Below are 57,671 nucleotides of genomic sequence, written 5' to 3'. Positions count from 1 at the left end.
TTTTTTACTATACCTATTTTTTTTATATTTATAAAAATTTTTCTTGTAAATAAAAAAAATATTGGTATACTACTAATTATATATATCTTATTCAACAATAAAAAATGTAAAAATGAAGGAAATTATTTATGAGTATTTCTTATGAAGACAGCGGAGTCAGCAGAGAGGAAGGTTATAAAGCCGTTTCTCTTATGAAAGAAGTTGTAGCTAAAACTATGCATGAAAATGTGCTTAATAATATAGGCAGTTTTGGTGCTATGTATGAACTTGGAAAATATAATAATCCAGTTTTGGTATCCGGGACAGATGGTGTTGGTACGAAATTAGAAATAGCATTTTCTATGAAAAAGTATGACACTATAGGAATAGATGCTGTTGCTATGTGTGTGAATGATGTACTTTGTCATGGTGCTAAACCTATTTTCTTTTTAGATTATTTAGCTTGCGGAAGATTAAATGGTGAAACTGCTGCTTTGATAGTTAAAGGTATTGCTGACGGCTGTTATGAGGCTGGAGCTGCTTTGATAGGCGGTGAAACTGCTGAAATGCCTGGTTTTTATAAAGAAGGCGATTATGATATAGCAGGTTTTTGTGTTGGTGTTGTTGAGAAAGATAGAATCATTGATGGTTCAAAAGTTTCTGAAGGGGATGCTATTATAGGTATTGCTTCTTCTGGTTTTCACAGTAATGGATATTCGCTTATAAGAAAATTAGTTCGTGATTATAATGCTGTATATGAAGGCGAAAAAATCGGAGAAACTCTTTTAATTCCTACTAAAATATATGTTAAAAAAGTTTTGCCTTTATTAGATAAATATAATATTAAAGGTATGGCACATATTACAGGCGGCGGACTTATAGAAAATGTTCCTCGTGCTGTTGCTAAAGGTTATAAGGCTGTTATCAAAAAAGAGAGCTTCCAAACTCCTAAAATATTTAATTATATTAAGTATCTTGGAAATATCAAAGAAGAAGAAATGTATAATACTTTTAATATGGGCATAGGATTTGTAATAATAGCTGCAAAAGAAGATAAAGATAATATTATAAATGATTTAAAAGAAATGAATGAATATGCTTATGAAATAGGTTATATTGCTAAAAATGAAAATGAGGATAAGAGTGATATATGCTTAGAATAGCTGTTTTAATTTCCGGCGGCGGAAGCAATTTAAAATCATTGATAGAATCACAGGATAATAATTATTATAAAATAGATATTGTTATTGCTGACAGAAAATGCGGGGGCTTAAATATAGCCGAAAATGCTGGTATAAAAGCTGTTTTGATAGACAGAAAATTATACAAAGATGAATTATTCAAAAAAATAGATGATGAATTATCTAATATAGATTTAGTTGTTCTTGCAGGATTTTTATCTATAGTAGATTCAAATTTTATAGCAAAGTGGGCTAATAAGATTATTAATATTCACCCTTCGCTTCTTCCTAAATTTGGCGGAAAAGGAATGTATGGTATTCATGTTCATGAGGCTGTTATAGCAAATAAAGAAAAAGAATCAGGCTGCACTGTACATTATGTTACTGATACTATAGACGGAGGCGATATTATAATGCAGGCTAGGGTAGAGGTAAAGGAAGATGATACTCCGGAAATACTTCAAAAAAGAGTATTAGTAGAGGAGCATAAACTTCTTCCTGCAACTGTTAAGAAATTATCTCAAGCTGTTTAATTTATTTACCCATATAATAAATATAAGCTGACATTATTGATATTTCTCCTGCTGTTTCATTACCTTCATTTTCTTCATCGCTGTAGCTGAAATAACTTGATAATGGTGCATAATCGTCTTCAGTTATATTGTAATCTATACTTGTTTTTATAATAGAATCATTTAAATCTGAAACTATTAATTTAGCATCATCGCTAATTATATTATTAGGTTTATTATATATGCTTGATATTCCAAAAAATAGTAATAATACTGCAGCTACAGAACCTATATATCTTATTACTTTATATTTATTGAATGTGTTTTTCTTGTTCACTATAATAGGATTATTACCTAAAAGTATAGATGACATAGAATCTAATTCATTTTTAAACTTCTGACATGATTTGCATTCTGATAAATGCTTTTCCATTTCAAATATTTCATCTGTATTTAAATCATTGTCTTTGTATCTGCTTATTAGCATTTCATAATATTCATGATTGTTTTTCATAAGCTCACCCCCATTTTTTGCATAATAGATAAGAGTTTTTTTCTAGCTCTGAAAATTCTAGTTCTTACTGTATTAACAGGAAGATCTAGTTTTTCAGATATTTCGTTATAAGAATAATTTTCATATTCGGCCATCATAAGCGGTATACGAAAATCATCTTCCAATTTTGCCAATGCCTCTGCTAGTATAATTTTATTAATACTATGATCATTATCTGATTCCTGCACCTCTGAATTTCTATATTCTTTAAGTCTGTATTTCTTTTCTCTTTCTCTTTTTCTAATATGATCTATTGCCCTATTGAAGGACACTCTATAAAGCCAAGTATAAATCTTGCTTCTTCCTTCAAAACTTTCTCTTTTTATATAAAAGCTTACAAAAACGTCCTGCACTATTTCTTCTGCCTCATCAGTATTAGAAATAATGGAATAAACCAAATTAAACAATGGTTTTTTATATGTTTCTATAAGCTCTTTATAGGCTTCTTCATTGCCTATTTTAAAAGCATCTATATTATCTTCATAAGCCATAGTTTCGTTCATACTTACCCTTAAATTATTTCATTATTTCATCATACAACTATTTAGCTGTGCTTTTTGCTCAGGGGTTAGTACATCAATGATATCTAAATCCCTAACTATTCTCAAATAATCCCTTAATGCTTCCTGCTCTTTTTTACTTTTTATTAATTCTTTTAATTTATTTCTGTCAGTATTTTCTTTCATTAATTCCATTCTAATATTGTTTTCTATTCTTTCTATTTCAAATCTTATAGGTTCTTCTTCAGTTATAAATTTTATAGCAATATCATACATTTTATTTGCTTGTTCATCTGTAAGTACTATTCCTGCTCTTCTAAAAAACTGCAATGGATCATGACCTAATCTTTTATCAAAATCATCTCTGCCTCTATGTCTTGGACCTCTAGGGCCGCCTCCATGAGGACCTGGACCCATTGGACCTGGCTGACCTAAAAGAGTTAAAGATAATATCAATATTAGTGATGTGATGTATACTACTTTTTTCATAAACTCTCCTTACAAAACTGCTGTCAATTTTATTTAATGATCCTCTAAATCCATTTATTTAGACGATTTACAGATAAAAAAGTTCCCTTACTTTTGGAAAATTATATAATATTTTATCTTTTTTATATCAGTGTCGGAAAATAATTCTAAAATATCCAAATCGCATGACATAATAAGATAGTCAAAATCTGCTTCTTTTCTCTTTTTTTCGTAAATAAGTTCTTTTATATTTTTTAAATTGATTTCATCTCTTTCATATTCTTTACTTATTTTGAAATCTATATCTTTTATTTCTTTTAATAGTATTTTTGCATCGTATGAATATTTATTTACTATTAATTTGATATTTTCTAATTGATCCTTTTTTATTTCTATACCAGCATCTCTAAGAAGTTTTAAAGAATTATCACTTATTTTAAAATTATCATTAGCGTATAAAATACTTATATTAAACAAAATAAAAATAAATATTATGAATTTTTTCATATATCTCCAATCTAAATAAAGTAATTTAATTTTTTATTATTTACCCTTTAGACGAATATAAAAATAAAAAGTTCCTTAAAAATAACTTTCAAATAACTTTATTTTGTATCTTTAAAAAAGTCTTTTTTTGTACTATAATATTAGAATTACAAAAATATTTTAATTACAAATATAAAGGTTCGGATATAAAATGTACAAAATAATTGCTTTTGATGAAAAACTGAAAAGGGTAAAAATACTCTATGATGACAATTCTAAAAATGCCATGTTTTCTTTAATGCGTTATATAAAGTCAAAGATAAATGCAGAGATGAAAGAAAAAGATAACGGCTATTTATTATTTAATGAAGATAAGAAATACTTTTTTTATATTGTAGAAAATGATGCTTTATATATAGAAGTATTAGAACATGATGATAAAGTGGCTTTTTCAAATTTTAAATATATGGAAGGAGAGTTTAAATCTTATATAGAAGATATTAATTTGCTTCAAATAAATGAAAAAGTAAAAAATATAAATGCTGCTATAAAGGATAATATGTGGCTTGATTTCATGATTTCTGATTATGAAAAAGATTTGCATATTGTAGCAAGCAATGATTTAAGCTGCTATCATAGTATAGAAGTGATTTTTAAAAATGCTTCTTTTGTACAATGTTCAAAACATTTTAATGTATGTCCAAATGAGTATGATGTATTTTATGTTTGCAGCAGCGATGATATTGAATATATTAATAAAAGTTATAAAAATATAATAAATGAGAAGTATTCTGTTATAATAAAAATTAAGCCAGATGATACTAATAGTTTCTTTTATATAGCTTGCGATGGTTTGGAATTTATAGATGAAGAAGTAAGATACGATTATGATTTTACATCTTTGTATTCTTCTGATAAGGAAAACATTATAAAGAAATATGATCTTAAAAAAGAAAATAATGCTTGGTATCAGGAAAAAGAAAATTCACATAAAACATTAATATTTACAGATAAATTTTTAAATAGAAATGATACTATTGGTATATTGTTTAGAATATATAAATTATGTTTTGCCAAAGTAAAATATTTTAGGGCTTATCCATTCAAATTTGAGCCTTATAAATATGATTATAAAAAAGGATTCATTAAAACAGAACTTTGGGACGCAGAATTCTTCAAACATACGGATTCTGGATATATGCTTGATTTAAGATTCTTGCAGTCTATAACAGTTTATGAAGATTTTGTTAAATTATGCAAAGAACTGGAATCTTTTGAAAAATGATGTATTATTTATAAATGGATTTATTTCTTCAATTATTGTTCGGTGCTTTCCTTGGTGCTGTATCTGGGTATTATACTAACACAATTGCATTAAAAAAGTTATTTTCAAATAATGGAATAATAGCAAGGGAAAAGGATAAATTTATTGATGAAATAAGTAAAATGATATCCGTAAAAATCATTAATTATGATTCTATATTTAAAGAAATCAAAAAAGATAAATTTAAAAATAATATAAAAGAATTTTTCAAAAATGTAAAAGACAAATTAATATCAAAAACAGATATAAAAATAAAAAACATAGTAGGGTTTAATAAAACTAAAGATAATATTGTAAACTGGACAAAAGAAAATACAAAAGATTCTGTTATTTTGATACTTAATGATATATTAAAAAATGTTAAAGTTAAACAGATTATAGATGATAGGCAAGTTAAATATATTATTAATAATGTAATAGATTCTTTTGTATCTTATGACAGAAAAAATAACTTTATTAATACTACTCTAAAAAAAATAGCTGATGATGAAAAATATAAAATTATATTAAAAGAGATTATAGACAATATATTTAATAATTTATCTAATAAATCAAATGAAAGTGATTATGAAAAATTAATAAGGTCTTTGATTGAGTATTCAAATATACAAAATTGTTTTTATAATTTTCTTTCTTCATTGTCTTCTAAAAGAATAAATGATTTATTTACTGTAGATGATATTTCTGAGATAAAAGATATTATTAATCAGTTATCAAGAAATAAAGATTTTGAAAATATTATTGATTATGTAATAGATGAATTATATTTAAAATTAAAAGATACTGATAAAACTATATATGAATTATTAAATCCAAATATAGCAAACAGATTGAATTTAGTATTATCTGATATACTTCCAAAATTGATAGATATAATAATTCCAATAATAAATGAAAATAAATTGAGATTAGATACTATTATAGAAGAAGCTGTTGATGAAGAAATAGAAAATATAGACGGTATTTTTTGGCAGTTTATAGTAAAATTGATAAGGAAAGTTTTTTTACAAGATATAGCTGCAAGATATAAAATAGTTCAAAAGATTATAGAATACGTAGAAAAGTATAAAGAAAATTCTGATGATATTATTAAAGCCATTACAAATGATATTGTTAATTATTTAAACGATACAAAAATTTCTGTTATATTAAAAAATGTTAATAATATAGACAATGTAAAAAATATAGTAAAGGATATTGTATTATTTAATATAAGAGAGATTCCTGATTCTTGGATAGAAAAGTTCTTAAATATGAGAATAGATGTATTAGTAGATTCTAATATGATAAAGGATTTATATACATTCTTAGAAAAAGAGATTATTAAATATATATCATCAAATTCTATTATAGAAAAAATTAAATCAGTAATAAATAAAAAAATAGATTCTTTAAATGCTGATACATTGAAATTAATTTTAGATAATGAAAAAATTATAAGCATAATTAATCAAAATAGATCTAATATAGAAAATTATATATTTGATATTTATAATCAATACAAAGATAGAAATATTAATAGTTTATTTGAAGATATTGATTATATATTTGAGCTGCTTTTTGAATTATTTGAAAATATTATAAATAAATATTCTGATAAAAATTTAAATGAATTTATTATAAATAAAGAAAATCAAATAAATTATTTTATAGATAATAATGCCTATAATTCAATATTAAGTTTTTTGAGTAAAGAGAAAATTTTTATATCAAATATAATAGACTCTCTAGTAATAAAAACAATAAAAAATAATATGGGCAAGCTCAATAAAGATGAAATAGCTAGAATAGCGAATGATTTTATGGGTAAGGAATTAGAGCCTATAAATATGTTAGGTGCTTTACTAGGACTTGTATTTGGATTATTTACCGCTTATTTATTTCCTACAAATTCATTCAATCTTTCTCTAGGATATTTAAATTATATAGCAGAGCCTTTAGTATATACTTTTATAGGCTGGATAACAAATGTTCTTGCAATTTATTCTATATTTCAGCCTTATGAACCTTTATTTGGTATAAAGAAAAAAGTTTTTTGGGGTGCTGTGGCATGTGAGAAAAACAGATTTGCTGCTTCAATGTCTGATTTTGTTAATGATAGGCTTATGGAGAAAGAGGGTATATTAGATATACTTGATAATAAAAAAGATATAGAAAATAATTTGATTAAAGATAATTATAAAACATTTTTTAATTATATGCTTGAAGATGAAAAAATAGTAAGTTTTAATATATTTTCAAGTTTAAAAAATAATTTAAATAGTATCATAAAAGGAAGTATCAATTCTATAAAATCTGGAGCGGTTCAATTTGTTATTAAAAATAATTATTTAGATAAAATAAAAGAAAATAAAAATATTAAAAAATCAATTATAGATTATACAAATAGTAATATAGATAATATATTGATATCGATATTAAACTCTTTGTTAAAAAATATTGATGTTGTACCATTAAAAGAGTTTATACAAAATATAGTAAGAAATAATTTAAACGATTTAAGCAGATTTAAAAATATAATAGTTACTAATATGATAAAGGCTCTTAATTCAAATTCTGTTAGAGATAGAATATTTATTATAGTTACTGATTTACTTGATAATGAAATATCTAAAAACGGTGATAAAAAAATAAAAGAGATGTTTGGAGGAGAAATTCTCAATCTTGTTAAATCTAATAATGAATTTATATTTTCTATGATGAATAAAAAATTGAATGAAACTTTAAATAATAATAGATATGAAATAAGAGATATGATTTTAGAGAATGTTCCTTTAAGAAATGATTTTGTTGTAGATTTAGTTGATAGAATAATATTAAATTTAATAAATAGAAAAATTCCTGTTTTTATTAATGATATGAAATATAATATTATGAATATAAGTTTTAATTTCTTAGATGATAATATTTTATCAAAAAAAGTTGCTTATTTATTTGGAGATGAAAAACTTTATGAGGTTAATAGTTTAAGAAAGTATTTAGATGACACTATAGATAATAATCAAAAAATGATATTGAATGTTTCAAATATGTTATTTGAAGTTTTAGTTAATAATTTGGATAATAAAATAACAGAAAAATATATCAATTTATTTTTAAAAAATACAGATAATGAATTTTATGATTTAATAAAAAGATTGTGCATTAATATTTATAACAATAGAGATAATGTTATTACAAGTATTAGAAATTATATAGAAAATAGATTATATCCTATTAGTATAAAAGATTGCATAAATATAGAAAAATATTTTGATGATGTGTTTAATGATATTTTTAAATACTCAAAAAATGGTATAGAAGAATTTTTGATTCATATATCAAATGATGATAATTTAATTGATTTGGATAATTTGAAAGAATCTCTTTATAAATTGCTTGAAACTTTAGAGAATGATGAATTAATAAATAATACAATATACATAGAATCAAAGAAAATATTATTAAATTTAAGAAATGATTTGCTTGATATTATAGATGATGAAACAAAATATTATTTTTTGAATTTGATTATTGATTGTGCCAAAGATGATATTAATTTGATAATAGAAGCAATAGATTTTTCAAAGATTACAAGAGAAGAAATAGACAATATGAATCCTAAAAATATACATGATGTATTTAATTCTTTTGCCAAGAAGTATTTAAATAGATTAAAATTATACGGTATGTTTGGAGGATTGGTTGGAGTTTTGCTTGTTATTATCAAGTGTGTGAATACAGTTAATGCAGATGTTTTTAATGTTCTTAATATTATTGTTATTGTATTAACAGGTATTTTATCAATATTTATGATTATTAATATAATAAAGAATATTTAGTTTAAAGTATTTGAGCTTTACTTACATACCCCGCCCTTTAAAATTTATTGCTTTATTTGGAATTATAATACTATTATTATCTTTATAGCTTGATTAGAAATTCCAGCACCCGCCCAAGTTTTGTTTAAATTTTAAAACTTTATTTAACGCACGGTAAACTAAATCTATAATATGATAAAATATTGAATAAAAAATAAATTTATATTTTTAGCTTCATTCTGCGTGCGTAGTGTGGGCCATTGTTTATAAATATTTTAAATATATATTGTGTATATAATAAAAAAAGTGTATAAAATTATGAATATTTCTAAAATAAAGAATTTTTAATATGTAAATTATAAAAAAAATATATTTTTGGTATAAATTGTTTAAAACTTTTTTCAAAAGTATTCGTCTAAAATAAAGACAAATTGAGATTGATAAAAATAGATTGTATGCTATTATTATATAAAGCAGGGGTGAATTGAATGAGAAATTTTATAGAATTAGTAGTAAAAAGACCAGTAGCGGTTTTCATGTGTATGATAGCTGTACTTATACTGGGATTTGTAAGTTTAAGTAAATTGGCAGTAGATTTTTTACCGGATATGGAACTTCCATATATTACAGTAAGAACAGAATATGAGAATGCAGGCCCGGAAGAAGTTGAAAAATCAGTAACTAGAATAGTAGAAAATGCAGTTGCTACAGTAAGCGATATTAGTACAATAACATCTACTTCAGAAGAAGGACAATCAAGCGTTTTTATAGAGTTTAACTGGGGAACTGACTTAGCGGTTGCTACAGCAGATGTTAGAGAAGCAATAGATACAGCAAAAAATTCTCTTCCAGATGATGCAGAAAATCCAACAGTATTTAAGTTCTCAACAGATATGATGCCTATTATGGAAATAGCTTTTTTCGGTACAGATAATCTAGGAGCATTATATAATTTAATAGATAATCAGGTATTAAATAAAATAGAACAAGCTTCAGGAGTTGCAAGAGCTGAGATTAGAGGCGGACTAAAAAGCGAGATGAAAGTTGATTTAGTTTTGAATAGACTTCATGCTTATGGTATAGATATTAATAGTATAGTTTCGCTTTTATCTTCAGAGAATCAAAATTTATCAGGCGGCGATACTTATGAAGGCGTTTATAAATATACTTTAAGAACAATGGGAGAGTTTACAACGGTAGAAGATATTGAAAATACAGTTGTAGCATTAAAAACAAATGATACTCCTATAAAATTAAAAGATGTAGGCAGAGTTTATCAAGGATACAGCGATGATTCAGAAATAGTAAAAATTAATGGAATGCCTGCAATATCAGTTTCTGTTAATAAAGAATCAGGCGGAAATTCTGTTAATGTATCTAAAGCAGTTCAAAAACAATTAGCTAATCTTAATCTTCCGGAAGGAGTTGAATACGAAATTTTATTTAATAGTGCTGACAATGTAAATGAATCTATAAAAGGTGTATTAGACACAGCTTGGCAGGGAGGTTTATTTGCCGTTATAATATTAATGCTTTATTTATGGAATATTAAAACAGTTTCTATAATAGCAGTTTCTATTCCTATATCAATAATTATCACTTTTACATTGATGTATTTTATGGGAATAACTTTGAATATAATATCATTATCAGGGCTTGTTTTAGGTATTGGTATGATGGTAGATAACTCCATTGTTGTGCTTGAAAATATATTCTATTACCGAAATAATGGTTATGGAAAATATTCATCTGCTATAAATGGAACTTCTTCAGTTGCACTTGCTATATCTGCTTCTACACTTACAACTATAGCAGTATTTTTACCATTCCTTTTTGTTGAAGGACAAACAGGACAATTATTCATAGATTTATGTATTACAGTAACAGTATCTATGATAGGATCTTTATTTGTGGCACTTACTATAGTTCCTATGCTTGGAGCTAGACTTGTAACAAATAAAAAGACTAAATTTTTAATACCTATAGAAAATTTTGTTAATAAAAACTTTCATGACAGAGTTAATAATTTGTATTCATCAATACTTCATTATTCTATAAAAAATAAGAAGAAAGTATTGATTTCATCTTTATCAGTAATACTTGTAATAATAGCATTAGGCTTGATATTTATAGGTAAAGAAGGATTTCCTACTTCAGATGAAGGACAATTTAAGATAGATGTAAAAATGCCGGTTGGTACAAAATCCGAACAAACACAATCATTTGTAACAAGAATGGAAAGCGATATACAAAAGATAATAGGCGAAGATTTTGACAGAATGCAGTCAAGAGTAAAATCAGGCTCAGAAGAAAATACAGCAGAAATAAGAATACAATTAAGAGAGAAAAGCGAAGGAAGAAAGAAATCAGTTGATGAATATATAGAAATAACAAGAAATGCTTTAACATCATATCCGGCACAAATTAATATAGCAGCCATCACAACTTCAGCAATTGGCGGCGGCGGAAGAAATGGAGGAACAGGCGGTCACGAAATAGAAATAGAAGTAGTAGGAGATGATTTGGATAAAGCTACAGAAATTGCTAATAATATAATTTCTGTAATAACAGATATAGAAGGTATAAGAGAACCTAGATTAAGCAGAGATGACTCTAATCCGGAATTAAAAATATATGTTAATAGAGAAATAGCAGCTAAAATGGGCATTAATGTAAATACAATAGCTAATATAATAAAAACAAGTTTTGCAGGAACAACAGCTACTACTATGACACCAGCTAATTCAGATGTTACAGATATAGATGTTAATGTTCAATTAGGAGAGCCGGACAGATTAAAAATAGATGATATATCAAGACTTATGATACCTACAACAGCAGGAATAGTACCTATATCATCAATAGCTACAGTAGAAAAAAGTTACGGCCCTACAGAAATAGAAAGAAAGGACAGCACTAGAATAACAACAATAAAAGCTTCAGGATATAACAGAGCTTTAAGCGATATAATGATTGATGTTCAAGAAAAAATAAAAAAAGAAGTATTCGTACCTTCAGGATTTATTATCAATTATACAGGTGATTTTGAAGATATGAATGAGGCATTTTTACAGCTTCTTCAGGCTTTGATATTGGCATTAGTTTTAGTTTATGCAATAATGGCAAGTCAGTTTGAATCATTTATAGCACCTTTTGTAATAGCATTGGCTATACCATTTGGTTTTGCCGGTTCTTTAATAGCTTTATTTATAGGCGGACAAACTTTAAGCGTATACAGCGGAATAGGTTTTATAGTTTTGATTGGTATTGTAGTAAATAATGGTATTGTACTTATAGATTATATGAATCAGCTTATGCATGAAAAACGTATAAGCGGAGATGAGGCAGCATTAGAATCAGGGCCAAGACGTTTAAGACCTGTATTAATGACTACTTTAACTACTATACTTGGACTTTTGCCTATGGCATTATCAGGCGGAAGCGGAAATGAAATGTATCAGCCATTATCTTTAGCTATACTTGGAGGACTTTTACTTTCAACAGCATTTACTTTGATAATAGTACCTACAGTTTATGCTGCTATAAGAAATAAAATACCTCTAAAAGATTATGAGAAAAAAGATATGGAAAGCAGAAACGATTTTAGTAATTATGATACAGTAAATGTGACAGGTAAGTGATGTTTTTTTCATAAATTGTTTATTTTGTTTGGTGGGGCTTTATTATAAAATAAAGCCCTATTATTTTTTATATTAATATATTATGCTATATTATATAATATAAATTTGTAATTAATTGAAAATTGTATATACTATATATAGTATATAAATACTAGAATTCAATATAGTAGGATATTAAGTGAAGAAAATATTTACAGACATACCTCATCCAATAAAAGAAATAGCAAGAATATTGCATGTTGAAGGCTTTCAGTGTTTTTTAGTTGGCGGAGCTGTTAGGGATTCAATAATGGGGCTTACTCCTCATGAATATGATATAACTACCGATGCCAAACCAGAAGATGTGCAGAGAATATTTAAATACACTATTCCAACAGGAATAAAGCATGGCACTGTGCTTGTTATTATAGAAGATATGCATGTAGAGATTACAACTTTCAGAAGCGATGGAAATTATAGCGATGGAAGGCACCCAGATAATGTTGAATATGCTTCTAATATAGAAGAAGATTTGCCTAGGAGAGATTTAACAATAAATGCTATGGCTTATAATGTTTTAGACGGAACACTCATTGATATGTTTGACGGTATGAAAGATATTAAGCGTAGAATAGTAAAATCTGTTGGAAATCCTTATGAGAGATTCATGGAAGACGGCCTTAGAATAATGCGGGCTATAAGATTTGCTACTAAATTGAATTTTGAAATAGAGAAAGAAACTTTTGAAGCTATAACGCATTCTACTGGTATGCTTGCTTCAATAGCGGCAGAACGTATAAGAGAGGAGTTTAACGGTATATTATTATCAGATAATCCTTTCAGAGGTTTAGAGTTATTAAGAAAAACGGGAGTGCTTCCTTTAATATTGCCGGAACTTATGCAAGGTTATGGAGTTACTCAAAATAAATTCCATAAGTATGATGTTTATTATCATATACTTCATACTATACAGGCAGTTGAGCCTTTAGAAACAGAAGAATTAACTTTATTGGTAAGATTGGCGGCATTATTCCATGATATAGCAAAACCTATGGTTCAGAAGAAGGTATCAAAGCAAGATGATCCGGTTTATTATAATCATGAGGTAGTAGGTGCTAGTGTTGCTAAAAAGATAATGAAAAGATTAAAATATTCTAATTCAGAGATAGATTTTGTAACTTTATTGGTAAGACAGCACATGTTCTACTATCAAGATGAATGGACAGATGGTGCGGTTAGAAGATTTATGCGAGCTATAGGGGTTGAGAATATAAAACCTCTTTTGAAGCTTAGAGAAGCTGACAGGCTAGGAAGCGGACATAGGAAAGATAAGGAAAGTAAGGCTATACCTAAACTTTTAGCTAGAATAGATAAGATAATAGAAGAAGAGAATGCAATTACAGTAAAAGATTTGAAAATAGACGGAAATGACTTGATTAATGAGTTTAATTTAAAACCTAGCCCTTTAATAGGTAAGATATTAAATTATTTGCTTGATTTAATATTAGATGAGCCTGAATTAAATAATAGGGAATTTTTATTAGAAAAAACAAGAACATTTTTGGAAAGTAATAACATAAAAGATGAGGCTTAAGAGAGATGTACCTTCTTGCAGATATCGGAAATACAAGAGTTAAGTTGGCAATGTTTGAAGATACTAATGTTCCTATTTATTATGAAGCTATAGAACATAGTAATGCTTTAGATTTGGTAAATGCATTAAATAAAATAAAGAATAATCACCCATATATAGAAAATATATATTACAGCAGTGTTTCATTGAAAGTAAATGATTTATTTGAGGGCAGTGTAGAGGATTGTTTTAATATGAAGCCTTATAGGGTTACTCATAGCGATATAAAATTAAAAGATAATTTATATGAGCCTAAAAATGCTGTAGGTATAGACAGGCTCTTATCTACTTATGCCTCTATATGTCTTGAGGGATATAGCGATGAAGATAAATATGCTTCAATAGTTATAGATATGGGAACAGCTACAACAATAAGCATAATGCTTTCAGATTTTACATTTTTGGGCGGTATGATAATAGCAGGTACAAAAACAAGTTATCAGGCATTATCTAACAGTACATCTTTACCATATTATGAGATAGGAGCAGTTGAAAATATACCTAGTCCTATAAGCAATAATGTAAAAGATGCCCTCATGTCAGGTGCTATGTATAATACAATAGGCACAGTCAATTATGCCGTTTCAGAAACTAAGAAATTTATAAAATCTAAATATAATATAAAATCAAAAATCTTTTTAACAGGCGGAATATCTAATTTAAAACTTTTAAAATGCAAAATTTATCCTTTTTTAGTTTTACAAGGTATATATTTTAATATGATAGATAATAAAAATACTATATGATTATATATTATGTAATATTTTGTTTATTATCATGATAATATTTTATTTTATTGTACTAAAAATATAGTTTTTCATTGTCTATAATTTGACAAATGGGAAAAAACTGATATACTTTAAACTATATATAAGAAAAGAATATAGGAGTTTCAAATATGACTACAGGTAAAGTTACTATACAAAATGATACAGGTCTTCATGCTAGACCTGGTAATGAGTTTGTTACATTCATAAAATCGCTAACAGGCTGTAAAATTGAAATAGAAAATGAAGCAGGAAAAAGAGTTAATGCTTCATCACTTTTAAAGGTATTATCTTTAGGTGTAAAAAAAGATTCAGTACTTACTGTTTATTGTGACGGTGAGAATGAAGAGGAAAATTTAAAGAAAATAGAAGAATTTCTTGCTAATTTAAAAGACTAATTTTTTTTGGAATTTGTAATATGGAAAAAAGAATTACTGGAATAGGGGTATCCCCTGGTATAGCTATAGGAAAAGTCTATTTACTTATTAAAAAAGACTTGGTAGTGTCTAAATGTCCTTGTAAAGATATAGTTGATGAGCAAAAAAGGTTGTTAGATGCTAGAAATAAATCCAAAGAACAACTTTTAAAAATAAGAGAATCTACAGCTAAAAAAGTTTCAGAAGAAAAAGCTGCTATATTTGACGCTCATATAACTTTACTTGAAGATGAGGATTTACTTGAAGAAGTTAATAATATCATAGCTGATGATAAAGTATGTGCTGATTATGCCTTATCACAAGGAATAGAAGTTTATACAAATATTCTAAGTGAAGTAGAAGATGAATATTTGAGGGAAAGAGCCTGTGATTTAGCTGATATTGCTGACAGATGGATAAGAAACATTCAAGGCAGTGAAATAGCAGATGTTTCTAGTCTTCCAAAGGATTCAATAGTGGTAGCTAGAGATTTAACTCCTTCTGATACAGCTAATCTTGATTTAGATAATACTTTAGGATTTATCACAGAAATTGGCGGACGTACTTCACATACTTCTATAATGGCCAGATCTTTAGAGCTTCCTGCTGTCGTAGGTATTGGTGAGATATTAAAAGATTTAGAAAATGATCAAACTATAATACTTAACGGTAATACAGGAAACGTTATAATAAATCCTACAGAAGAATCTATAAAAGAGTGCCTAAAACTTAAAGATGAATTTGATAAGAAAATGGCATTATTAAAAGAATATTCCCATAGAGATGCTGTATCTAAAGACGGCACAAAAATTAGGGTATATGCTAATATAGGTTCTCCAGCAGATTTAGGCGGAGTTCTAAAAAACGGTGCTGATGGTATAGGTCTTTATAGAACAGAGTTCCTATTTATGGAAAACACAGATTTCCCTACAGAAGACGAGCAATTTAAAGCTTATAAAGAAGTTGCTGTTGCTATGAGCGGTCATACTGTTACTATAAGAACTATGGATATAGGCGGCGACAAATATTTGCCTTATTTAGAAATGCCTAAAGAAGAAAATCCAGCATTAGGTTGGAGAGCTTTAAGAATATGTTTAGATAAAACTGCTATTATTAAAACTCAGTTTAGAGCTTTGCTTAGAGCTTCTGCTTTTGGTAAAATAAAAGTTATGCTTCCTATGATAGTTTCTTTGGAAGAATTAAGAAAGGCTAAAGCTATATTCAATGAATGTAAATTGGAACTTATGAAAGAAAACATTGAATTTAATGAAGCTTTAGAATTAGGTATGATGATAGAAACTCCTTCTGTTGTATTTAGAGCTGAGTCTTTTGCAAGAGAGGCCGATTTCTTCTCTATAGGTACCAATGACTTAACTCAGTATACATTAGCTTCAGATAGAGGTAATGAAAGAATAGCTAGTATATGTGACCCTTATAACCCTTCTGTACTTATAGCTATAAAAATGGCTATAGAAGGAGCACATGCAAGCGGTATTATCATTTCTATGTGCGGAGAGTTGGCAGGAGATTTACTTGCTGTACCACTTCTTTTCGGACTTGGTCTTGATGTATTCTCAATGTCTGCTATATCAATACCTGAAGTTAAGAAAATGATAATTTCTTTAGATAAGCCTGAATGTCAAATGTTGGCTAAAAGAGTACTTACTTTGGATACTGCTGAAGAAGTTAAAGCTGAATTATTAAGATTTATAGAAGTACATGAAAGAGGCGGTACTGTAAGTTATTAAAGATATATTAAACTTAAAAGATTAAAAGGGGTTGATTTTATTTAATCAGCTCCTTTTTTATTGCAAATTATTTTTCTATGAAATAAATGTACTATATATTTGTTCTATATATATGATATTTATTGAGCTTATTATATAAATTGTATGAATTTAGATTTGAAGTTATTTGATACAATAAATATTTATGAATAGTATCTAGCGTATATGCCGCAAGGAAGAATTATATTAGAATTTTCTGTAGGGAGTCCTATTTCTCCGCTTTCAAAAGTGCCGTTATGTTTTATCGAAGTTGATAAAATATTTTTTAATGATATATGAGAAAAACTTGCTGTGTAGCAGTTAATTAAAAATAGAATAGGGGAGTCAGATAAAAGTTTAACGCATTCTTCAACCAATCTTGTTAAACTTGTTTCTATTTGCCAAAGTTCTCCATTAGGGCCTCGTCCGTATACAGGAGGATCCATGATTATTACATCATATTTTCTTTCGCGTCTAACTTCTCTTAAAACAAATTTGATTACATCTTCTATAATAAATCTAACTTTTTTATCTTGAAGATTATTTATTTCAATATTTTGTTTAGCATGTCCTACAATTTTTTTTGAGGCATCAACATGAACAACTTCATTACAATCAGCATAAGCACAAGCAACGGTAGCTCCGCCAGTATAGGCAAATAAATTTAATGCTTTTATCTCTTTATTTTTATGAGTGGTAGATTTTTTTTCTTTAATTTTATCTATAATGAATTGCCAATTAACAGCTTGTTCCGGAAATAGTCCAATATGTTTAAAATTAGTGAATTCTATTTTAAATGATAAATCTTGATATTTTATAATAAAATTATCTTTAGGCTTATTAATATATTGCCAATAACCGCCGCCTTTATCAGAGCGATGATATATAGCATCTAAATTATTCCATTTCGATAGGCTTTTAGACCAAATAACTTGAGAATCCGGGCGGGATACTATAAATCCGCCTATATCCTCAAGTTTTTCGCCTTCTCCGCAGTCTATAATTTTATAGTCTTGCCATTTGTTAGCTAAAAGCATAATATTTATTTTTAGTTAGTGTTATCTTTGATTATAGTAAGTAACATCATTTCTTACTATAACAATATCTACTCTTCTATTCAAAGCACGTCCGTCAGGTAAATCATTAGATGCTACTGGTCTAGTATCAGCGTATCCGGCAATAGAATATTTATTTCTATCTAATTTACCAGTTTGATCATTTTCAAATAATTTCTCTAAAATAACCATAGCTCTTGCAGAAGAAAGTCCCCAGTTATTACCAAATTTCTGTTCAGTAATACTTCCTGGTATAATAGAACCTGAATCAGTATGACCTTCAATTCTTATATCATTTGGGATACCGCTAAGCAATGAAGCCAATTTAATAAATGTTTCTACATTATTTTGACTGTCTATTATATTAGTAGAAGCTGATTCAAAATATTGGTCAGCACCAAGACTTATAACAAAACCTCTTTCATCTTCTTCTACTCTAACTTTTTTACTTTTTATTTCAGAGTCTAAAACAGCCATAGCTCTATCAATACTCCTTCCCATAGAATATCCTCTGTCTGTAGATGGAAGTGTATTAGCATTAGCTCCTCCATAAATAAGTTTGCTTTGAGACAGTGTAGCACCTCCCGGCATAACTCCGAATGAACCTTGGAATGCTGTAGCAATAAGTTGTATAGCAGAGTCATTAACAGAACTAGACATTGTTGCAAGAAGCATTACGAAGAATGTCAATACTAATGTTACGAAGTCTCCATAAGTTTGAAGCCATAAAGGAGCTGAAGGGCCCGGTACTTGAGCCTTATCACCTGCTTTTTTAGCTTTTTTACCAAATTTAATAGTAGCCATTATTTACCTCTGAATTATTATCTATCTCCTACTTGTTCATTAACTTTCTGACGCTGAGCAGGAGGCAAGAAAGATATAAGTTTATCTTTTACTATTCTAGGGTTATCACCTGCCTGTATAGATAATATACCTTCAAGCATAATACTTTGAACAGTAGCTTCTGAAGCATGTCTTGCTGCTAGTCTTCCAGCTATAGGCAAAGCAAAACCGTTAGCTATAACAGATCCGTAATATGTAGTAATAAGTGCTACCGCCATACCAGAACCGATAGCATCAACACCGCCGCCGCCGCCTAAACTTCTAAGCATGATTACAAGTCCGATCAATGTACCAATCATACCCCAAGCAGGATATAAAGAAGCCGCATCCTCAAATACTTTTCTTACTGTATCGTGCCTTGCTTCTACGTTATCTATCTCTGTATTCAAAATATTTTTTACAAGTTCTGGGTCTGTTCCGTCAACTACAAGCTGCATACCTTTTTTAAGTAAAGGATCTGAAATTTCTTGTATATCATCTTCTAATACTAATAAACCTTCTCTTCTTGCTTTTTCTGAAAAACTTAAAAGTGTTATAATAATTTGTGCTTCATCATAATCAGGTTTTTTCAAAAGAACTTTTATAGCTTTAGGAACACCTAATATAGTTCCTAAGTCATTAGCAACTAAAAGCGAAGTTGTACCTCCCAAACCTGTAACGACTACAGATGCAAAGTCAACCATATGACCTACATTACCGCCTCCTGAAATGATACCGAATAAGTTAATAACTATAACTAATACAACACCTAATGGTACAAATATATCCATATTTTGACCTCTAACTAAAATTTATTTTTTCTTTTAAATTGTTTATTCTTCGTTACCATAGAATGAAGGCTTTTTTACACTTTTTTCATCAACTATTCTAGTTCTGTATTCTATTATTCTATTTAGCACCGTTTCAAAACTATCTTTAGTTACTACCTTCCTTCCTGATAACATTGTTATTACTAAATCAGGAGTCTCCTCCATAAACTCTATTTGATGCGGATTTACATATAATATACTTCCATCAAACCTTGTTATGTGTATCATAATCAGAAACTCCTAACTCTATTATACTATAAAATTATAAAAAGTCTATTTATTATCTCTTAAGAGCTATAACTTCCTGAAGCATTTGGTCTGCTGTAGTTATAGTTCTAGCATTAGATTGGAAACCTCTTTGAGTTACTATCATATCAGTGAATTGTTCACTCAAATCAACGTTAGACATCTCTAAAGTACCAGCTTTAATAGAACCTCTTCCTTCTGCTGAAGCAACACCTATATTAGCAGCACCAGAGTTATTGCTTTGTACAAATAAAGTATCACCTGCTTTTTCTAAACCGCCAGCATTGTTGAATTTAGCTAAAGCAACTTGACCTAAAGTTTTTCTGTTTCCGTTAGTGAATACACCAGTGATTTGACCGCTGTCATCAAAGCTGAAACCTTCTAGCATACCCATAGTATAACCGTCTTGTTCTATAGCTTTAGTTGTTGATGGTGATTCAAATTGAGTAATACCATTAAATAAACCAACTTCACCCATAGTAAGATTGATAGTTTGGTTTACTTCTCCTTCAGTACCTTGATAAGTGAAAGATACATTAGGCATTAAAACACCTTCAGTTTGAGTGTTAGTTCCATCGCTTACTGAAATTAATGAACCAGCATCATTGAATACTAATTGGAAAGTATTGTTTCCGCCGCCTTGTACTGGATCACCAGCTGAAACGCTAACGCTTCCTTCAGTAGCATCTGGTACATCTATTACCATATCCCATCTGTTAACATCTGTTCTAGTGAAAGTAGCTCTTAATTGACGAGGTATACCTGTAGAATCATATATAGTTAAATCAGATTGATGTGTTTCTCCGCTTTTTTGTAAGTTACAGAAGAAGTTTGTATTAGCTGTAGCTCTTGCTGGGTCTTTTGAACCTACTGGTATAATAATATCTTCTACACCAGCAGCAGTGTTTAAATCCATTTCGCCAGTTTCTGGATTAAGTACAGCATTCCAACCTTGTACTTTATAACCGTTAGAAGGATTTACTAAATATCCGTCTTTATCTAAAGAAAAAGCACCATTTCTAGTATAATAAGAATTATTGCCTCTTTTTTCTATAAAGAAACCTTCTCCCTGAATAGCTAAATCAGTGTTTACACCTGTAACTTGTAAAGCACCTTGAGTATGTATAGTGTCTATAGTTGCAACCATCATACCTAAGCCTACTTGTTGAGGGTTGATACCGCCTCTATCTTCTTGGGGCTTAGCTGCTCCGCTTAAAGATTGGCTTATCATATCCTTAAAAGTAACTCTACCTCTTTTAAATCCGTAAGTATTAACATTGGCAATGTTATTTCCAACTACATCCATTCGAGTTTGATGATTTTGTAAACCAGACACGCCGGCAAATAATGAACGCATCATAAGGCGTATTCCTCCAAAAAATTAATATTTCTTATAGAAGATTTTCGGTATAATTGAAATTTGTTTAATGTTTTTTTTAAGGATTTAGAAATTATGTAAACTTGGATTGTTTAAGCTAAATTAGCTATTTGTATATAATATTAATTTATTTTTACCATTTATATAGCAGTTATATAAATGGTAAATAAATATATAATTTCTTTAACTTTTAGTAAAAGTTTTATAAACTATGTTGACTTTTTTATGGTATGTTGTAAACTTTTTATAAAATCATATAAGGGTGTAAAAATTGTTTAAGTTAATTAGAGATCATCGCATCGCATCGCATCGCATCGCATCGCATCGCATCGCATCGCATCGCATCGCAGATAGTATATCTATATAATCTTTTTATCTGCAATCTATTTTTTACATTTCATTCTCTATCTTTATTCAAAAATAATATAATTATAAATATTCAAAATAATATATATTCAAATCCTATTGCTGTATATAGCAATGTTCGAAATGTAGTTCAAAACAATCAATCTAGCTTTTTATCTCATAAAGCCAAAAAAATTAAATGTGCTATGGGATATATTATAAATTTTTTATTTAAGGAGCGTTCTATTATGAACAACAAAATTTTTAAACTATTTATACTCATTATGTCTTTATCATTGTTTGCTGTAAGCTGCAGTAACAATAATCCAACTAATCCTGGCGGAAATGGCGGTAATGGTGGCAATACAGAACAGCCAGGCGGCGGCGATGGTGGTGACGGCGGTAATACTGGTGATGGTGGAGATCAAGGTAATACTAAACTTACATTAAAAGATAGAAGTGGTACATATTTTGGAGGACCTGGTATATTCTTTAATGGAGATGGTGTTGTAAGTACTTTACATTTTGAACGCGGAGGTCATACTTGGAATATTGTAAATCCTATTACTTTAGGAGATCCTAATAGTACAGAAACTAAATTCTTTTTTAATAGTGTTGAAGTAAAATACTCTGAACAAACAACTTTAGTTTCAATATCAATAGAATTTATAGATGATAATAATGTTAAAGTTATAGTAGAAGATTTTACAGGAACATATAAAAGATTTTAAAATTTATAAGGAGTAAAATTATGACTAAATTATTTAAAGTATTGTTATTGATTGCTTCATTATCATTATTTGCTGTAAGCTGCAGTAACAATAATCCAACTAATCCTGGCGGAAATGGCGGTAATGGTGGCAATACAGAACAGCCAGACGGCAGTAATCCAGGCGGAGACGGCGGTAGTAATCCTGGCGGAGACGGCGGTAGTAATCCAGACGGAGACGGTGGTAGTAATCCAGACGGAGACGGTGGTAGTAATCCAGACGGAGACGGTGGTAGTAATCCAGACGGAGACGGCGGCAGTAATCCTGGCGAAGATCAAATTAAATATGGTATAGATTCAGCATATTATGGTAAATGGAATATTTATTATGATAATACAACATATAGTGCAGAATATGCAACTTTTAGCATAGATGTTGTACCTTTATTTGATAATAAATTTAATAATTCAGTTGATGTAATAGATGTTAGTAAATATGATGAATATGGTTCTGGTTATACATTCTATAAATTAGAAAATTCTTCAACAACTGTATTATTATATTTTAAAGATAATAACACAGGTTATGCTATACAGTATAATAGTGCAGGAGAAGCTGTAAAATATGCTGCTATTTTGAAGAATCAACCAACTAGCGATAGATTAGATTCCGCTACATTTAGCAGTGATTGGTATAAAAACACAAGTAAATATTGTAATATGAATGTAGATTCTCAGGGTCATTTAACAATAGTTGCACCTGATTCAAGTATATTTAGTCAAGGAGATGAAACATATCATATCAATGCTTATGGTATAACTAGAAAAACAGGAAGCAGTTTTTTAGATCCTAGTGTATATTATGATATTACTTCATTCCCTTATAAAGGTTCAATAGAAAATGCAGCAGAAGAAAGCGAAGAAGAATTCAAATCAATAAATCTTATTTTATCTAGTCATGATGATTTATTTGAAATGAAAAAATATGGTTCTGATATAACAATAAATAAAACAACTTTTTCTAAATATATCAATGAATCTGGATTGAAAAAGACACAATATTAATTTTTGTTAATTTTATTTGAGGCCTCATATAATATTATATGGGGCCTTTTTATTTAGACGTATTTTTAATTAATGATATTTGTTAATTCAAATTAAATCTATACTGCAATGCCTCTGTAACATGATTTACTTCTATAATATCTTTATCTTCCAAATCAGCTATAGTTCTTGATACTTTCAATATTTTATTATAGCTTCTTGCACTCATTGAAAATTTTTCCATAGCCATATTAAGTAGGCTTTTAGCTTTATCATCTAATATGCAAAACTTTTCAGTATCTTTTATACCCATTGATGAGTTTGAAAATATTTTAAGTCCGTTTTCTTTGAATCTTTTTTCCTGTCTTTTTCTTGCCTCAGTAACTATTTTACGCATAGAAGCAGAACTTTCTCCATCAGATTTTGAAATCATTTTATTGTATTCAACGGCACGAACTTCTATTGAAATATCTATTCTGTCAAGTATTGGGCCTGAAAGTTTAGCAATGTATTTTTTTCTAGCTATATCAGAACATCTGCAGGTATGTTTTTCATCTCCATAGTATCCGCAAGGACAAGGATTCATAGCAGCAATCAAAGTAAAGTTAGCAGGAAAAGAAATACTTCCATTTGCTCTGCTTATAGTTATAGTTTTTTCTTCCATTGGTTCTCTTAAAGTCTGAAGTGCTGAACTTTGAAACTCTACAAATTCATCAAGAAATAAAACTCCATTATGTGCTAATGTTATTTCACCAGCTTTTATATTTCTTCCGCCTCCTACTAAACTTACATAAGAAGAAGTATGATGAGGTATTCTAAAAGGGCGTTTTTTTACTATAGGCATATTTTTTGATAATAGACCATAAGAAGAATAAATTTTTGTAACTTCCAAAGCTTCTTCAAAAGTTAGCGGAGGAAGTATTGTAGGTATTCTTTTTGCTATTAAAGTTTTTCCGCATCCGGGTGAACCTATCATTATAAAATTATGTCCGCCTGCTGCTGCTATCATTGCCGCACGTTTTGCATATTCCTGACCTTTAACATCTGAAAAGTCTATTGTTTCATCTTCTTCAGCATTAAAATTAAATTTGCCTTCTGATATAATAGGAGATTTTTTGCCTTCAACAGCATCAATTGCTTCTTTTAAAGTTTTTACTGGGTATAGATTAAGTCCGTCAATAATATTAGCTTCTTCCATATTATTGAATGGTATTACAGCATTTTTTATACCCAATTCTTTAGCATTCAAAAGCATTGAAAATATTCCTTTAACCTCTCTTACACTTCCGTCCAATGCCAATTCACCAAGTATAATAGTTTTATCCATAAAGTCAGAAAAAAATACTTGTGCACTTGATGAAAGTATACCCAAAGCGAAAGGCAAATCATACATACTTCCTGTTTTCTTTAAATCTGCCGGTGCTAAATTTATAGTTATTCTTTTTGGAGGGAAAAATCTGTCGCTATTATTTATGGCGGCAATTACTCTTTCTTTTGCTTCATTTACTGCCTGATCTGGTAATCCTACAACATCGAATTTAGGCAAACCTTCTGATATATTTACTTCTATTATAATAGGTATTCCTTCTATACCGTAAAGAGCTTCTGAATATATAGTAGTATGCATATAAAACTCCGTTATATTAATTTTTATATGCATGTAGTTAAACAAATTTTTTTATCATTTTAAGCCTGTGTTTTTTATGAAAAAAATATATTTTTATTAAAAAATTATTTTTTGTATGTATTTATGATTGTATATGCTTATAAAAATAAAAAACTGATTTTGACAAACTTTTAAATTCTTAGTATATTTTTTATAATTTATATTAGGAGTTTATAATATGTCTAAAACTATGCGTTTAATTTATCCTCAATGGCAGGGAGGAATTATTGACAGATGGATACCAGAACTTTCTTATGAGGATTCTTCAAGAGGTTATTATTTAGGTGCTAAACTTTTAAATATGCTTGCTCAAGAAAATGAGGATCATAAAATAGAAGAAGTGCCTGTTTCTTTGGATATAAGAGATAGAAAAATAAAGAATGGAATAATAGATTATGATTTCATTGTTAAGCAGACTAATGACTGTTTAGATATTTTAAATAAAAATAATCCTGATAAGATAATTGTATTCGGCGGTGAATGTTCTGTAAGTGTTGTGCCATTTACATTTTTAAATAAGAAATATGATAATGATGTTGCTGTTATTTGGATAGATGCTCACCCTGATATTACTTTGCCTTCAGATAATACTTATGCTGGATATCATGCTATGGCTTTAGCTGCTTGTATGGGATATGGAGATGAGTATATTATTTCTAATTTGCCTAGTAAAATAGATACTTCAAAAGTGTTATTATTAGGTCTTAGAGATTGGGAGAGGGAAGAAATAAAATTACGTCAAAAAGAATATAATATAAAGCATTTATCTCCTAATGAAATTTCTTGTGATAAGATATTGGAATGGCTTAATAATTGCAATGCTTCTAAAGTGGCAATTCATTTGGATTTAGATGTACTTGATCCTGCTGAAATAATCGCTGCTGTTGGTGTTTCTCCAAATGGAATGAAAATAGATGAAGTTATTAAAGCAATAAATTTTATTTCAGAGAAGAAAGAATTAGTAGGTTTAACTATAGCTGAGCATTTACCTAGAATAGAAATAATGATAAAAAATTTAATAAATAGTTTGCCTCTTATAAAAAGATAATTTTTTTATAAATATACAATAATAACGACAATTTCTGTCATTATAAAGTTTTATATTTATTTTATTATAATTTTATAATGGGGGATTATTGCCTATATGTCTTTAATAATTCTTATATTATCTACTATTAAAAAAGGTTTTTTGTTATTATTAGATTTTATTACAGATTTATTAACTGATATTATTGTTATGCTATTAATATGCTTTTTTGTTTTCATGTATTCTGTATGTTTTATTATCGTTGATATTTTTTATGTGTTTATAGCGGATTATGTTTTTGTTTTTATTAATTATATTTTTGTAAGACCTATTGTTTATATTTGTAAGTTTTTATTTAGTAAATATTAAGAGATGAGATTTAAGCTGCAGTATTAGTTATAAAAAATAATTAGTTATAAAATTAATACTGCAGCTTATCAATTATTAGTCTGTAAATATTTGCACCCAATATAAAGTATTGTTATGATTAAATATTCCAACGCCTATTTTACCGAATTTCTTTTGTAATATATTTGCTCTGTGTCCCGGTGAATTAAGCCAAGATTTCATTACATCATCAGCATCTACCTGACCATAAGCTATATTTTCACCGGCAGTTTTATGAGAAATATTATATTCTTTTAATACAGTTGAAAAATCTGTTTTATTAGGTCTTGTATGTGAAAATAACTGCACTAATTCTTCAGCTCTTTTTTGTGCCGCTGCACTTAATTTTGCATCTAGTACTAATGGTGAATTAACACCGTTTTGTTTTCTAGCTTCATTACATAATTCTACAACTCTTTGAGATTCTTTGTTTATATCCAATTCTTCTCTAGTGATATTATTATTTCTTGAAGCAACATAAAGCATAACCCAATATTTTTTACCGTTATTTTCATAAACACTTGCTGCCATGTGAGTAAATTTATTATTTAAAATTAAATTTCTTTGTCTGTTTAATATTTGATTAAATGCCTCATCAACATTTATATCAGCTATTATCGAACTTTCAGAATATGAAGAAAATTGTATTTTATTATCTTCTAAAGCTGTGGATTTTCTTACTCCATTTGCTATTTCTTTTGCTCTTTGATCGGCTGCATCTTGTAATTGCTTTTCTGTTTTATATTCGCTGAGTCCTGATTTTGTTCTTTCTGCATTTATTTTATTGAACAATTCTTCAGATTCATTTTTTGTTTGAGTATATGCTATTTGTGTAAAAATACTAAGTATTAATAATAAAAATATTGATTTATGGAATGTCATATTTAAAACTCCTTACACATTATTTACAAAAATATTTTTTCGTATATAATTCTACATAAAATAAAAACTGTCTATAAATATTTATGTAAAATAAATTTAATTTAAGTATAATAAGAGGATAAGAAAATGAAATACATAATTGCTTTAACAGGTGCTACAGGAAATATGGGACTTGAAACATTAAGACAATTAATGGAAATACAAGATGTAGAATTGGTTAAGGTTCTTGTAAGAAAAGAAAGTGAAAAAATCGCTAATAAATTCAAAAGACAATATGGAAATAGAGTAGAGATAGTAACAGGATATTTGTATGAAAGAGATGATTGCGAAAAATTATTGAAAGACTGTCATTATGTACTTAATCTTGCAGCAGTGATACCTCCAAAATCTGATAAGTACCCTAAACTTGCACATCTTACAAATTTTGTGGGAGTTAAGCATATAGTAGATATACTTGAATCAATGGATAAAAATAAACGCCCTAAACTTGTGCATATATCAACAGTTGCACTTTATGGAAATAGAAATGAAAAACACCCTTGGGGCAGAGTAGGCGATCCATTATTAATAAGCCCTTATGATGCATATTCTTTTTCAAAATTAAAAGGCGAAAGATATGTACTTGATTCATCATTAGAAAACAGGGCTATAATAAGACAAACAGCAATGCTTCATAATAGAATGCTTACTGATAATATGAGCGATGGATTAATGTTCCATACTTGCTATAATGCACCGCTTGAATGGGCAACTGCAAGGGACAGCGGTTTATTAATGAAAAGAATAATTGAAGAAGATATTAAAGGCAATTTAGATGATTATTTCTGGAAAGGCTGTTTCAATTTGGGAAGCAAGGCAGAAAATAGATTAGTTGGTTATGATACATTTAATGACGGATTTAAATTAATAGGCGGTTCTACAAAAAAATATATGAAGCCTAATTGGAATGCTACAAGAAATTTCCATGGACTTTGGTATTATGACGGATACAAACTTGAAGAATTATTCTCTTATCAAAAAGAATCAGTTATAGATTATTGGAATGAAATAGGTAAAACACATTGGTATTATGCATTCGGTAAATTGGTACCAGCAGGAATAATATCATTCTTTGCTATACAAAGACTATTATCTCACCCTAATTCGCCTACATATTGGAGAAAAAACGGGGAGGACGGTAAGATTATAGCTACATTCGGAAGTTTAGAAAATTTTGATAATCTTCCTAAAAAATGGGAAGATTTTAATTTATTATTTGAAAATAAAGATTTTGAAGGAAATTATATAGATTATAAAGCTTTACTTGATATAAAGAATGCTAAACTTCTTAATCATGGTTATGATGAAAGCAAAAAAGACAGTGAGATTGATATAGAAGATCTTAAAAAAGCTGCAGAGTTCAGAGGCGGAAAACTTTTAAGCACTAGCATGACTAAAGGCGATTTGCATACAAAATTAAAATGGGCTTGTGCTGAAGGTCATGCATTTGAGGCTTCACCATTTACAGCTATAAAGGCTGGTCATTGGTGTATGGAATGTATGCCGGATTATCAATGGAACTTTGATATGCTTGCTAAGAAAAATCCTTATTTTGCTCAGGTTTGGTATGATTCGCATAAGGAAGATGAGAATATGCTTTATTATTTCGATGAGGATTTTAAGGCACATTATAAGAAGATAAATAATTAAATTGATTGAAAAAGAATATAAAATGCTATAAGTGAAAAATAAAAGAATTGAAATATTTTTGAAAATTTAATTAACTTTTTAATTAATATTTTATATTATATATTGTCAGTTTTTGAGTCTGACATTAAATAAAATTCGTTTGAAGGCGGTGAATGAGCTGCTGGGTATCGGGCTTGTGGGTTGCCCCTAGAGAGGGAACCCTCATTTTTATTATCTATTTGTAAACTTTACATCATTAAAATTTATTGTATTTACTGTTTGAGCTACACAAATAAGTATAAAATTCTGCCTGTAAACTAAAAATAAAATTTTGACAAAATATATTCACTTTAGTATAATTAGCATATAAAATTTAATAGGTTAATAGAATGAGTATTTATGAAAATAAAAAAGCTGTGATATATTGTTTTTCAGGAACTGGAAACACAGAAAAGGCAGCTAGAGAATATAAAAAAATATTTGAAGAAAACGGCGTTGAAACTTTACTTTATAATGTAGGCGATAACTTTGATAATATGCCTAGTCCTGATTATTATGATTATGTAGGGCTTGCTTATCCTATACATGGATTCAATGCACCTTATCCTATTTTTGATTTAATAAAATTATTTCCTAAATTAGATAATAAAAAGATATTTATTATAAAAACTTCCGGAGAGCCTTTAACAATTAATAATATTTCTTCAGAGCCTTTAATGGCAAGATTAAAACCAAAAGGTTATATACTTACTAATGAATATCATTATATAATGCCTTATAATATAATATTCAGGCATACTGATGAATTTGCTGCTAAGATGTGGAAAACTGTTAAGGCTTTATGTGTTATAGAGGCTAATGAAGTTTTAGAAGGTAAAGAGCATTTATTAAATAAATTCCCATTCGGCAGATTAATAGCATTTTTATTTAGAATAGAACACCCTGCTATGAAAGTTAATGGTAATTTATTCAAAGTAAAAAAAGTTTGTACTCATTGTAATTTATGTGTTAAAAAATGTCCTGTTAATAATATTTATAATGATGAAAAAGGAAATATCAAATTCAAAAATAAATGCGTAATGTGTACTAGCTGTGCATTTAGATGTCCTGTTGATGCTATTAGTATAGGTATATTAAATTTCTGGAGAGTTAATGGAGTTTACAAGTTTGAGAATCCTCCTACTGGCATAAAATCTAAGCATGACAATTATTGCAAAAAGGCTTATGACAGATATTTTGCTGATGCCGACAAAAAAATAAACAATTATATAGATAATGTTTCAGATGAATATAAACAAAAAGATTATTATAAAAATATAGAAAATTATAAATAATTGATATTTTTGTATACTTACTATAATACAAATAGTAATAATTATTCTAACGCTTTTTTAGTATTTTCCGACAAATTAGACAACAATATAAAAAATAGTTGGAGCAAACAATGTTAAAGAAGTGTTTAGTAGTTTTTATAATGATTTTATCAGTTTTTGCACTTTCATGTAAAAAGCCAAGTAATCAAAACAGTAATTTAGAAGAAGATTATATTAATGAAATAGAAAAAGAGTATCAAAACTCATCTAGTAATGATGTAATAGTAGAAACTAATAATGGTACTCAAACTACTACTCCTACAGATGATATGTATATGCCTGAAGATAATAATATTCAAATAGATAATAATACTCAAGCAAATAATAGTTCATCAAGTTCTAAGCCTTCTAAAGGAAACAGCAGCAGTAGTACTGATAAACAGCCTAGCAAAAGAAGACCTTTAAAAGCTACTATATACAATTTCTATAGCCCTTGGACTTCTAATGATGATCCTTTGATGATTAGAGAAATAAGAGTTATGATCGCTAATAAAGAATATACTCAAGCTTTAAATTATATAAATAAATTGGATTTTAATAATTTGCCTGAAGATGTTGATGTAGGTCATTTATATCAATTTAAAGGAATTGTTCATTATTTCTTAGCAAAAGAAGGAAAATCAAACAATGTTGTAGCTAAAAATCATATTGTTGAAGCTAATGAATGTTTCAAGAAAGTTGCTGGTTTAACTTCTATAGAAAAATTCAAACCTCTTTCATTATTATGGAATGGTATGCTTTATCAAACTTATTCTAAAGACCAAACAGAATTAGAAGAGGCTATATCTTTATTCGATAAAGTTATAACAGAATATCCTAGAACTAGATTTGCTAATGATGCTGTATTCTATAAAGCAGTTACAATGAAAAAATTAGGTATGCCTGAAAATGAATATAATGATCTTTTCTTATCTATAAAACGCGGCGGTTTTGTTGATACTTTGGTATTCTCTCAGGTTATATATGATTATGTTCCTGCTAATGATTTAGTTGATAAAGAAATGTTAAAATAATTTTTATTTTTATTATTGTTGATTTTTATAATGATGCGGCAGTTTATTTTATATAGGCTGTCGCTTTTTTATATATTAAATTTATATATAATTTTTTTACGCACGGTGAATAAATTTATGATATGATAAAAATTTGAATTACAAACAAATATATATTTTTTATTTAATTCTTCGTGCGGTGAATACACAATAAATTTAAAAAAATCTCGGGTGGGCAGTTAAAATAACAGAAAAAATAAAAAAGAAAATAATATATAAATACCAGAATAGATTTAAATCCTAAAGGGTGGGATTAAAAATAAGTTTTAAAATTTATTTACATACCCCGCCCTTTAAAGTTTTTAGCTTTATTTTGAATTTTAATATTAATTATCTTTTATAACTTAATTAGAAATTTTAGCACCCGCCCAAGTGGTTATTAGGTTGAGAATTTATTTACCGCACGTAGAATCAAATTTATTATATAATAAGAATTGAATTATCAATGAATTTATAGTTTGGGCTTTGTTCTGCGTGCGTATAAGTGATAAAAATAATAAAAATTACTCTTTCATACTTTTTTGTTTTTCTTTTTTGTCTATTATAGATCTGCTTGCTAATTCTTCTTTTATATCATTAATAGTTATGCCTTTTTCTACCATTAGAACTAGAGTGTGATAAAGTAAATCTGAAATTTCGTATATAGTTTCTTTTTTGCTGTCATTTTTAGCACCTATTATAACTTCAGTACATTCTTCACCAACTTTTTTTAATATTTTGTCTATACCGCTATTGAAAAGGTATGTAGTATAAGAACCTTCAGTTTGATTTGTTTTTCTTCCTTTTATTAGTTCATAAAGTTTATCTATAGAAAAATCTTTGTAGTCTTCTTTTGAATATACTTCATTGAAGAAACAAGATTCTTTTCCAGTGTGGCAAGCTGGACCATATTTTATAACTTCTACTATCAAAGCATCATTATCACAATCAGCTTTTATTGATTGTATATGCTGATAATTTCCAGAAGTTTCACCTTTTCTCCATAATTCTTGTCTGCTTCTGCTGTAGAAACAAGTTTTTCCTTCTTTAATGCTTATGTTTAGGCTTTCTCTATTCATATAGGCAAGAGTTAAAACTTCTTTAGTATAATAATCTATTACTATTGCAGGAATTAACCCTTTATCATCAAATTTTAAATTTTCAATAATGTTTTCTGTATTTTGATTCATAATTAAGAGTCCTTAAAAAATTATTATTCATAGTATGCTATAATAATGATTTTTTTGCAATATTTATATTTTAATTATTAGGTAAAAAGATATTTAATTTTATAGTGTATATATATGTATGTTTTTTTAAAAATATGGATAAAAAATTGTTAAAAAAGTATTGATTTTTTTGTATAGTTGTTTTATAATTTTATAACTTTCAAAATAAGCGATTAAAGCATATAGTATGTTTTTCTCACTATTAATTAGGTTTTAATACTATAATTGCTCAGTTTGTAAATACTGTTTCGTTTGAAGTTATAAATTATTAAAGAAGTTGATGTTGTCAATTCTGTGTAAGGAATTGATTTAGAAAAAAATTTTACAAAAAAATAAAGAATTAGAGGTTTTGTATTTTATGCCTACAATTAATCAATTAGTAAGAAAAGGTCGCAAGCGTATAATAAATAAGACAAAATCGCCTGCATTAATGAAATGTCCGCAAAGAGAAGGGGTTTGTACTCGTGTAACAACAACTACACCAAAGAAACCTAACTCAGCTATGCGTAAGATCGCTCGTGTAAGAATAACAAATGGAATGGAAGTAACAGCTTATATTCCTGGTATTGACCATACACTTCAAGAGCACAACCGTGTACTTATAAGAGGCGGAAGGGTTAAAGACTTACCAGGTTGCCGTTATCACATAGTTCGCGGAAGCCGTGAAGCTACAGGTGTAGAAAAGAGAATGAAAGCTAGAAGTAAGTATGGTACTAAGAAACCAAAGGCTTAATGGAGTAAAATAATATGGCTAGAAGAAGAAGAGCACAAACTAGAAAAATAGATGCTGATCCTATTTATGGAAGCGTTGTAATTAGTAAGTTTATAAACAAACTAATGTATGATGGTAAAAAAAGTAAAGCTGAAAATATATTTTATAAAGCTATGGATTTAGTAAAAGAGAAAACAGGAAAAGATGGTTTAGAAGCTTTCAATGAAGCTATAGAGAATATTAAACCACGTGTAGAAGTAAAATCAAGAAGAGTTGGTGGATCTACATATCAGGTTCCTGTAGATGTAAGACCAGACAGACAAAATTCATTAGCATTTACATGGCTTATAGATGCTTCAAGAAAAAGAGGCGGAAGAAGCATGGTAGAACGCTTATCAAATGAGATAGTAGATGCTATAGATGGTAAAGGTCAAGCAGTAGCTAAGAGAGATACAGTTCATAGAATGGCTGAAGGTAATAAAGCATTTGCGCACTTTAGGTGGTAATTTTTAAGGAGAATAATTAAGTGGCACGTCAAATTTCGTTAGAAAACACACGTAATATTGGTATTATGGCTCACATCGATGCTGGTAAAACTACTTTAAGTGAGCGTATTTTATATTTCACAGGTAAAACACATAAAATAGGTGAGGTTCATGAAGGTGCAGCTGAAATGGACTGGATGGAACAGGAAAGAGAAAGAGGTATTACAATTACTTCTGCTGCAACTACTTGTTTTTGGAATGGTCATAGAATTAACTTGATAGACACTCCAGGTCACGTTGACTTCACTGCTGAAGTAGAAAGATCTTTGAGAGTATTAGACAGTGCAGTTGGTGTTTTCTGTTCAGTAGGTGGTGTTCAACCTCAGAGTGAAACAGTATGGAGACAAGCAAGTAACTATAAAATTCCTAGAGCTATTTTTGTTAATAAAATGGACAGAATAGGAGCTAACTTCTACGCTGTTTTAGATCAAACTAGAGAAAGATTAAAAGCTAACAGTCACCCAGTAGTTATACCTATAGGTGCAGAAAGTAATTTCGAGGGTGTTGTTGACTTAGTAAATATGAAAGAAATAATTTGGGTTTCTGAAGACGGCATGAAAATGGAAGAAAGAGAAATCAGACCTGAATTAAAAGAAAAAGCAGAAGAATACAGAAATTCATTATTAGAAGCAATCGTTGAATATGATGATGATGCTATGAACAAATTCTTTGAAGGTGAAGAAATAGATGTTCCAACTATAAAGAAACTTATAAGAACAGCTACATTAACAGCAGATTTCTTCCCAATGTTCTGCGGTACAGCATTCAAAAACAAAGGTATTCAAGTATTAATTAATGGAATAGTAGATTATTTGCCATCACCAGTAGATAAACCAGAAATAGAAGGTACTGATTTAGATGGTAATGTTATAAAAAGAAAAATTGCTGATGATGAGAAATTCAGTGCATTAGCATTCAAAATCATGACAGACCCACACGTAGGAAAAATAGCGTTCTTAAGAGTTTACTCTGGTATATTAGAAGCTGGTTCTTATGTGTACAATGCAACAAAAGGTAAAAGAGAGCGTATCGGAAGAATACTTCAGATGCATGCTAACAAAAGAGAAGAGATTGAACAAGTATATTGCGGTGATATAGCAGCAGCAGTAGGACTTAAAGAAACTACAACAGGTGATACATTATGTCCGGAAAATGCTCCTATCATCTTAGAATCAATCAACTTCCCAGAACCAGTAATTAACGTTGCTATAGAGCCAAAAACAAAAGGCGACAGAGATAAAATGTCTATAGCATTATCAAGACTTGCTGAAGAAGACCCAACATTCAGAGTTAGCTTTGATGAAGAAACTGGTCAAACAATTATCGCAGGTATGGGTGAGTTGCATTTAGAGATAATCTGTGATAGAATGAAAAGAGAATATAAAGTTGAGGCAAATGTAGGACGTCCTCAAGTATCTTATAGAGAAGGTATTAAGAAAACAGTTGAAGTACAAGGTAAATTTGTACGTCAGTCTGGTGGTAAAGGTCAATACGGTGATGTATGGTTGAGAATTGGACCTAATGAACCTAACGGTGGATTTAAATTCAATAATGAAATCGTTGGAGGAGCAGTACCAAGAGAATATATACCAGCAGTAGAAAAAGGCTGTGTAGAATCTATGAATACAGGAGTACTTGCTAACTATCCTATGCTAGACGTTATAGTATCAGCTTATGATGGTTCATTCCACCCAGTAGACTCATCAGAAATGGCATTTAAGATTGCTGCTTCAATGGGATTCAAAGAGGGTTGTAAGAAAGCAGATCCTTATTTATTAGAGCCTATGATGACAGTAGAAGTTGTAACTCCAGAAGATTATATGGGTGATATAATCGGTGACTTAGCTTCAAGAAGAGGACAGGTTCACGGATTTACAGATAAGTCTGGTTACAAATCTATCAATGCTACAGTACCTCTTGCAGAGATGTTTGGATATACTACAAGCATAAGAAACGTATCTCAAGGTAGAGCTAGCTATACAATGCAGTTCTCACACTATGAGGAAGTACCTAAAAACGTAGCAGAAGAGATAATAGGTGCTAGAATGGGCAATAACAAGTAAGTAACTAAAAAGTTACAAAGTTAGATATAAAAAAACAAATTCCTAAGGATAAAATAATTGGAGGATTAAAATGGCTAAAGGAACTTACGAAGGTAAAAAGACACACGTAAACGTTGGTACTATCGGACACGTAGACCATGGTAAAACAACATTAACATCAGCAATCACAGCAGTATCATCTGCTATGTTCCCAGCAACAGTACAGAAAGTTGCTTATGACTCAGTAGCAAAAGCTTCTGAAAGTCAAGGTAGAAGAGACCCTACAAAAATATTAACAATCGCAACTTCACACGTTGAATACGAATCTGACAACAGACACTACGCACACGTAGACTGTCCAGGTCACGCAGACTACATCAAAAACATGATTACAGGTGCTGCTCAAATGGACGGAGCTATCTTAGTAGTATCAGCAGAAGACGGTGTAATGCCACAAACAAAAGAACACGTACTTCTTTCAAGACAAGTAGGTGTAAACTACATCGTAGTATTCTTAAACAAATGTGATAAATTAGATGACCCAGAAATGGCTGACATCACAGTTGAAGAAGTAAAAGACATATTAAACCACTATGGTTTTGACGGAGATAAAACTCCTATCATTAAAGGTTCTGCTATTAAAGCTATTCAAGCAATTGAAGCTGGTAAAGACCCAAGAACTGACCCAGATTGTAAATGTATCTTAGACCTTTTAAACGCTCTTGATACTTATATTCCAGATCCAGTACGTGAAGTAGATAGAGACTTCTTAATGTCAATCGAAGACGTATACTCAATTCCTGGAAGAGGTACAGTTGTTACAGGTAGAATTGAAAGAGGTAAAATCAAAAAAGGTGACGAAGTTGAAATCGTTGGTATCAAACCTACTCAAAAAACAACTTGTACAGGCGTAGAAATGTTCAAGAAAGAAGTAGAAGGTATCGCTGGTTATAACGTTGGATGTCTTTTAAGAGGTATTGAACGTAAAGCAGTAGAAAGAGGACAAGTATTGGCTAAACCAGGTACAATTACACCTCATAAAAAATTCGAAGCAGAAGTTTACATTCTTAAGAAAGAAGAAGGTGGTAGACACAGCGGTTTCGTAACTGGTTATAGACCACAAATGTACTTCAGAACAACAGACGTAACAGGAGTAATCAACTTACAAGAAGGTTCACAAATGATTATGCCTGGTGACAATGCTAACTTAACTATCGAGCTTATCACTCCAATCGCTATGGAAGAAAAACAAAGATTCGCTATACGTGAAGGTGGTAAAACAGTAGGTAACGGTGTTGTAACAAAAATATTAGAATAATTTAATAAAGTAGAAATAAAAGGGTATACCTTTTAATAAAAGATATACCCTTTAATAAATTAAGAGAAAGCGAGTAATTCAAGCTATGAAAGAACAGAAAATACGAGTTAAACTAAAAGCCTTTGATATTGAGCTTATCGATCAATCAGCTCAGTCTATAGTAGCTAGTGTAAAGAAAACAGGTGCTAAAGTATCAGGACCTATACCATTGCCTACAAGCATACGTAAGGTAACTGTAATAAGAAGTCCGCACGTAAATATTAAATCAAGAGAACAATTTGAGATGCGCATATATAAAAGATTAATAGATATCTTTGATGTAACACCTCAAACAACAGAATCTCTTAAGAAGTTAGCGCTTCCAGCTGGAGTTGATGTTCAGCTTAAATAAGCGTTTAATTAAATATTAAAGATAAAGCTTTACTACGTTTTATCTGTAATAGTTTGATATATAAGAAAGTAGTAAGTAAAATCATTATAGAGGATTCGCCGATGGTAGGAATAATTGGCAAAAAATTGGGTATGACAACAGTTTTCGATGAAACTGGCAACGCTATAGCGGTAACAGTTGTAGAGGCTGGTCCATGCACAGTTATGCAGATAAGAGATAATGAGAAAGATGGCTACAGTGCTATTCAATTAGGTTATGGTGCCGTGAAAGAAAAGCATTTAAAGAAGCCACAAATAGGTCAATTTAAAAAAGCAAATTTAGAGCCTAAGAAATATTTGAAAGAGTTCAGAATGGATAATACTAGCTCTTACACAGTAGGTCAAGAACTTAAAGTGGATATATTTCAAGCAGGCGATTTTATAGATGTTAGTTCTTTGAGTAAAGGTCGTGGTTTTGCCGGCGTAATGAAAAGACATAACTACGATGGTGGTCCTATGAGCCATGGTTCTAACTTTAGAAGAAGAGCAGGTTCTATAGGTTGTAACAGTTACCCTGCAAGAGTATGGAAAGGTAAAGGTATGCCAGGACATATGGGTAATGCTATGACTACTATACAGAACTTAAAAGTGGTTGAAATAAGACCAGATGATAATTTGATTATGATTAAAGGTGCTATACCAGGTGCAGTTAATAGTATAGTGAAATTAACATCAGCAGCTAAGAAACGTAATAAGAAAAAGAACTCAATGAATTAATTAGAGTGAAATAATAACAGGATGATAAAATGGAAGTAGTAATACTAAATGAAAATGGAGATAGCGTAGGCAATTTAGAGATTGTTGACGAGATATTTAAATCAGAAGTTAACAATAATCTACTTTACGAAGCAATCAAAAATGAATTAGCTAACAGACGTCAAGGAACTCACTCTACAAAAACCAGAGCAGAAGTTTCAGGAGGCGGAAAAAAGCCTTGGAGACAAAAAGGAACTGGTAGAGCAAGAGCAGGTTCTACAAGATCACCAATTTGGGTAGGCGGCGGTAAAACACATACACCAAAACCACGTGATTATAGCTATAGATTGCCAAAGAAAATGAAGCGTAAGGCTCTATTGTCTGTTTTATCTTTAAAATATGGAAGCAATGTTCTTAAAGTTTTTGAAGATTTCACTTTTGATGCTCCAAAAACAAAAAGAATGGCTAGTTTTATAAGTAAAGTAAAAGAACCAAATACAAGAAAGGTAGCATTTGTAGTAGGTAAAGATGAGTCTTTAGGAGATAATTATAATAAATTATTATTATCTTTAAGAAACATCAAAGATTTAAAGCTTGTAAATGCAGACAGTATGTCTATACATCCTTTATATTATGCTGATGAAGTATATTTTACTAAAACAGCTTTATCTAAATTAAATGCTAGAATTAAGGGTTAAAAAATATGAGCATGTATTCACTTTTAATTGAGCCTATACTTACAGAAAAAAGTAATATGCTTAGAACTGAGCCTAGAGGAACAGAAAAGCGTTATTATGTATTTAGAGTAAGACAGGACGCTAATAAGACAGAGTTGATGAAAGCGGTTGCAAAAATATTTAATGTACATCCGCTAGATTGTAAGATAATAAATGTTAAGCCTAAGAAGAAAAATCGCAGAATGAGCAGACGCGGATATACACGCAGCTATAAAAAAGCGATAATAGTTCTTGATGGCAAAGAGTCAATAGATATAGTAAAATAATGATGAGGGACACCGATGGCTATAAAGAAATTTAAACCAACAACACCAAGTTTACGCTATCGTACAGTAGTGGACTTTTCGGATATTACAACAAATGAGCCTTGTAAATCATTAGTATGCGGAAAAAAACGTATTAGTGGTCGTGGTTCAAATGGTCGTATAACTATGCGTCGTCGCGGAGGCGGACATAAAAAACTTTTTAGATTCGTGGATTTTAGAAGAGATAAACATGATATAGAAGCTAAAGTAGTTTCTATAGAGTATGATCCTAACAGAACTGCTCGTATAGCACTATTACACTATACAGATGGCGAGAAAAGATACATAATATGGCCATTGGGATTAAATGTAGGCGACAGAGTAGTAAGTGGTGAAAATGCAAAAGTGAAAATTGGTTGTAGTTTACCATTGAAAAAAATTCCATTAGGCACTATAATACATAACATTGAAATAACTCCAGGAAAAGGTGGTCAGCTAGTTAGAGCAGCAGGCGGTGGTGCTCAAATAACAGCAAAATCTGGCGGTTATTGTGTAATAAGACTTCGCTCAGGTGAAGAAAGAAGAATATTAGAAAACTGTTATGCTACTATAGGACAAATTGGCAACTTAGATCATTTCAATACTACAGATGGTAAAGCAGGAACTACTAGACATAAAGGTAGAAGACCAAAAGTAAGAGGTGTTGTAATGAACCCAGTAGATCACCCACATGGTGGTGGTGAAGGTAAGAGTGGACAAGGTAACCCACACCCAGTATCACCAACAGGTGTACCTACTAAAGGATACAAAACTAGGAAAAAGCATAAGTATTCTGATAGATTAATAATCAAAAGAAGAGGGGGTAAGAAGTAATGTCTCGCTCTATTAAGAAAGGACCTTTTGTAGATAAGAATCTCTTTAAGAAGATACAAGCTGGAGATAACAAGCACCAAATAAAAACATACAGCCGTGCTTCAACAATTATTCCAGAAATGATAGGTTTTACTATAAACGTACATAATGGTAAAACATTTGTAGCAGTTTATATACAAGAAAATATGATAGGTCATAAGCTAGGCGAATTTGCACCAACAAGAAAATTTATATCTCATGCAGGTGCCGCTAAAGTAGGTAAGAAATAAGGATTTAGGCTATGGATTATAAAGTAAAGGTACGTTATTTACGCATTGGTCGTAGAAAAGTAGCAAGATTACTTCCATTTGTAAAAGGCGAGTATGTAAATCATGCTATATCTAATCTTGCAACAATGCCACAGATGTCATCAGTAGTTCTAAGAAAGGCTATTAAAAGTGGAATAGCTAATGCTATATTCCAATCAAGAAATATCAATCCAGATACATTATGGGTAAAAACTGCTTATGTAGATAAAGCACCAACTTTAAAACGTATACGTGCTGCAAGCAGAGGTAGTGCTGACCCTATATTAAGAAGACTTTCACATATAACTATAGTATTAAGTGATGATAAAAAACCTGAAAAGAAAAAATTAAAAGCTAAGAGTGCTAAAAAAGAAGAAGCACCTAAAGCAGCGGAGGTATAAACTATGGGTCAAAAGGTTAGTCCAATAGGCTTAAGACTCGGAATTAACAAAACTTGGTCTAGTAAATGGTTTGAAGATAGCAGAACTTATGCAGACAGTTTGCATGAAGATTTATCTATCAGACGCTATATAATGAATTATTATTATAAAACATTAAAAGAAGAACAAAAGAAAATTGGTGGAAAAAAAGAGTCTTTTGACCCTGCTATATCTGACATACAAATAGTACGTTTCCCAGATAGAATTAATATTTTCATCTCTACTGCAAGAGCAGGAGTTGTAATAGGTCCAAAAGGTCAGAGAGTTGAAACTGTGAAAACAGCAGTACAAAAGATGGTAAAAAAACCAGTTCATTTCTCTATTACAGAAATTAGAGATGCTGAGTTAGATGCTACTTTGGCAGCTCAAAGCGTAGCACGTCAATTAGAAATGCGTGTTGCTTTTAGAAGAGCTATGAAAAGCGTTATAACTCAAGCTATGAAGAAAGGTGCTAAAGGAATAAAAGTTATGTGTTCTGGTCGTTTAGCAGGTGCTGATATTGCTAGAACAGAACAATATAAAAATGGTTCAGTACCATTACATACATTAAGAGCTAATATAGATTATGGCACTGCAGAGGCACTCACTACATTTGGTATTATAGGAATAAAAGTGTGGATCTATAAGGGTGAAATTCTTGATAAGAAAGAGCATAAGCAAGATGATGCTGGTAAAGTTATCAGTGCCAAAGGAGATAGATAATGTTACAACCATCAAGAATGAAATATCGTAAACATCATAGAGGCAGAATGAAAGGTAAATCTAAGAGAGGCAGTAACTTGACTTTCGGAGATTACGGTTTAATGGCATTAGAGCCTGTATGGTTAACTGATAGACAAATTGAAGCTGCACGTATTGCTATATCTAGACATGTTAAACGTGTAGGTAAAATGTGGATAAAAGTATTTCCAGATAAACCTTATACTAAAAAGCCTGCTGAGACTAGAATGGGTAAAGGTAAAGGTAACGTTGAATATTGGGTAGCTGTAGTTAAACCTGGAAAAGTAATATTTGAAATAGCAGGCGTTCCAGAAGAGTTAGCTCAATCAGCTTTTAGATTGGCTGGTTTCAAGCTTCCTATAAAAACTAAGTTCATTAAGAGGGAGGCTATATAATGGCTAAAAACAATAAAGATTATAAGTCATTAGGTTTAGAAGAGCTTAAAGGTGAACTTCTAAAATTAGAAAAAGAATATCAAGAGCATAGATTTGAAAAAGTAGTTGGTGATGCTAGACAAACACATCAATTAAAGAAAGCTCGTAAAGATATAGCCAGAGTTAAGACATTTATTCGTCAATATGAACTTGGTATAAAAAAATAGTGAGGTATTACTGTGGATAGCAAAGCAAAAAAATATAAAAGAGTACTTGAGGGAATTGTAGTTTCTGATAAAATGGATAAAACTATAGTTGTAAAAGTAGAAAGCAAGCAGAAACACCCACTCTATGGTAAAACTATTAGTAAAAATAAACGCTATAAAGCTCATGACGAAAAAAATGAATGCCATGAAGGCGATTTAGTAAGAGTAGTAGAGTGCAGACCTCTTAGTAAAGATAAAAAATTTAGATTAACAAAAATAATCAAGAAAGCAGAGCGTATAGAAAAAGATTCTATAGATAGCGATGTAGAAAGCGTATTAAAACGTGAAAAACATGCTCCAGAAGCAGCAGTTTCACAGGTTGAAGGAGAGTAATAACTATGATACAAGTACCAAGTACTCTTAATGTAGCCGACAACACAGGCGTGAAAAAGTTAAAATGTATTAAGGTATTAGGAGGAAGTAGACGTAGATATGCTACTTTAGGAGATGTTATAGTTTGTTCTGTAACAGATATAATACCTACTTGCTCTATAGAAAAAGGTAAAGTAGTAAAAGCTGTAATAGTAAGAGTAAAAAAAGAAGTTAGACGTCCAGACGGTTCATACATACGTTTTGATGAAAATGCTGCTGTTATAGTTGATGATAAAAAAGAGCCTCGCGGTAAACGTATATTTGGACCAGTAGCACGTGAGCTTAGAGATAGAGGCTTTATGAAGATAGTATCACTTGCACCAGAGGTAATATAATATGATAAAGAAACAAGATTTAAGTAAGACAAAATACAAAGTAAGAAAAGGCGATACTGTTGAGGTAATAGCTGGAGAACAAAGCGGAGAACGTGGCGAAGTATTGTCTATAGATAGAGCAAGAGGAAGAGTTCTAGTAAAGAACATCAACATGATCAAAAAAACTATGCCAAAAAGCCAAGAGAATCAAAAAGGCGGTATAGTAGAGAAAGAAGCTTCAATACATATATCCAATGTAATGGTTGTAGGTAAAAATGGAAAAGCTGTTAGAATTGGAAGAAAAGAAGTTAATGGTAAAATGAAAAGATATGCCAAAAAATCGGGCGAAGTTCTTGATAAGTAAGTAGGAGTAATAAATTATGTCAGTATTGAAAGATAGGTATGAAAACGAAATTAAACAGTCTCTACTAAAAGATATGAATTTAAGCTCTACAATGGCTATTCCTAAAATTGAGAAAATAATAATCAATATGGGAGTAACTCAAGCAGTAACAGATAAAAAATATGTTGATTCTGCTGTAGAAGAACTTACCCAAATAGCAGGACAGAGAGCTGTTGTAACAAGAGCTAAAAAGTCTATAGCTAACTTCAAATTAAGACAAGGTATGCCTATAGGTTGTAGAGTAACTTTAAGAGGTGAAAGAATGTATGACTTCTTAGAGAGATTAATATTTATAGCATTACCAAGAGTAAGAGACTTCCAAGGTATTCCTAGAAGAGGATTTGATGGTAAAGGTAACTATAACTTGGGAATAAAAGAACATACAATATTCCCAGAAATAAGTTTCGATAAAACAGACGCTGTAAAAGGCTTAAATATAACAATAGTAACTACTGCAGATAATGACGAAATGGCTCGCACTTTATTAGAAAGAGTTGGTTTGCCATTCCGTGCAGCACCTAAAAGTCAGGAGAATAAATAATGGCTAGATTGGCACTTAAAGTTAAAGCTACAAAAAAACAAAAATATAAAACAAGACAGTATAATCGTTGCCCTATATGTGGTAGACCAAGAGCTTATATAAGACAGTACAAGATGTGCAGAATATGTTTTAGAGATTTAGCAAATAAAGGTTTAATACCAGGCGTAACTAAGTCTAGTTGGTAATTAAGGAGAGTATAATGAGTGTACATGATCCAATAGCAGATGCTTTAACTATAATAAGAAATGGATGTAGAGCAAAAAAAGAAGCTGTTACTATACCTTTTTCTACAAAAATGGAAAATATACTTGCAATTTTGAAGAAAGAAGGATATATTAATGACTTCAAGAAAGTAGAAGTAAAAGATAAAAATTTCTTCCGCATAGAGATAGACTTGAAATATTATGAGGGAAGTTCAGTAATAGAAGGCATTCAAAGAGTATCAACTCCAGGTTTAAGAGTTTATACCTCAGTAGACACTATACCTCAAGTAAAAAATGGTTTTGGTATATCTGTTATATCTACAAGCAAAGGTGTAATGACAGATAAAGAAGCTAGAAAAGAAAAAGTTGGCGGCGAAGTTTTATGCTACGTTTGGTAATAAATTAAGAGGGTATTAATAATGAGTAGATTATCTAATAAACCTATCGCGATACCTCAAGGCGTTGAAGTAAAAGTAGACGGACACAAAGTAATCGTAAAAGGTAAAAGAGGGGAGTTGACAAGAGAGTTTTTTGATTATATAATACTTGAACTTGAAAATAATTCTCTTTGGGTTAAACCTCCTAAGATTGAAAGTACTGACGAGAAAGCTATTAAAGAAAATAAAGCTAAATATTCTGCACAATTAGGTTTGGTGTGGAAACTTATTTCTAATATGATAGAAGGTGTTACTACTGGATATAAAAAGGTTTTACAATTAGAAGGTACAGGTTACCGTTCTAATGTACAAGGTGATACTATAACATTACAATTAGGTTTTTCTAGCGATGTAAAAATGAAAATACCAGAAGGTGTTAAAGTAACAGTAGAGAAAGACACAAAGATCATTATTGAAGGTAATGATAAAGAACAAGTAGGCGAGCTTGCTATGAATATCAAAAAGAAAAGACCAGTTGAACCTTATAAAGGTAAAGGTGTTAGATTTGATGGCGAGCATGTAAAAATGAAAGAAAGTAAAAAAGCTGCTAAGTAAGGGGTAAGCTATGGGTTTAAGAGAAAAAATTAAAGCTCAACGTGAAAGAAGAAAGAGAAGTATACGTATAAAAATCGAGGGAAGTTCTGAGCGTCCTAGACTTACAGTTCATAAGAGTCTTAAATATGTATCTGCTCAAATAATAGATGATAGTAAAGGTATAACTTTAGTATCAGCATCTTCTCAAGAAAAAGAATTAAAAAGTGGTAAGAATGTTGATATAGCTAGAGAAATAGGTAAAGTTTTAGCTACTAGAGCAAAAGAAAAAAATATTAATGAAGTTGTATTCGATAGAAACGGCTATATATATCATGGAAAAATAAAATCCTTAGCTGACGGTGCTCGTGAAGCAGGATTGAAATTTTAAGGAGTATGACCTTGGCACACGATATAAATAACAACGAAGAAAAAAGTATGTATGAAGAACGTCTTATAACTTTGAACAGAGTTGCAAAAGTTATGAAAGGTGGAAGACGTTTTAGATTTGCCGCTTTAATGGTTTTAGGTGATAAGAATGGTCATGTTGGTTTAGGTTATGGTAAAGCAAACGAAGTACCAGATGCTATAAGAAAAGCTATAGAACAAGCTAAGAAAAACATGATAGAAGTAAACTTAAAAGGTGAAACTATACCCCATAATACAGTTGGCGTATTCAGAAGCAGCAGAATAGTTATGAAACCAGCTTCTAAAGGTACTGGAGTTATTTCAGGCGGCCCTGCACGTGCAGTATTAGAATTAGCTGGAGTAAAAAATATTCTTTCTAAATCTTTAGGTAATAACAATTCTATGAACTTAGCTAAAGCTACTTTTGAAGGTTTAAAATCTTTAAAAACAGTTGAATATATGGCTAATAAAAGAGGAATTAGTATAGACCAGATTTATGGGGGGGCAGAATAATGGCTAAAGTTGTAATAACATTAGTTAAATCTCCTATAGGCTATGAAAAGTCTCAAAGAGATACTGTTGTAGCTTTAGGTTTCAAAAAGGGTAAAAGAGTTGTAGAACATGAAGCAACTCCTCAAATAAATGGAATGATAAATAAAATATCACACCTTCTTAAAGTTGAGTATAAGTGAGGGCTAGGAAATGGCACAAGAAAATACAAAAATATTAAGAGCTCCTAAAGGATCAAGCAAAAAACGTCACAGAGTAGGACGCGGTCAAGGTTCTGGTTGGGGTTGTACTGCAGGTAGAGGTGATAAAGGTGCACAATCTCGTGCTGGTTACAGCAGAAGAGCAGGTTTTGAAGGTGGACAAATGCCTTTACATAGAAGAATCCCAAAAAGCGGATTCACTAATGCAGCTTTCAAAAAATGTGTAAATGTTATCAATGTTGGTGATTTAGATTCAATTGGTAATGAAATAAGCAGAGATACTTTACTACAATTAGGATTTTTATCATCTAAGAGAGATTATATAAAACTTCTTTCTATGGGTGAAGTAAAGAATGCTGTTACTATAACAGTTGATATGGCTAGTAAAAAAGCTATAGAAAAGATTGAAAAATCTGGCGGTAAAGTTATAATACATGAACGTAAAAAATATATTAGAAAGAAAGAAGATAAAAAGTCTTAAGGTAAACTATAATGTTGAAATCATTAACTAATATATTTAAGGTACAAGAATTAAGAAGTAGAATCCTATTTACTATTGTTGCTATATTAGTTTACAGAATAGGTAGTCATATTCCAACACCTGGTATAGATCCATCTGCATTATTGGGTTTCTTATCTTCATCACAAGGTGGTGGAGGTCTTTTAACTATTATGGATCTATTTTCCGGTGGTGCTTTATTTAGATTTTCTATATTAGCACTTGGTATCATGCCTTATATTTCTGCTTCCATTATTATGCAGCTTCTCGGTGTAGTTATACCTGCACTTGAGAGAATGCAAAAAGAAGGTGAAAGCGGTCGTAAAAAGATAAATCAGTATGTTAGATATCTAACACTTGTTCTTTGTGTAATACAATCTGCAGCTATGGCTAGTTGGATACAGAGTATAAATGAAGGTGCTATGATATTTATGAATCCTGGATTAGGATTTATATTTTTAGTAGTTGTAACAGCTACTGCTGGTACCATGTTCTTGATGTGGCTAGGTGACCAAATTACAGAACGCGGCCTTGGTAACGGTATATCTGTTATAATTTTTGCTGGTATTGTTGCTCGTATTCCTGCTGGTGTTTATGATGTTATACAAAAAAGAGAAAGCGAATATTTAAATTCTTTAGTTATAGTTCTTTTCTTCATTATTTTCGCAATAGTAATCTTTTGTGTAGTTTATGAAGAAAGCGGACAGCGAAGAATTCCAGTACAATATGCTAAACGTGTGGTTGGTAGAAAAGTATTCGGAGCTCAATCTACTCATATACCTTTCAAAATCAATCCATCAGGCGTTATACCTATAATATTTGCTTCTGCTCTAATGGCAATCCCTGCTCAAATAGCTAGTTTAACTAGAGGTGTTCAGTGGAGATGGTTAGATGCTTTACTTAGATTTTTCTCTTATGGCAGCTGGGCATATATTATTCTATATTGTCTTTTAGTTATAATGTTTGCTTATGTTTACACATCAGTACAGTTCAATCCTGATGATATAGCTGAGAATCTTAAGAAATCAGGCGGTTTTATACCAGGTTACAGACCAGGTACACAGACAGCGGAATATCTTAAAACAGTATTAAGCAGAATAACTATAGGTGGTTCCATATTCTTGGCAGCTATAGCAGTATTCCCTGATTTAATGTCTAAGATTCCTATATTTGCTCCTTTTAGAGGTACAAATAATTCGCTTGTTTATTTAATGGGTGGAACTTCAGTAATGATTAGTGTAAGTGTTGCTGTTGAGTTATTGAAACAAATAGAATCATATTTACAAATGCATAACTATGATGGCATATTAAAGAAATCTAAAGTTAGAAGGTAAACAAAAATGGCTGAGAGAGAAACTATAGAGATAGAGGGTACAGTAGTAGAACCTCTACCAAATGCTACTTTTAAAGTAGAGCTTGACAATGGTCATAAGATATTGGCACATATATCAGGTAAAATGCGTATGAATTTCATTCGTATACTTCCTGGTGATAAGGTAACTATAGAAATGTCTCCCTATGATTTGACAAAGGGTAGAATAATTTATCGTTATAAGTAATAAATTAAATGGAGATTAGTTACAATGAAAGTAAAAAGTTCTATAAAAAAACGCTGTAATGACTGTCAAATAGTTAAAAGAAAAGGCGTAGTTAGAGTTATATGTAAGAAAAACCCAAGACATAAACAAAAACAGAAGTAATTAATTTAAGGAGATAATTAATATGGCACGCTTAATGGGTGTTGAAATTAGAAACAATAAAAGAATAGAAATAGCCCTTACCGACATATATGGTATAGGTCGCACTCTTGCTCATGTTATTTGTGATAAAGCTAATATAGATTATTCTATCAAAGCTAAAGATTTAACAGACGCACAAATTACAGCTTTAAGAGATGCTATAGAAGCCACTACTAAAGTAGAAGGTGATTTACGTACAGAGCTTTATAATAACATAAAGCGTTTAAAAGACATTCACTCATATCGTGGAATGCGTCATATTAAGAGGCTTCCTGTACATGGTCAGCGTACTCGCACTAACTCACGTAATGCTAGAGGTGGTGGAGCTAGAAAAGCAATAGCTGGTAAGAAAAAAGCACCAGGTAAAAAATAATTAATGGGGGATAATAGTGGCTACTCAAAAAGGTAAAAAAACTCTAAAAGATAAAAAAATTAAAAAAGATAGAAAAGTTGAAGCTTTTGGTATAGTACATATAAAGGCTAGCTTTAATAATACAATAGTTACTATAACAGATAGAAATGGAGATACTTTATCTTGGGCTAGTGCAGGTTTAGATGGAGATTACAAAAGTAGTAAGAAATCTACACCTTTTGCTGCACAAGTTGCTAGTGAAAAAGCATCTAAAAAAGCTTATGAAATGGGTGTTAGAGAAGTAGAAGTTTATGTAAAAGGTCCAGGTATGGGTAGAGAAAGTTCTATCAGAGCAGTTGAAGCTGCTGGACTTAAAGTAAAACTTATTAAGGACGTTACTCCAATGCCTCATAACGGTTGCCGTCCTAGAAAAAGAAGAAGAATATAATTTTTGTATTTAAGTTGTATTAAATAGGAGATAAATAATATGGCAAGATATAGAGATGCTAGTTGTAGATTATGTCGTCGTGAAAAAACTAAACTTATGTTAAAAGGCGAAAGATGTCTTACTGCTAAATGTGCTATAACAAAAAAAAGAGATGTACCAGGTCCTAGTAACCGTAAAATGAAACAGTTATCAGAATATGGTATTCAGATGAGAGAAAAACAAAAAGTTAAACGTATTTATGGCGTTTTAGAAAAACAATTTAGAAATTATTATCATGAAGCTATTCGTGTAGCTGGTGTATCTGGTGAAAACTTACTTAGATTATTAGAATTACGTTTGGATAATGTTGTTTATAGACTTGGTCTTGCTAAAAGCAGAAATCAAGCTAGACAATTCGTAGCTCATGGTTTTATATCAGTAAATGGAAAAAGAATGACAGTTCCTTCATACTGTGTTAAAGTTGGTGATAAAGTTTCTATTACTGAAAGAGGTAATGCAGTAGCTGAGGTAAAAACTATTATAGAAGGTTTAAAAAGTGAATATGTTCCTGCTTGGTTAAGTTTAGATCTTTCTAATAAAACAGGTGAAATAGTTACTTTACCTATAAGAGAGCATATAGAGTATCCTATCAATGAACAGCTCATCATTGAGTACTATTCTAAGTAATGGAACTCTTTTATAAGAGGTATTATAAGAATGGCATTAAAAGAAATATTAGAATCTATTAGACATCCTCATAGAGTTACTTTTGAAAAGAAAGATTTAACTCCTACTTATGGTAAGTTTATTGCTCAGCCTTTTGAAAGAGGATATGCAGTTACAGTTGGTAATGCTTTAAGAAGAGTGTTGTTGTCTTCTATACCTGGTTATGCTATCACTGCTATTAAAATAGAAGGTGTTAGTAACGAATTTGAAAATGTACCTGGTATGAAAGAAGATACTATAGTTATGATTATGCATCTTAAAAATGTAGTAGTTTCTCTTCCTCCTCATTTGGATACTAAAACTATTCATATGAGAAAAGAAGGTCCTTGCACTATCACTGCTGGTGATTTGGTTGCAGATGATGCTGAAGCTCAAGTTCATAATCCAGACTATTATATAGCTACAATTGCTGAAGGTTACACTTTTGAAATGGATATTCAGATTGAGGGTGGATATAGTTATGTACCTGCTGAAATGAATGATGAATTGAGAGAAGATATTAATGCTATAGTTATTGATGCTATATACTCTCCTATTTTAAATGTTAAATATAATGTTGAACCTGTAAGAGTTGGACAACGTATAGATTATGGAAAACTTACTCTTGAAATAGAAACTAAGGGTAATGTGGCTCCTGAAAAAGCTTTGTCTCAGGCTGCTAAAATTTTAAGAGAAAATCTTAAACATTTTATGGACCCTGAAGAAGCTAATGGTGACGATGAAAAAATCGAAGAAACTCCTAAAGATTCTGTACTTGATTCTCTTAAGGGTAAACATATTGAAGAAGTAGAATTCTCTGTTAGAACTGCTAATTTCTTAATGGCTTCAGATTTGAAAACTTTGGATAAAGTTGCTGTTAAAAGTGAGGCTTATTTGAATAGACTTACTGGTGCTAATGAAATGATCATTGAAGAAATTAAAGAAAAACTTGCAGAGTTCGGTGCTCATCTTGGTATGAGAGGATAATATTAAAAAGTTAATAAACTTTTAAGGATAGGTAATATGAGACATAGAGTTACAGTTAAAAAATTTAATAGAACAAGTGCACATAAAAAAGCTATGCTTTCTAATATGCTTACTTCTCTTTTTAAATATGAAAAAATAGAAACTACTAAAGAAAAAGGTAGAGCTATTAAACAATTAGCTGATAAAATTATTTATAAAGCTAAAGTTGATAATGTTCATAATAGAAGAATGGTTGCTAAGTATGTTAAAGATAGAACTATACTTACTAAACTTTTCAAAGATATAGCTCCTAGATATGCTAATAAAAATGGCGGTTATGTAAGAAAAATTTTATCATATAAAAGATTCGGTGATGCTGCTGATATGTGTGTAGTTATGCTTTGCGAATCTGATAGCTCTTCTGTAAAAACTGAAAATAAATAATAATTAAACAAAAATAAACAAATCGGTTTATAAATCTAATATAAGCAAATTTTATTATATAAATAGTATCTTATGTGTGGTTATAGCGAATACTCGCTATAACTTTACATGAGTATTGTTTATGGAGGAATTATTATGCCTTTTCCAACAAAAAAACGTGTGAAAGTATCTAATGAAAATGAGGAAATTGAAACAGCTCCTGCTCAGGTGAAAAAAGTTGTGAGAAAAAGAGTTATAAAGCAGGTTGTTGCTGACTCTAATGAAGAAAGTACAAATAATTCAGAAATTATACAGGAAAAAGAAGAACTTGATAAAGAAATTGAGACTAATGATGAAGTAAAAGAAGTTAAAAGACCTCATGATGTCCTTTATATTACTAAATTAAGTTGTTTAACTTTTGAAGAACTTTTAGAATTTGCTGAATCTTATGGTATTAAAAAAGATGCAAATAATAATATCAGACGTCAAGAGCTTATGCATGCTATATTGAAAGCTCAAATAGCTATGGAAGGTAAAATAGTTGCTGAAGGTACTTTAGAAACTTTACAAGATGGATTTGGATTTTTAAGATCTCAGAATAGTAATTATTTAGTTGGACCTGATGATATATATATTTCTCCTGCTCAAATTAGACTATTTGGACTTAGAACAGGTGATATTATTAGAGGTGAGGTGAGACCTCCTAAAGATAATGCCGGTGAAAAGTTTTTTGCTTTACTTAGAATAGAAAGTGTTAATGGTGAGGAACCTAATAATCTTTATAAAAGACCTCATTTCGATAAATTAACTCCTATTTTCCCTAATGAACGTATTGATTTGGAATTTTTACCTAATAAAATTTCTACACGTATCATTAATTTAGTTTCTCCTATTGGTAAAGGTCAAAGAGGTTTGATTGTTGCTCCTCCTAAAGCCGGTAAAACTATGATGCTTCAGGAAATTGCTAATGCTATATGTAAAAATTATCCTGATATTAAATTATTCATACTTCTTATAGATGAACGTCCTGAAGAAGTTACTGATATGAAAAGACAAGTACCAGAGGCTGAAGTTGTAGCTTCTACTTTTGATGAAACTCCTGATAAACATTGTCAGGTTTCTGAAATGGTATTAGAAAAAGCTAAACGTTTGGTAGAGAATAAACATGATGTTGTTATAATATTAGATTCTATCACAAGACTTTCAAGAGCTTATAACTTGGTTGTACCTGCAAGCGGTAAAGTATTAACTGGCGGTGTTGATTCTAATGCTTTGCATAAACCAAAAAGATTCTTTGGTGCTGCTCGTAATATTGAAGAAGGCGGTTCGCTTACTATTATTGCTTCTGCTTTGGTTGATACTGGTAGTAAAATGGACGATTATATTTATGAAGAGTTCAAAGGTACTGGTAATATGGAGCTTCATTTAGACAGAAAGCTTGCTAATAGAAGACTTTTCCCTGCTATTGATATTGATTCTTCTTCTACTAGAAGGGAAGATTTACTTCTTACTGAAGAAGAAAAGAATAAAATGTGGGCTTTAAGAAAATATATGCAGTCTCAGGGTATAGATGAGGATCAATTAATAGAAACTGTTATTGATAAAATGAATTCTACTAAAGACAATGCTGAGTTTTTAAAATTATTAAACTCTTAATTTATTGTTAGGATTTTATCAATATGTCAAAAAACTCTGAAGAAGAAGATAGAAAACTATTTGAGTTTTATTTAGAGCATGGATATTTTCCTGATGAGTTTAAAAGTTCAAAAAAAGATATAAAAAAAGAAAATATTCAAAAAATTGATAATAAAGAAATCGAAATAAAAAAAGAAGCTGCTAATAATGATTTTGTTGTTAGCGAAGAAGATAGAAATATGTTTTTAAGTGCAATTGAAAATCTCGATTGCACTAATCATTCTAAAAAATCTATTCAAGACAGAAAAATCAATATAAAATTTAAACCTAATATAAAAAATGTTATTCCAAAAGACAGACTTGATTTACATGGGCTTACAAGTGAAAGAGCTTTAATAGAAGTTAAGCATTTTATTTATGAATGTAAAAAAAATAGAGTAAGTCCTATTTTAATAATACATGGTAAAGGATTTGGAAGTGAAAATAGGATACCTGTATTAAAAAATCTAGTAGAGTATTATTTAGCAACAGAAGGAAAGCATTATATAAAATATGCTGATGATGCTCCTATACATCTTGGCGGAAGCGGTGCAAAAATAATTTTTTTAAATATATAGTTTTTAAATTATATCTACTTACCGCACGCAGAATAAAACTAAAAACATAAATTTATTTTGAATTCAAATTCAATTATATTTTAAATTTAGTTTACCGTGCGTTAAATAAATTCTAAATCTAATCATCACTTGGGCGGGTGCTGTAATTTCTAATTAAGTTATAAAGATAATAAAAATAAACATTTAAATAATATTAATAATAATAAAAGGGCGGGGTTTAGAATAAGGTTTTAAAATTTAAATTACATTTGCCCACCCTTTAGTTTTTCAACTTTTTCTGATATTTATAACAATATTTTCTTTTTTATTTTTACTGTTATTTTAGCTGCCCACCCAAGATTTTTTTAAATTTATTATCTACTTACCGCACGCAGAATAAAACTAAAAACATAAATTTATTTTGAATTCAAATTCAATTATATTTTAAATTTAGTTTACCGTGCGTTAAATAAATTCTAAATCTAATCATCACTTGGGCGGGTGCTGCAATTTTTGATTAAGCTATAAATGTAATAAATATTAAAATTCAGAATAGAACTGTAAGCTTTAAAGGGCGGGTATGTAAATTGATTAATATTTGTTATGGTAAGTTATAAAACTAAATTCTTTTTTAATAGGAAGTATTAATCTTGAGTGAGTTTTATGATTTTCATCATATATTTTTAAATGGTTATGCGGTTCCAAATTTTGATTGAAAAGCCTTAAATCACACAAAGCAAGCCCAAATCCGGCACTTTCACTATTATCTAATTGTTCTGTGAAAAATTTTTCTATTAAATTATTATTATAATATTCTTTAAAAGTTAATCTTTTTGAATCTATTCTTGTTCTGCTTATCATCGTAAGAGGAGCATCATTAACTATTTCGAAATAAAGATCATTTTTATTAATTCTTGATATTAATTTGATAGTTAATTTATTTCTCATATCATTATTATTTAATAATTGTGCATATTTTTTTTCATCTATTTCTATGTTGCTGTCAATATCTTTTATAAGATTATTTTCTAATTTTATATATTCTTTTAATTTATTTTTAGTATCATCATCTTTTAGTATATTAGAATATTCACTCATTATATCATAATCATTAAAATATTCATCATTTGCTATTTGACTTGTGAAATTAGGGAATTTTTCTTTTAATATTTTCATAGTAATGATATGCAAATATCTTGCTTTAATTGCATTGGATATAAGTTCCATTATAATATATACAGCATCATTAGTATATTTATCTATATTATATTTTTTTAGTATTTCTTCTATTATGAAGATGATTTTTTGCTTAGTAATATTATCAAGCCATATAATATTAAATTTTACAGGTTCTTTTTTATGATTTTTAATGTATTTTAATATATCTTCTATACTACTCTGGGAATCTATCATGATTTAATAATCTCTTTAGCTATACGTTCTAATACATTCTTTTCACCTAATGTATCTCTTACTCTAAGCAAATTTGTACTTACCTTTTTGTAATATTCTTTATCTGTTAAATATTTCATTATATAACTTGTAATGGTGTTAGGGTTGCAGTCATTTTGTAATAATTCAGGAACTGCTTCTTCATTAAGTAAAACATTAGGCATACCAACATACTTTATATTAGTAAGCAATTTTCCAAGTAGGAAAGTAATATGTGATATTTTATAACATATTACCATTGGTTTTCCATAACAAGCTGCTAATAAACTTGCAGTTCCGCTTGACATAATTAAGGCATCAGAATAAGAATACACATAATCTTTATTTTCACCATTTAATAAAGAATATGATACACCTTCCAATATATTTTTATAATTATCAATAATTTTTTTGATAGGTTCTGTATATTCAGGATATGCTATAGGTATAACAAATCTTATATTTGAAGATAGCATATCATTAAGCATTTTCATAGCTTTAATAAATACAGGTGCCAATTTTGTTATTTCCTGATGTCTGCTTCCAAATAATACGCCAACAGTATAATCTTTTTCAGGCATATCTAATTTTGGAATTTCTCTATTATAATCTAAATCGGCAAATGGATGTCCGCTATACATTACATTACAGCCATATTTTTTATATACATCATAATCAAATAAGAAAGGTGTTATAATTTTTTTAGCTGAAAGTAATTTTTTAGCATTCCAAGCTCCCCATATACCAACATGAGGAGGGAAATAATAAATATATGGTATATTATTAGCCTTAAAATATTTAGCTAATAATAAATTAACGCCTTGATTATCTACTAAAAGCATTATATCAACTTTATTTTTTTTGAGATAATCTTGTAATATGTTAAAAGCACCTAATTTTTTAAAAGCATAAACTGGATTAGCTCCTTCAAATATTCCCATAGTAGATAATGTTGACATATCAGATAATATATTAACATCGGCTTTTTGCATCTCAACACCGCCAAAGCCGTCTAATATTATTGAAGAATCTAATTCCTTTATCTTTTTTGCTAATAAGGCACCTTGAATGTCGCCTGATACTTCGCCAGTAGCTATAAATATTCTCATAAGTTTATTTTTTATATAATTTTTATTACACAGTTTTTCTAGGTGTAATTCCTCTTTTTGCCTTAGATATAAACTCTACAATATTTTTAGCTATTTCATTTAATGAACTGTCATTTAAATATGTATCTAAAAACTCTTGTTTAGTTTTATTCCAATTGTACCATAAATCATAAGCTTCTTCTGCTTGAGATATTTGTTCAGATGTGAAACCTGCACGTCTCATACCAACTAAATTAAGTTTATAAACAATAGCCTCTCCAGCATGAGCAGTTAAAGCATAAGGTAATATGTCTCTTCCTACAGCTGACATACCGCTTATCATAGCATACTGTCCTATAGCACAGAATTGATGTACTACACAGTTACCAGATATAAAAGCTCCTTTTTCTACTCTTACATGTCCAGCTACTAAAGCACCATTACATATAATTACGTTATCTTGTATTTCACAGTCATGGGCAACATGTCCTGTAGCCATTATATAACAATTATTTCTTATAATAGTTTTAGCATTTTCTTTAGAAGCTCTATGTAAATTAGCAAATTCTCTAATTTCGTTATTGTCACCGATTTCAAGAAAGCTTACAGTTTTTCTATCAAAATGTATATCCTGAGGTAAATTTCCTATTACAGCATGATCATGTATAATATTATTTTTACCTATAGTTGTATATTCCTTTATAACAGAATGAGCTCCAATAGTTGTATTTTCACCTATAGAAACTTCACCTTCTATAACAGCATAAGGTCCTATTTGAACATTATCAGCTATTTTAGCAGATTCTGAAATAATCGCAGTTTTATGTATATTATTTGGCATTTATTTTCCTTATTTTCTTAAAGCTAATTATTTTTCTATTTTCATAGCTTCTTTATCTACTAAGAACAATCCTAAATCTCCAGAGCAAGCTAATTTTCCGTCAACTTTTACTTCTCCATGAGTTTTAAGCAATGTTCCATTAAAAGCATCTACTGTTACAAACATATCCATTACATCACCAGGTATAACAGGATTTTTAAATTTAACATTATCTATTTTAGCAAAGAACATGAATTTTTTTCCAAGTTCTTCAGGTTTTAATAATTTTGTATAGCAGTAAATACCAGAAGTTTGAGCTAATGCTTCTATCATTAAAACTCCAGGCATAATAGGACTTTCAGGAAAATGTCCAGTAAATTGAGGTTCATTAAAAGTTACATTTTTTATAGCATGTATTTGTCCATCTTCGATACTTTCTACTTTATCAACAAGTAAGAAAGGATATCTATGTGGTAATAATTCCATTATTTTAGTTATATTAATTTTATCCATTATATAATCAATCCTTATATTAGTTTTTAATAAAAAACAAATTTACAGAAAAAATTATATCATATAACGGTAAAGTTACAAGCATAAAATAGTTAATATAATGTTTAAGAGCCATAGATATTGCACATTTTTAGTTTAAAAAAAGAAGGTATTCCTTATAATTTAAATTGCTACAAA

General features: G+C 29.7%; 65 protein-coding genes and 1 pseudogene. 50 read left to right on the top strand and 16 right to left on the bottom strand.

Annotation, left to right across the window (positions count from 1 at the left end):
* Positions 1-128 precede the first annotated feature (128 nt).
* Positions 129-1,142: a phosphoribosylformylglycinamidine cyclo-ligase gene (purM, locus tag Q0K52_RS01970; protein WP_297295906.1), complete on the top strand. Its 1,014-nt coding sequence runs from the start codon at positions 129-131 to the stop codon at positions 1,140-1,142.
* Positions 1,130-1,693, top strand: coding sequence for a phosphoribosylglycinamide formyltransferase (gene purN, locus Q0K52_RS01965; RefSeq protein ID WP_297295904.1), 564 nt, complete (start codon positions 1,130-1,132; stop codon positions 1,691-1,693). The genes purM and purN overlap by 13 nt, the downstream gene beginning before the upstream one ends.
* Position 1,694: 1 nt before the next feature.
* Here the strand turns inward: purN and Q0K52_RS01960 are convergent, their stop codons facing one another.
* The 4 genes from Q0K52_RS01960 to Q0K52_RS01945 form a co-directional block, all read right to left on the bottom strand.
* Positions 1,695-2,186: a zf-HC2 domain-containing protein gene (locus tag Q0K52_RS01960; protein ID WP_297295902.1), complete on the bottom strand. Its 492-nt coding sequence runs from the start codon at positions 2,184-2,186 to the stop codon at positions 1,695-1,697.
* Positions 2,183-2,728, bottom strand: coding sequence for an RNA polymerase sigma factor (locus Q0K52_RS01955; RefSeq protein WP_297295900.1), 546 nt, complete (start codon positions 2,726-2,728; stop codon positions 2,183-2,185). The genes Q0K52_RS01960 and Q0K52_RS01955 overlap by 4 nt, the downstream gene beginning before the upstream one ends.
* 21 nt (positions 2,729-2,749) lie before the next feature.
* Positions 2,750-3,214 (bottom strand): periplasmic heavy metal sensor, encoded by a 465-nt coding sequence (locus Q0K52_RS01950; protein WP_297295898.1) that lies wholly within the window; start codon positions 3,212-3,214, stop codon positions 2,750-2,752.
* An 87-nt stretch (positions 3,215-3,301) separates the two neighbouring features.
* Positions 3,302-3,700: a hypothetical protein gene (locus tag Q0K52_RS01945; RefSeq protein WP_297295896.1), complete on the bottom strand. Its 399-nt coding sequence runs from the start codon at positions 3,698-3,700 to the stop codon at positions 3,302-3,304.
* A gap of 190 nt (positions 3,701-3,890) precedes the next feature.
* Between Q0K52_RS01945 and Q0K52_RS01940 the strand changes: the two genes are divergently transcribed.
* The 7 genes from Q0K52_RS01940 to ptsP all read left to right on the top strand — a co-directional run bounded on the left by Q0K52_RS01940 (position 3,891) and on the right by ptsP (position 16,987).
* Positions 3,891-4,964, top strand: coding sequence for a hypothetical protein (locus Q0K52_RS01940; protein WP_297295894.1), 1,074 nt, complete (start codon positions 3,891-3,893; stop codon positions 4,962-4,964).
* A 14-nt stretch (positions 4,965-4,978) separates the two neighbouring features.
* The gene (locus tag Q0K52_RS01935; protein WP_297295892.1) at positions 4,979-8,824 is read left to right on the top strand and encodes a DUF445 family protein; all 3,846 of its coding nucleotides are present in this window, start codon (positions 4,979-4,981) and stop codon (positions 8,822-8,824) included.
* Between the two features lie 467 nt (positions 8,825-9,291).
* Positions 9,292-12,444 (top strand): efflux RND transporter permease subunit, encoded by a 3,153-nt coding sequence (locus Q0K52_RS01930; RefSeq protein ID WP_297295890.1) that lies wholly within the window; start codon positions 9,292-9,294, stop codon positions 12,442-12,444.
* Between the two features lie 178 nt (positions 12,445-12,622).
* A complete protein-coding gene (locus Q0K52_RS01925) occupies positions 12,623-14,017 on the top strand; it encodes an HD domain-containing protein (protein WP_297295888.1) in 1,395 nt (464 codons plus the stop codon).
* A 5-nt stretch (positions 14,018-14,022) separates the two neighbouring features.
* Complete coding sequence (locus tag Q0K52_RS01920; RefSeq protein ID WP_297295886.1) at positions 14,023-14,802, top strand: type III pantothenate kinase; 780 nt, start codon at positions 14,023-14,025, stop codon at positions 14,800-14,802.
* 152 nt (positions 14,803-14,954) lie between these two features.
* Entirely contained in the window at positions 14,955-15,221 is a 267-nt protein-coding gene (locus tag Q0K52_RS01915) for an HPr family phosphocarrier protein (RefSeq protein WP_297295884.1), read from the top strand.
* 20 nt (positions 15,222-15,241) lie between these two features.
* Positions 15,242-16,987: a phosphoenolpyruvate--protein phosphotransferase gene (gene ptsP, locus Q0K52_RS01910; protein WP_297295882.1), complete on the top strand. Its 1,746-nt coding sequence runs from the start codon at positions 15,242-15,244 to the stop codon at positions 16,985-16,987.
* A gap of 182 nt (positions 16,988-17,169) precedes the next feature.
* Here the strand turns inward: ptsP and Q0K52_RS01905 are convergent, their stop codons facing one another.
* Genes Q0K52_RS01905 through flgE form a run of 5 tightly spaced genes read right to left on the bottom strand, consistent with a single transcriptional unit; the run spans position 17,170 to position 21,318 of the window.
* Positions 17,170-18,042 (bottom strand): class I SAM-dependent methyltransferase, encoded by an 873-nt coding sequence (locus tag Q0K52_RS01905; RefSeq protein WP_297295880.1) that lies wholly within the window; start codon positions 18,040-18,042, stop codon positions 17,170-17,172.
* A gap of 21 nt (positions 18,043-18,063) precedes the next feature.
* Positions 18,064-18,864, bottom strand: a complete 801-nt coding sequence (locus tag Q0K52_RS01900; protein WP_297295878.1) for a flagellar motor protein MotB — start codon at positions 18,862-18,864, stop codon at positions 18,064-18,066.
* 17 nt (positions 18,865-18,881) lie between these two features.
* Positions 18,882-19,673 (bottom strand): motility protein A, encoded by a 792-nt coding sequence (locus Q0K52_RS01895; RefSeq protein ID WP_297295876.1) that lies wholly within the window; start codon positions 19,671-19,673, stop codon positions 18,882-18,884.
* Between the two features lie 42 nt (positions 19,674-19,715).
* Positions 19,716-19,940 (bottom strand): flagellar FlbD family protein, encoded by a 225-nt coding sequence (locus Q0K52_RS01890; RefSeq protein ID WP_297295874.1) that lies wholly within the window; start codon positions 19,938-19,940, stop codon positions 19,716-19,718.
* 52 nt (positions 19,941-19,992) lie between these two features.
* Positions 19,993-21,318, bottom strand: a complete 1,326-nt coding sequence (flgE, locus tag Q0K52_RS01885; RefSeq protein WP_297295871.1) for a flagellar hook protein FlgE — start codon at positions 21,316-21,318, stop codon at positions 19,993-19,995.
* A 611-nt stretch (positions 21,319-21,929) separates the two neighbouring features.
* Between flgE and Q0K52_RS01880 the strand changes: the two genes are divergently transcribed.
* Together Q0K52_RS01880 and Q0K52_RS01875 are read left to right on the top strand one after the other, a co-directional pair.
* Positions 21,930-22,412, top strand: coding sequence for a hypothetical protein (locus Q0K52_RS01880; protein ID WP_297295869.1), 483 nt, complete (start codon positions 21,930-21,932; stop codon positions 22,410-22,412).
* A 20-nt stretch (positions 22,413-22,432) separates the two neighbouring features.
* On the top strand, positions 22,433-23,455 hold the full coding sequence (locus Q0K52_RS01875) for a hypothetical protein (RefSeq protein ID WP_297295867.1): 1,023 nt from the start codon (positions 22,433-22,435) through the stop codon (positions 23,453-23,455).
* 82 nt (positions 23,456-23,537) lie between these two features.
* Here Q0K52_RS01875 and Q0K52_RS01870 read toward each other — a convergent pair whose 3' ends face one another.
* Complete coding sequence (locus tag Q0K52_RS01870) at positions 23,538-25,061, bottom strand: YifB family Mg chelatase-like AAA ATPase (protein ID WP_297295865.1); 1,524 nt, start codon at positions 25,059-25,061, stop codon at positions 23,538-23,540.
* Positions 25,062-25,278: 217 nt separating this feature from the next.
* Here Q0K52_RS01870 and Q0K52_RS01865 point away from each other — a divergent pair, with 217 nt between their 5' ends.
* Positions 25,279-26,148: an arginase family protein gene (locus Q0K52_RS01865; protein ID WP_297295862.1), complete on the top strand. Its 870-nt coding sequence runs from the start codon at positions 25,279-25,281 to the stop codon at positions 26,146-26,148.
* Between the two features lie 423 nt (positions 26,149-26,571).
* Here the strand turns inward: Q0K52_RS01865 and Q0K52_RS01860 are convergent, their stop codons facing one another.
* Positions 26,572-27,396 carry a CAP domain-containing protein gene (locus Q0K52_RS01860; RefSeq protein ID WP_297295860.1) on the bottom strand — a complete coding sequence of 275 codons (825 nt, stop codon included), beginning with the start codon at positions 27,394-27,396 and terminating at the stop codon, positions 26,572-26,574.
* A 126-nt stretch (positions 27,397-27,522) separates the two neighbouring features.
* Here Q0K52_RS01860 and Q0K52_RS01855 point away from each other — a divergent pair, with 126 nt between their 5' ends.
* From Q0K52_RS01855 to Q0K52_RS01845, 3 genes are all read left to right on the top strand, one after another.
* On the top strand, positions 27,523-29,085 hold the full coding sequence (locus Q0K52_RS01855) for an NAD(P)-dependent oxidoreductase (RefSeq protein ID WP_297295858.1): 1,563 nt from the start codon (positions 27,523-27,525) through the stop codon (positions 29,083-29,085).
* A gap of 374 nt (positions 29,086-29,459) precedes the next feature.
* Positions 29,460-30,398 (top strand): EFR1 family ferrodoxin, encoded by a 939-nt coding sequence (locus tag Q0K52_RS01850; protein ID WP_297295943.1) that lies wholly within the window; start codon positions 29,460-29,462, stop codon positions 30,396-30,398.
* A gap of 110 nt (positions 30,399-30,508) precedes the next feature.
* Positions 30,509-31,450, top strand: a complete 942-nt coding sequence (locus Q0K52_RS01845) for a hypothetical protein (protein ID WP_297295856.1) — start codon at positions 30,509-30,511, stop codon at positions 31,448-31,450.
* Positions 31,451-31,992: 542 nt separating this feature from the next.
* On the opposite strand, the gene hisIE is transcribed toward Q0K52_RS01845, so the two are convergent.
* Positions 31,993-32,658 carry a bifunctional phosphoribosyl-AMP cyclohydrolase/phosphoribosyl-ATP diphosphatase HisIE gene (gene hisIE / locus Q0K52_RS01840; RefSeq protein ID WP_297295854.1) on the bottom strand — a complete coding sequence of 222 codons (666 nt, stop codon included), beginning with the start codon at positions 32,656-32,658 and terminating at the stop codon, positions 31,993-31,995.
* A gap of 397 nt (positions 32,659-33,055) precedes the next feature.
* On the opposite strand from hisIE, the gene rpsL reads away from it, so the two are divergent.
* The 35 genes and pseudogenes from rpsL to Q0K52_RS01665 all read left to right on the top strand — a co-directional run bounded on the left by rpsL (position 33,056) and on the right by Q0K52_RS01665 (position 53,663).
* Entirely contained in the window at positions 33,056-33,430 is a 375-nt protein-coding gene (rpsL, locus tag Q0K52_RS01835; RefSeq protein WP_008723364.1) for a 30S ribosomal protein S12, read from the top strand.
* A gap of 14 nt (positions 33,431-33,444) precedes the next feature.
* Complete coding sequence (rpsG, locus tag Q0K52_RS01830; protein WP_297295850.1) at positions 33,445-33,915, top strand: 30S ribosomal protein S7; 471 nt, start codon at positions 33,445-33,447, stop codon at positions 33,913-33,915.
* A gap of 20 nt (positions 33,916-33,935) precedes the next feature.
* Positions 33,936-36,017 carry an elongation factor G gene (gene fusA, locus Q0K52_RS01825; protein ID WP_297295848.1) on the top strand — a complete coding sequence of 694 codons (2,082 nt, stop codon included), beginning with the start codon at positions 33,936-33,938 and terminating at the stop codon, positions 36,015-36,017.
* Between the two features lie 70 nt (positions 36,018-36,087).
* The gene (gene tuf, locus Q0K52_RS01820; protein ID WP_297295846.1) at positions 36,088-37,314 is read left to right on the top strand and encodes an elongation factor Tu; all 1,227 of its coding nucleotides are present in this window, start codon (positions 36,088-36,090) and stop codon (positions 37,312-37,314) included.
* Between the two features lie 85 nt (positions 37,315-37,399).
* Complete coding sequence (gene rpsJ, locus Q0K52_RS01815; protein ID WP_297295844.1) at positions 37,400-37,705, top strand: 30S ribosomal protein S10; 306 nt, start codon at positions 37,400-37,402, stop codon at positions 37,703-37,705.
* A 101-nt stretch (positions 37,706-37,806) separates the two neighbouring features.
* Complete coding sequence (gene rplC / locus Q0K52_RS01810) at positions 37,807-38,460, top strand: 50S ribosomal protein L3 (protein ID WP_297295842.1); 654 nt, start codon at positions 37,807-37,809, stop codon at positions 38,458-38,460.
* 29 nt (positions 38,461-38,489) lie between these two features.
* Positions 38,490-39,137 carry a 50S ribosomal protein L4 gene (gene rplD, locus Q0K52_RS01805; RefSeq protein ID WP_297295840.1) on the top strand — a complete coding sequence of 216 codons (648 nt, stop codon included), beginning with the start codon at positions 38,490-38,492 and terminating at the stop codon, positions 39,135-39,137.
* 11 nt (positions 39,138-39,148) lie between these two features.
* The gene (rplW, locus tag Q0K52_RS01800) at positions 39,149-39,442 is read left to right on the top strand and encodes a 50S ribosomal protein L23 (RefSeq protein WP_297295941.1); all 294 of its coding nucleotides are present in this window, start codon (positions 39,149-39,151) and stop codon (positions 39,440-39,442) included.
* Between the two features lie 15 nt (positions 39,443-39,457).
* The gene (rplB, locus tag Q0K52_RS01795) at positions 39,458-40,294 is read left to right on the top strand and encodes a 50S ribosomal protein L2 (protein ID WP_297295837.1); all 837 of its coding nucleotides are present in this window, start codon (positions 39,458-39,460) and stop codon (positions 40,292-40,294) included.
* Positions 40,294-40,563, top strand: coding sequence for a 30S ribosomal protein S19 (gene rpsS, locus Q0K52_RS01790; protein WP_008723378.1), 270 nt, complete (start codon positions 40,294-40,296; stop codon positions 40,561-40,563). The genes rplB and rpsS overlap by 1 nt, the downstream gene beginning before the upstream one ends.
* Positions 40,564-40,574: 11 nt before the next feature.
* Positions 40,575-40,982: a 50S ribosomal protein L22 gene (rplV, locus tag Q0K52_RS01785; RefSeq protein WP_297295835.1), complete on the top strand. Its 408-nt coding sequence runs from the start codon at positions 40,575-40,577 to the stop codon at positions 40,980-40,982.
* Between the two features lie 3 nt (positions 40,983-40,985).
* Complete coding sequence (gene rpsC / locus Q0K52_RS01780; RefSeq protein WP_020004613.1) at positions 40,986-41,723, top strand: 30S ribosomal protein S3; 738 nt, start codon at positions 40,986-40,988, stop codon at positions 41,721-41,723.
* Positions 41,723-42,136, top strand: coding sequence for a 50S ribosomal protein L16 (rplP, locus tag Q0K52_RS01775; RefSeq protein ID WP_008727113.1), 414 nt, complete (start codon positions 41,723-41,725; stop codon positions 42,134-42,136). Before rpsC ends, rplP begins: the two co-directional genes overlap by 1 nt.
* Entirely contained in the window at positions 42,136-42,342 is a 207-nt protein-coding gene (gene rpmC, locus Q0K52_RS01770; protein ID WP_014933896.1) for a 50S ribosomal protein L29, read from the top strand. The genes rplP and rpmC overlap by 1 nt, the downstream gene beginning before the upstream one ends.
* A gap of 12 nt (positions 42,343-42,354) precedes the next feature.
* Positions 42,355-42,615: pseudogene (gene rpsQ, locus Q0K52_RS01765) on the top strand (30S ribosomal protein S17); the annotation flags it as partial.
* A gap of 104 nt (positions 42,616-42,719) precedes the next feature.
* Positions 42,720-43,088: a 50S ribosomal protein L14 gene (gene rplN, locus Q0K52_RS01760; protein ID WP_013114308.1), complete on the top strand. Its 369-nt coding sequence runs from the start codon at positions 42,720-42,722 to the stop codon at positions 43,086-43,088.
* Position 43,089: 1 nt separating this feature from the next.
* Complete coding sequence (gene rplX, locus Q0K52_RS01755; RefSeq protein WP_297295828.1) at positions 43,090-43,431, top strand: 50S ribosomal protein L24; 342 nt, start codon at positions 43,090-43,092, stop codon at positions 43,429-43,431.
* A 16-nt stretch (positions 43,432-43,447) separates the two neighbouring features.
* A complete protein-coding gene (gene rplE / locus Q0K52_RS01750; RefSeq protein ID WP_297295826.1) occupies positions 43,448-44,011 on the top strand; it encodes a 50S ribosomal protein L5 in 564 nt (187 codons plus the stop codon).
* Positions 44,011-44,196: a type Z 30S ribosomal protein S14 gene (locus Q0K52_RS01745; RefSeq protein WP_008723403.1), complete on the top strand. Its 186-nt coding sequence runs from the start codon at positions 44,011-44,013 to the stop codon at positions 44,194-44,196. Before rplE ends, Q0K52_RS01745 begins: the two co-directional genes overlap by 1 nt.
* Positions 44,197-44,210: 14 nt before the next feature.
* Entirely contained in the window at positions 44,211-44,612 is a 402-nt protein-coding gene (rpsH, locus tag Q0K52_RS01740) for a 30S ribosomal protein S8 (protein WP_012671629.1), read from the top strand.
* Positions 44,613-44,633: 21 nt separating this feature from the next.
* The gene (gene rplF, locus Q0K52_RS01735) at positions 44,634-45,206 is read left to right on the top strand and encodes a 50S ribosomal protein L6 (RefSeq protein WP_297295824.1); all 573 of its coding nucleotides are present in this window, start codon (positions 44,634-44,636) and stop codon (positions 45,204-45,206) included.
* Between the two features lie 10 nt (positions 45,207-45,216).
* The gene (gene rplR / locus Q0K52_RS01730; protein ID WP_297295822.1) at positions 45,217-45,573 is read left to right on the top strand and encodes a 50S ribosomal protein L18; all 357 of its coding nucleotides are present in this window, start codon (positions 45,217-45,219) and stop codon (positions 45,571-45,573) included.
* Positions 45,574-45,620: 47 nt separating this feature from the next.
* A complete protein-coding gene (gene rpsE / locus Q0K52_RS01725) occupies positions 45,621-46,103 on the top strand; it encodes a 30S ribosomal protein S5 (RefSeq protein ID WP_297295940.1) in 483 nt (160 codons plus the stop codon).
* Positions 46,103-46,282, top strand: coding sequence for a 50S ribosomal protein L30 (rpmD, locus tag Q0K52_RS01720; protein ID WP_008723411.1), 180 nt, complete (start codon positions 46,103-46,105; stop codon positions 46,280-46,282). Before rpsE ends, rpmD begins: the two co-directional genes overlap by 1 nt.
* 10 nt (positions 46,283-46,292) lie before the next feature.
* Entirely contained in the window at positions 46,293-46,781 is a 489-nt protein-coding gene (rplO, locus tag Q0K52_RS01715; protein WP_297295819.1) for a 50S ribosomal protein L15, read from the top strand.
* A gap of 11 nt (positions 46,782-46,792) precedes the next feature.
* Complete coding sequence (gene secY / locus Q0K52_RS01710) at positions 46,793-48,133, top strand: preprotein translocase subunit SecY (protein WP_297295817.1); 1,341 nt, start codon at positions 46,793-46,795, stop codon at positions 48,131-48,133.
* A gap of 6 nt (positions 48,134-48,139) precedes the next feature.
* On the top strand, positions 48,140-48,358 hold the full coding sequence (gene infA, locus Q0K52_RS01705) for a translation initiation factor IF-1 (protein WP_297295815.1): 219 nt from the start codon (positions 48,140-48,142) through the stop codon (positions 48,356-48,358).
* Positions 48,359-48,382: 24 nt separating this feature from the next.
* Positions 48,383-48,499 carry a 50S ribosomal protein L36 gene (gene rpmJ / locus Q0K52_RS01700; protein WP_008723415.1) on the top strand — a complete coding sequence of 39 codons (117 nt, stop codon included), beginning with the start codon at positions 48,383-48,385 and terminating at the stop codon, positions 48,497-48,499.
* A gap of 22 nt (positions 48,500-48,521) precedes the next feature.
* Positions 48,522-48,911, top strand: coding sequence for a 30S ribosomal protein S13 (gene rpsM, locus Q0K52_RS01695; protein WP_008723417.1), 390 nt, complete (start codon positions 48,522-48,524; stop codon positions 48,909-48,911).
* Between the two features lie 58 nt (positions 48,912-48,969).
* A complete protein-coding gene (gene rpsK, locus Q0K52_RS01690; protein ID WP_367270948.1) occupies positions 48,970-49,338 on the top strand; it encodes a 30S ribosomal protein S11 in 369 nt (122 codons plus the stop codon).
* 39 nt (positions 49,339-49,377) lie between these two features.
* A complete protein-coding gene (gene rpsD, locus Q0K52_RS01685; RefSeq protein ID WP_297295811.1) occupies positions 49,378-50,004 on the top strand; it encodes a 30S ribosomal protein S4 in 627 nt (208 codons plus the stop codon).
* Between the two features lie 30 nt (positions 50,005-50,034).
* Positions 50,035-51,009 (top strand): DNA-directed RNA polymerase subunit alpha, encoded by a 975-nt coding sequence (locus Q0K52_RS01680; protein ID WP_297295809.1) that lies wholly within the window; start codon positions 50,035-50,037, stop codon positions 51,007-51,009.
* A 36-nt stretch (positions 51,010-51,045) separates the two neighbouring features.
* A complete protein-coding gene (rplQ, locus tag Q0K52_RS01675) occupies positions 51,046-51,432 on the top strand; it encodes a 50S ribosomal protein L17 (protein ID WP_297295807.1) in 387 nt (128 codons plus the stop codon).
* Between the two features lie 135 nt (positions 51,433-51,567).
* Complete coding sequence (gene rho, locus Q0K52_RS01670) at positions 51,568-53,067, top strand: transcription termination factor Rho (protein ID WP_297295805.1); 1,500 nt, start codon at positions 51,568-51,570, stop codon at positions 53,065-53,067.
* A 23-nt stretch (positions 53,068-53,090) separates the two neighbouring features.
* Positions 53,091-53,663 carry a Smr/MutS family protein gene (locus tag Q0K52_RS01665; protein ID WP_297295803.1) on the top strand — a complete coding sequence of 191 codons (573 nt, stop codon included), beginning with the start codon at positions 53,091-53,093 and terminating at the stop codon, positions 53,661-53,663.
* Positions 53,664-54,233: 570 nt separating this feature from the next.
* On the opposite strand, the gene Q0K52_RS01660 is transcribed toward Q0K52_RS01665, so the two are convergent.
* From Q0K52_RS01660 to fabZ, 4 genes are read right to left on the bottom strand one after another with little or no spacing between them, the layout of a single operon-like run.
* Positions 54,234-55,055, bottom strand: coding sequence for a hypothetical protein (locus tag Q0K52_RS01660; protein WP_297295801.1), 822 nt, complete (start codon positions 55,053-55,055; stop codon positions 54,234-54,236).
* On the bottom strand, positions 55,052-56,182 hold the full coding sequence (gene lpxB / locus Q0K52_RS01655) for a lipid-A-disaccharide synthase (RefSeq protein WP_297295800.1): 1,131 nt from the start codon (positions 56,180-56,182) through the stop codon (positions 55,052-55,054). Before lpxB ends, Q0K52_RS01660 begins: the two co-directional genes overlap by 4 nt.
* 25 nt (positions 56,183-56,207) lie before the next feature.
* Positions 56,208-57,002, bottom strand: a complete 795-nt coding sequence (lpxA, locus tag Q0K52_RS01650; RefSeq protein ID WP_297295798.1) for an acyl-ACP--UDP-N-acetylglucosamine O-acyltransferase — start codon at positions 57,000-57,002, stop codon at positions 56,208-56,210.
* Positions 57,003-57,029: 27 nt separating this feature from the next.
* Entirely contained in the window at positions 57,030-57,494 is a 465-nt protein-coding gene (fabZ, locus tag Q0K52_RS01645; protein WP_297295796.1) for a 3-hydroxyacyl-ACP dehydratase FabZ, read from the bottom strand.
* Positions 57,495-57,671 lie beyond the last annotated feature (177 nt).

The sequence above is a fragment of the uncultured Brachyspira sp. genome (genome assembly GCF_944390845.1).
In the GTDB taxonomy this organism is placed as follows: Bacteria; Spirochaetota; Brachyspiria; order Brachyspirales; family Brachyspiraceae; genus Brachyspira; species Brachyspira pulli.
Note: the sequence above shows the minus strand (reverse complement) of the source record. Positions and strands in the feature narration are given on the sequence as shown.

Coding starts and splice junctions, on each gene's coding strand:
- purM (WP_297295906.1), top strand. CDS start 129: ATGAGTATTTCTTATGAAGACAGCGGAGTCAGCAGAGAGGAAGGTTAT.
- purN (WP_297295904.1), top strand. CDS start 1,130: ATGCTTAGAATAGCTGTTTTAATTTCCGGCGGCGGAAGCAATTTAAAA.
- Q0K52_RS01960 (WP_297295902.1), bottom strand. CDS start 2,186: ATGAAAAACAATCATGAATATTATGAAATGCTAATAAGCAGATACAAA.
- Q0K52_RS01955 (WP_297295900.1), bottom strand. CDS start 2,728: ATGAACGAAACTATGGCTTATGAAGATAATATAGATGCTTTTAAAATA.
- Q0K52_RS01950 (WP_297295898.1), bottom strand. CDS start 3,214: ATGAAAAAAGTAGTATACATCACATCACTAATATTGATATTATCTTTA.
- Q0K52_RS01945 (WP_297295896.1), bottom strand. CDS start 3,700: ATGAAAAAATTCATAATATTTATTTTTATTTTGTTTAATATAAGTATT.
- Q0K52_RS01940 (WP_297295894.1), top strand. CDS start 3,891: ATGTACAAAATAATTGCTTTTGATGAAAAACTGAAAAGGGTAAAAATA.
- Q0K52_RS01935 (WP_297295892.1), top strand. CDS start 4,979: ATGGATTTATTTCTTCAATTATTGTTCGGTGCTTTCCTTGGTGCTGTA.
- Q0K52_RS01930 (WP_297295890.1), top strand. CDS start 9,292: ATGAGAAATTTTATAGAATTAGTAGTAAAAAGACCAGTAGCGGTTTTC.
- Q0K52_RS01920 (WP_297295886.1), top strand. CDS start 14,023: ATGTACCTTCTTGCAGATATCGGAAATACAAGAGTTAAGTTGGCAATG.
- Q0K52_RS01915 (WP_297295884.1), top strand. CDS start 14,955: ATGACTACAGGTAAAGTTACTATACAAAATGATACAGGTCTTCATGCT.
- ptsP (WP_297295882.1), top strand. CDS start 15,242: ATGGAAAAAAGAATTACTGGAATAGGGGTATCCCCTGGTATAGCTATA.
- Q0K52_RS01905 (WP_297295880.1), bottom strand. CDS start 18,042: ATGCTTTTAGCTAACAAATGGCAAGACTATAAAATTATAGACTGCGGA.
- Q0K52_RS01900 (WP_297295878.1), bottom strand. CDS start 18,864: ATGGCTACTATTAAATTTGGTAAAAAAGCTAAAAAAGCAGGTGATAAG.
- Q0K52_RS01895 (WP_297295876.1), bottom strand. CDS start 19,673: ATGGATATATTTGTACCATTAGGTGTTGTATTAGTTATAGTTATTAAC.
- Q0K52_RS01890 (WP_297295874.1), bottom strand. CDS start 19,940: ATGATACACATAACAAGGTTTGATGGAAGTATATTATATGTAAATCCG.
- flgE (WP_297295871.1), bottom strand. CDS start 21,318: ATGATGCGTTCATTATTTGCCGGCGTGTCTGGTTTACAAAATCATCAA.
- Q0K52_RS01880 (WP_297295869.1), top strand. CDS start 21,930: ATGAACAACAAAATTTTTAAACTATTTATACTCATTATGTCTTTATCA.
- Q0K52_RS01875 (WP_297295867.1), top strand. CDS start 22,433: ATGACTAAATTATTTAAAGTATTGTTATTGATTGCTTCATTATCATTA.
- Q0K52_RS01870 (WP_297295865.1), bottom strand. CDS start 25,061: ATGCATACTACTATATATTCAGAAGCTCTTTACGGTATAGAAGGAATA.
- Q0K52_RS01865 (WP_297295862.1), top strand. CDS start 25,279: ATGTCTAAAACTATGCGTTTAATTTATCCTCAATGGCAGGGAGGAATT.
- Q0K52_RS01860 (WP_297295860.1), bottom strand. CDS start 27,396: ATGACATTCCATAAATCAATATTTTTATTATTAATACTTAGTATTTTT.
- Q0K52_RS01855 (WP_297295858.1), top strand. CDS start 27,523: ATGAAATACATAATTGCTTTAACAGGTGCTACAGGAAATATGGGACTT.
- Q0K52_RS01845 (WP_297295856.1), top strand. CDS start 30,509: ATGTTAAAGAAGTGTTTAGTAGTTTTTATAATGATTTTATCAGTTTTT.
- hisIE (WP_297295854.1), bottom strand. CDS start 32,658: ATGAATCAAAATACAGAAAACATTATTGAAAATTTAAAATTTGATGAT.
- rpsL (WP_008723364.1), top strand. CDS start 33,056: ATGCCTACAATTAATCAATTAGTAAGAAAAGGTCGCAAGCGTATAATA.
- rpsG (WP_297295850.1), top strand. CDS start 33,445: ATGGCTAGAAGAAGAAGAGCACAAACTAGAAAAATAGATGCTGATCCT.
- tuf (WP_297295846.1), top strand. CDS start 36,088: ATGGCTAAAGGAACTTACGAAGGTAAAAAGACACACGTAAACGTTGGT.
- rpsJ (WP_297295844.1), top strand. CDS start 37,400: ATGAAAGAACAGAAAATACGAGTTAAACTAAAAGCCTTTGATATTGAG.
- rplC (WP_297295842.1), top strand. CDS start 37,807: ATGGTAGGAATAATTGGCAAAAAATTGGGTATGACAACAGTTTTCGAT.
- rplD (WP_297295840.1), top strand. CDS start 38,490: ATGGAAGTAGTAATACTAAATGAAAATGGAGATAGCGTAGGCAATTTA.
- rplW (WP_297295941.1), top strand. CDS start 39,149: ATGTATTCACTTTTAATTGAGCCTATACTTACAGAAAAAAGTAATATG.
- rplB (WP_297295837.1), top strand. CDS start 39,458: ATGGCTATAAAGAAATTTAAACCAACAACACCAAGTTTACGCTATCGT.
- rpsS (WP_008723378.1), top strand. CDS start 40,294: ATGTCTCGCTCTATTAAGAAAGGACCTTTTGTAGATAAGAATCTCTTT.
- rplV (WP_297295835.1), top strand. CDS start 40,575: ATGGATTATAAAGTAAAGGTACGTTATTTACGCATTGGTCGTAGAAAA.
- rpsC (WP_020004613.1), top strand. CDS start 40,986: ATGGGTCAAAAGGTTAGTCCAATAGGCTTAAGACTCGGAATTAACAAA.
- rplP (WP_008727113.1), top strand. CDS start 41,723: ATGTTACAACCATCAAGAATGAAATATCGTAAACATCATAGAGGCAGA.
- rpmC (WP_014933896.1), top strand. CDS start 42,136: ATGGCTAAAAACAATAAAGATTATAAGTCATTAGGTTTAGAAGAGCTT.
- rplN (WP_013114308.1), top strand. CDS start 42,720: ATGATACAAGTACCAAGTACTCTTAATGTAGCCGACAACACAGGCGTG.
- rplX (WP_297295828.1), top strand. CDS start 43,090: ATGATAAAGAAACAAGATTTAAGTAAGACAAAATACAAAGTAAGAAAA.
- rplE (WP_297295826.1), top strand. CDS start 43,448: ATGTCAGTATTGAAAGATAGGTATGAAAACGAAATTAAACAGTCTCTA.
- Q0K52_RS01745 (WP_008723403.1), top strand. CDS start 44,011: ATGGCTAGATTGGCACTTAAAGTTAAAGCTACAAAAAAACAAAAATAT.
- rpsH (WP_012671629.1), top strand. CDS start 44,211: ATGAGTGTACATGATCCAATAGCAGATGCTTTAACTATAATAAGAAAT.
- rplF (WP_297295824.1), top strand. CDS start 44,634: ATGAGTAGATTATCTAATAAACCTATCGCGATACCTCAAGGCGTTGAA.
- rplR (WP_297295822.1), top strand. CDS start 45,217: ATGGGTTTAAGAGAAAAAATTAAAGCTCAACGTGAAAGAAGAAAGAGA.
- rpsE (WP_297295940.1), top strand. CDS start 45,621: ATGTATGAAGAACGTCTTATAACTTTGAACAGAGTTGCAAAAGTTATG.
- rpmD (WP_008723411.1), top strand. CDS start 46,103: ATGGCTAAAGTTGTAATAACATTAGTTAAATCTCCTATAGGCTATGAA.
- rplO (WP_297295819.1), top strand. CDS start 46,293: ATGGCACAAGAAAATACAAAAATATTAAGAGCTCCTAAAGGATCAAGC.
- secY (WP_297295817.1), top strand. CDS start 46,793: ATGTTGAAATCATTAACTAATATATTTAAGGTACAAGAATTAAGAAGT.
- infA (WP_297295815.1), top strand. CDS start 48,140: ATGGCTGAGAGAGAAACTATAGAGATAGAGGGTACAGTAGTAGAACCT.
- rpmJ (WP_008723415.1), top strand. CDS start 48,383: ATGAAAGTAAAAAGTTCTATAAAAAAACGCTGTAATGACTGTCAAATA.
- rpsM (WP_008723417.1), top strand. CDS start 48,522: ATGGCACGCTTAATGGGTGTTGAAATTAGAAACAATAAAAGAATAGAA.
- rpsD (WP_297295811.1), top strand. CDS start 49,378: ATGGCAAGATATAGAGATGCTAGTTGTAGATTATGTCGTCGTGAAAAA.
- Q0K52_RS01680 (WP_297295809.1), top strand. CDS start 50,035: ATGGCATTAAAAGAAATATTAGAATCTATTAGACATCCTCATAGAGTT.
- rplQ (WP_297295807.1), top strand. CDS start 51,046: ATGAGACATAGAGTTACAGTTAAAAAATTTAATAGAACAAGTGCACAT.
- rho (WP_297295805.1), top strand. CDS start 51,568: ATGCCTTTTCCAACAAAAAAACGTGTGAAAGTATCTAATGAAAATGAG.
- Q0K52_RS01665 (WP_297295803.1), top strand. CDS start 53,091: ATGTCAAAAAACTCTGAAGAAGAAGATAGAAAACTATTTGAGTTTTAT.
- Q0K52_RS01660 (WP_297295801.1), bottom strand. CDS start 55,055: ATGATAGATTCCCAGAGTAGTATAGAAGATATATTAAAATACATTAAA.
- lpxB (WP_297295800.1), bottom strand. CDS start 56,182: ATGAGAATATTTATAGCTACTGGCGAAGTATCAGGCGACATTCAAGGT.
- lpxA (WP_297295798.1), bottom strand. CDS start 57,002: ATGCCAAATAATATACATAAAACTGCGATTATTTCAGAATCTGCTAAA.
- fabZ (WP_297295796.1), bottom strand. CDS start 57,494: ATGGATAAAATTAATATAACTAAAATAATGGAATTATTACCACATAGA.